Genomic DNA, 57,671 nt, shown 5'->3' with positions numbered 1-57,671 from the left:
CTATTGATAAAGGTGGTCCGAAGTTAAATGCAGTAATCGAGGTGAACCCGGACGCATTAGATATTGCCGACGCGATGGATAAGGAGCGTGCAAACGGCAAAGTGCGCGGACCTTTGCATGGAATCCCTGTACTGGTAAAAGATAATATTGACACTGGTGATAAGATGATGACCACTGCAGGAGCATTGGCGCTTGACGGGAATATCGCCAAGCAGGATGCTTTCATCATCAAAAAGCTACGCGAAGCAGGAGCTGTACTTTTGGGTAAAACCAATTTGAGCGAATGGGCCAATTTCCGGTCCACGCATTCTACCAGCGCATGGAGTAGCAGGGGAGGTCAAACCAAATCTCCGTGTGTGCTCGACCGCAATCCGAGCGGATCAAGTGCAGGCTCCGGCTCGGCAGCATCGGCTAATTTGTGTGCAATTGCGGTAGGTACGGAGACAGATGGTTCTATCGTTTCACCGTCGTCAGTTAATGGGTTGGTAGGTATAAAACCTACCGTTGGTTTGTGGAGCAGATCGGGTATCATTCCAATTTCTAAAACCCAGGATACTGCCGGGCCAATGGCTCGGACGGTAAAAGATGCGGCAATTTTACTGGGCGCTTTGGCAGGTGAGGATACCCAGGATTCTTACACTGCTACTAACAAAGGGAAAATCCAGTCTGATTACACCAAATTTTTGGATGCTAATGGTCTCCATGGCAAACGGATTGGAGTGGAGAAAGGCGGTTTAACTGTAAACCCTGCAATGGATAAGATATTCCATGAAGCCGTTGACCTTCTGAAAAGTAAAGGCGCTATTATTGTAGAAGTTGATGTGTATAAGGAGATAAAGCAAGCGGGGAAAGATGAGTTTACTGTTTTGTTGTACGAGTTTAAAGACGGCGTGAATAATTACCTGAGTAAAGCTAACGCGAAAGTGAAAACATTAGCCGATGTGATCGAATTCAACAAAAAGAATGAAGGCAAAGCTATGCCGTATTTTAAACAGGAAACTCTTGAGCTGGCCCAGAAAAAAGGTGACCTGAATACAAAGGAATATCTGGACGCGGTAAAAAATACGACTACGATCACTCGGAGCGCAATCGACAAAATTTTAAAGGAAAATAAGCTGGATGCCATTGCCGCACCTACTAACGGCTTTGCCTGCTGTATCGACCTGATTAATGGCGATTATGACAATGGGTTCTCCTATTCCGGCCCGGCGGCGATGGCGGGGTATCCGCATATTACTGTGCCGATGGGTTATTGGAATGAATTGCCTGTAGGGATATCCTTTATTAGCACCGCTTATGATGAAGCAGGGATTATCAAATTGGGTTATGCCTTTGAACAGGCCACGAACAAGCGGGTACCACCGAAGTTTAAGAAGGATATCCTTTTATGATGGGTAGAGACGCGATGCATCGCGTCCCTACGGGGCGGAAATATTACAATTTCAACTCCATCTGAATATTCGCCCTCTCATAAGGAGACGGTGGCCCGGTGATCTTTTCAAAACCTAACTTTCGGTACAGGCTAATTGCTGGTTTAAGTTTAGTATTGCTTTCCAGAAATACAGTATCGGCACCCAACTCCCTGGCCTTATCAATGCATGCCTGTCCAAGCAACGTTCCAATACTTTTGCCCTGAGCTTTGGGGGATACTGCCATTTTTGCCAGCTCGAATTTCTTGTCAGTCATTTTAATGATGGCGCAGGCTCCAACGGGTTCGCCATTATAAAGGGAGATATAGATATGGCCACCCTGGTCGATGATGTATTCTTCAGGATGATCAAGTGCTTTATGATCCGATTCTTCCATTTTGAAGTGTTGGGTGATCCATTCCTCGTTCAAATCTTTAAAGGCCTTGCGGTATTCAGATTTATAATCAACAATCTGCACATTGCCGCTTTCACGCTGTTTCTTTTCCTCTTCTACGCGACGCAGCAGGCTTTTTTGTTCCAGCAGATATTCCCATTCCTCAATAGCCTTCCACAGATCATACTGGCTTTCGCTGAACATCCTGTCAATGGCAGACGAAACATCCTCATGTTGCTTCTCTAATTTCATGGCGGCGTTCCTTCCTTTTTCTGTTAATGACACAAAGTTTTTGCGCTGATCGTTCTTGTTCCGGTGTTCGGTTACAATGCCTTTTTTTGCCATCTCGCGCACAACCTGGCTAACGGAGGCATGTGTCTGACCGATCTCATTGGCAATAGCCGTGATCGAGTTCTCCTCGCTTTCAGTCAGAACATAAAATACCGGCCACCAGCGTGGTTGAATATCTACTCCGTATATCTCATATAATCTGGCTGCGTCGCTCGTGATGATTTCACTTAATCCTCTTAATCTCGAACCGATTGCCTTCTTTCCAACCCTGTTATAAAAGTTCATTTTTAATAATTACGTAAGTGCTTACGCAAGTTTATATATTTAATTATTTCATTCAAAATTTATCTGAAAATAAATTGCTAATTGCTTTAGTCTGTACTAGTTTGCTCAAAAAAATAACCTATGGAATTTGGACGCGTCGATCCCCACGAATTACACTCAATTGATTTTACTTTACCGGCTGATCCGGAATAAATGATAAAGACACTTAAAGCCGCAGAAGGCAAAGGTGAATTACAAGTACAAGTTGGTTGTGCCAAATGGGGGAACCGCGACAACCTGTTCAATATGCTGCATGAACTAAACATCGGCGCCGTAATTACTGATGCAGCCGGACGCCGGGATTGCGTACATATGGAATTACCCACACTGCATGCCTTCATTCGCTTTGTGGGAAACAGCCTTGATAAAACGGATTATAAACGTGTGGATGATTGGGTTGCCCGTATAAAGGATTGGAAGGAGCAAGGTTTGCAAACAGTATGGTTTTTTATGCACCAGCACGATGAGCGTTACTCGCCGGAGCTGTGTGATTACGTTGCGGAGGAGCTGAACAAAGCACTTGGCTTAAATTTACTTCGGCCCCAGTTTATTGAGAGGGAAAAAGGATTATTTGCTTAGATTTGTAATTTAATCAACATCACAATTTTATTTATTTACAAGCCTAAACCAATTACAATGAAGTATTTTATTTTATTCTTCTTTTTGCCGCTCTTTTCCTTAGCGCAATCAAATAACCAATTATTACAGGGCCAGTGGGTAAAGGCTAAAGCACAAATGAAAGACGGCAGCCGCATTATCGACTATAACGGATGCGGGATGGATTTTGTTAAATACAGCTTTGCTCCCAATGGAACTGTTGATATGAGTAGCGAGGCCTTTTTTGATGGGTTTAAAACCCAATATAAGCTTAGTAACGACACATTGGTAGTAGGTGGAACTTTATATAATTTCCTTGGCTTAACAAAAGATACCTTAAAACTGTCGTTTTTTGCTCTTGGAGCTGATGACAGTCAAATACCTGTTTATTATTTTACAAAAGTAAAAGCACATAATATTGTTTCAGCAGCTACTTATGATGCTGCTTTAAAGGATTCTGTTTATCAAGCTACTAATGAGGTTTTCCCGCAAGTTAACGGCAGGATATTTAATTTGATGAACGCAATTGCGCAAAATTATGATAAAGGTACTTTGAAAGCCAGTTTTATTGTGGATAAGAAGGGGCGGGTAAAGAATTTTACCATCATCAGTATGGACAGTATTGGTAAAGGCTTTGCAAGAACAATAGGAAGTTCATTTGGTGATCTGGAGTGGCAACCGGCTTGTAAAAATAACATCCCCATCAATTCGATTGTTCAGGTAACAGTGAAAACAGCGCGTTCAGCTGTGCCGGGCAGTACGCGCATAATGAATACATTGAAACTGGAATATGACTTTTTGCCGAAAGCTCCATATGCTCCAATTGACAGAGATGAATTTGAAGCAAGCCAGCAGTATTTTAAAGATGCAATAACTTACTACAATAGCGGTAATCATGCAAAAGCCCTGGAGTTGCTTGGTAAATGTATTGAAATTGATAAAATAAATCTAAGTGCCTATTCTTTTAGGGCTGTAATCAATGCAAATTTGAATAAAACACAGGATGCATGTAAAGACTGGGCAACATTAGCGGCTTTTGGGCAAATTGAGGCTGCAAAAAAGCTGGCTAAATTTTGTAAAAACTAAACGTATACGATTGAGAAGCATGAGTTTTTTTAATTCATGCTTTTTTGTAACAAAGTATTTAGATATTTGTCTAAATATATAAATAGAGAAATAAAATTGAACACACTATTTAAAGCATTGAACGACCCGACGCGACGGGAGATACTGGAACTGTTAAAAGACAAGGATATGACTGCTGGCGACATTGCCGATCAGTTTAATATATCCAAGCCCAGCATCTCGCACCACCTCGATCTGCTCAGGCAGGCCGGACTGGTTGTATCTGTAAAGGAGGGACAGTTTATTTACTACTCCATCAACACCACCGTAATGGACGAAATGCTGAAATGGATCATGCAGTTTAAATCACCACAAAACAAGAAATAAAATGAAGAAGTTTAATTCGATGGATGTTGCGGCGCTGGTATTATGGTTATTGCCCGTGGCCTATGTTGCCTATGTTTACTCATCGCTGCCGGATTCAGTGCCTGTGCATTTTGGTATTGAAGGCAAACCCGATCGTTATGGTAGCAAAGAAGAGTTCTTAGCTACGCAGGGCATTTTAATGGGGATGTCGGCTTTTGTGTATTTTTTGCTCAAATTTCTGCCGGCTATCGATCCCAAAAAGTATGTAAAATATGGCGAGGCTACTTTTCAGAAGCTTGCACTGGGTATGGTGTTTTTTATGGCGGCATTAGATATTGCCATTACCTACGCCACAGTGAATAACAGTTTTGAAATAGGTAAACTGATATTGCCTGTTGTAGGATTACTGTTCGCCTTTATCGGAAATATCATGAACAGTATCAAACCAAACTATTTTGCCGGCGTGCGTACCCCCTGGACTTTGGAAGACCCGGATACCTGGCGTTCCACCCATCGTTTAGCAAGTAAATTGTGGTTTGCAGGAGGGATTACGCTCACAATCACTGTATTATTATTGCCAAACAAGGCTGCTATGATTGTCTTTCTGAGCATTATTTCTGTATTGGTATTAATACCTGTTGTTTACTCTTATATATACTACAAAAAGCATCATCCGACTAATGAAAATTGATGTAGCCAATATGATACGAGGCGGTGAAGATAATTTCAGACTCGATTAAAATTCATGTCCAATAATTGCGTTATTAGTGGGTATGAAAAAGCAGTATTTACCTATACTTTTACTCGTAATTTTATTATTTCCCCGATTTACAAAGGCACAGGACTCATTAAAAAATCAGATCGTCCAGATTGCTAAGCAATCTAAAGGGATCCTGGGGGTATCCATATTAGGTATTGAAACCCGTGATACGCTGAATTACAATGCCAATTCGCGCCTGGTGATGCATAGTGTGATGAAATTTCCTATTGCCATGACTGTGCTGAACCTGGTTGACAAGGGCAAGTACAAGCTCGATCAGAAAATGAAAGTGGGCAGAGGCGATATGTATCCCAATACATGGAGTCCGTTGCGCGATAAGTATCCTGATGGCGCCGAAATTACTTTAGGTGAACTACTGAGCTATATGGTTTCGCAAAGCGATAATAATGCTTGCGATTTCCTGTTAAAAAAATTAGGCGGTACGCAAACCGTATTAAAGTACTTATACAGTTTGGGTATAAAGGGAATAAACATTGTAGCCTCGGAAGGCGATATGGCCAAAGCATGGGAGGTGCAATACACCAATTGGTGCAAACCGGCTGACGTAGTACGCCTGTTGGATTTGTTTTATCAGGGCAAGGTACTTTCAAAAAGCAGTAATGATTTCCTGTACAAAATCATGACCGAAACCACAACCGGTCCGAAGCGACTAAAGGGATTACTACCTGCCGATGCTGTTGTAGCCCATAAAACCGGCACTTCGCCTACAAATGATGAGGGATTGACACCAGCTACCAACGATGTTGGTATCATTACCTTGCCAAATGCCAAACATTTGGCTATAGCAGTTCTTGTATGCAATTCCAGGGCGGATGACGCAACCCGCGATTTAGTTATTGCCCAGATAGCCAAAGCGGCGTGGGACTTTTATGGTCATTAGTCACTTGTCAATAGCCATTAGTAACGCTCTTGCCTGTTGGAAGTAAAATAAAAATGCATTTATTCCCAATGACAAATGACTAATGCCCAATGACTAGATTACAGCTGTCTCCACCTTCTCGTCTTTGAAACCGCCAAACACAGCAAAGTTCATGTTTTTGTAAATGCAGTCTGCTTCGTTAAAGCCTGCTTTTTCAAGCATCTTCAATTGTGTATCCAGCGGGGCGAGTTTATCGAGTTTGGTGCGCTCAAATGCCTGTATCAATGCCTCCCGGTCAAGGCCGGAATGTGACACAGTTTCGCGCCAATAATATTTGTACAAGCTATCGAATAGCATATTTTTTCCTGCAACCTGGTCAGCATTGATAAATAAACCGCCATCATTGAGTGCCTGATAGATATTCTTGTAAAGCTTTGCCTTATCGGTGTCTTCCAGGTGATGGATAGCTAAGCCCGATATAATCAGATCATATTTGCCTGGCAAAGTATCTTTTGAAAAATCGAGTTCGATGTATTCGAAATTATCCTCACCATCAAAGCGCTCGCGGGCAACATTTAGCATTTGTCCCGACAGATCAATGAGTGTAAAATGTAAACTGGGATTCAGATCATAAATAAACTGTGAGAATAAACCAGTACCGGCGCCAATATCCAGTACACGTTTGGCATGGGTAAGGCTTTTTACCAACGGCAGGCATGCTGAATAAAAGTCGTTAAAGCAGGGGATAAGGTATTTCCTTTGTGAATCGTACTTTTTCGAAACATTGCTGAATTGTTCTTTTACTTCGTTCATAGCAGCATCATTTACAGGTAAATCATCAGATTTTAGGTAATAAAGAATTAAGCGGTACTTTTTGTTTTCAACAAGAAGTGCTGTTATAAATTTAACCTTTTAAAACCGGAAATAAAAGACCTAATGCCTATTAAAGAACGTGTGTTTTGGCATTGGGTATCCGGCCCAGCAGTCTGTCAAATGAATAGCGGTTGTAAAATGCATAGTAATAAAGCATAACAAAATACAGGCTATAAAGCATCTGGGATAATACATTATCCCACTGTTCAATCAGGCACGATCCAAGAATGAGTGCCAGCATGGTTATCAACCCGACAATACATGCAAAACGTGTAAACAGACCCAGGATTAATAGTATGCCCACGCCAAGTTCGATAAATGGCAGCGTGATACTGAATATACTTACAAGCTTTAGAGGTAAAATTGTTTTACTGAATTGACTGACCAGATGATCGCTAAATACTTGAACCTTAGGTATTCTATCGAGGCCATGCCCAAGTGCACTCACAGCTATGGGCAGGCGTGCCATTAAATATGTTCGCCCGGGGTTTTTTCTCATGTTCGGATTACTATTTCAGAACCTCTTTGGCTAAGTGCCTGGTTCCGTCGACTTTAAATGTATACTTTAATCCTAATATCTCCGCGACTAAAGGATAAATATCTACATTAGGAAACGAACTGATTTGCGTATTTGTTTTAAAAGCTGGTCCCCAGGCATAAAATGTAGCATGCATATCCTTCACCGCCTCAGGATCAAAGCCATGCCATCCCGGGTCGGATTTAGAGTTATGAATATTGAAAACCTTGGGATAATTTGATATAAGGATAATATCGCCGATGCGGCCATAGCGATCATCCGATTTCGAATAATGGTAGTGCTTCGGGATATTTACCCTCAGAAAAACCTGGTAATCCCTTGCCTCTTTCTTCAACTGCTCATAGGTTTTTTGGATATCATCGGGGTTTTTCGCATACAGGTCTATCATCAAACCATGGTCGCCGACAATATATTTCGATGTATCAATAGCTGCCGGTAACTTTAGGGTATTAACGATGTCCGGAGTGGTCATCCCATGATCGGATACAAAAATATAGTTCACCTTAAGGCCGGTTTTACTTACTGCCTTAGTCAGTTCATACACGGCGGAATCAACAAAATGAACAGCATTTTCAACCTCAGGCGAATTTGGCCCATGTTTATGCCCTTCATGATCTACCTGCGGGAAATAAAAAGTGATCAGGTGCGGGCGTTTTTCCGGCGGTAATTTTAGCCAGTAAACTACTGCAGCTATACGTTTATCAATAGGCGTCACCTGGTTGAATTTATAATAATAAGCAGGATAGGTGTTTTGTATAGCTGCTTCAGAGCCCACCCAGAAATAACTGGCGGTTACCATCTTCTGTTGCTCAGCAAGCACCCATAACGGTGTACCTCCATACCAAATACCTTCACTTGCTGTTTTGCCTTTATAGCTGTATGCGCGTTTTAAAGTGCGGTCGTAGAAGCTATTATCGATCAACCCATGATGTGAAGGGTACAAACCTGTTACGATAGTATAGTGATTAGGAAATGTAACCGAAGGAAAGCTTGGAACCATAGAAGATGCCTTTACACCCGCATCAGCCAACGCCAACAAATGTTCAGCCTTGTACTTTTCAGCATAGTCATACCGGAAACCGTCCGCCGAAATAAGGATCACATAAGGTTTCTCCTGCTGTTCGGGGCTATTGCTTCTGCCGGGTATTACCTGTTGTGCCGTGTCAACCTGGGCCAACACGGTTAACGAACAAGAAATAAAAAGTATGAAGCTGAAGAAACGTTTCATCGGGCTAAATTATTGCAATAATTAGACTCTAAAATTACCGTAATAATAGCTTAATGTAAAGCTACTGTTTACGCTTCAATGCTTCGGCAATGGCTTTTTCGGCCAGAGGTTCCATTACCTTGTATCCGGCTAAATTTGGGTGCACCCCATCGCCTGACAAATTTAAAGGCAACCCTTTCTGGTCATCCACCATGGCTGAATAATAATCCAGGTAAACGATGTTGTTGGCATCTGCATAGTCTTTGAGCATTTTATTCAGGGCGATCACTTTTTCGGTTGGAATAATGGCTGGCCTCCACGGAAAATGATTAGCCGGAAGTACCGATGACATCACCACTTTAATATGTTCTGCTCTGGCCAATTCTGCCATTGAAACAATATTGCCGAAAGTATCTTCCAATTTTATAGGGCCGGTATTTTGAGCAATATCATTAATGCCGGCTAATATGACAACGACAGTAGGCTTTAGGTTGATTACGTCCTCGCGGAACCGAATAAGCATTTGCGGTGTGGTTTGTCCGCTAATCCCTCTGTTAACGTAACTGGTGAAATAGCCGGGATCATTGGCTTTCCAGAACTCGGTGATGGAGTTGCCCATAAATATAACTCGGTTTTCGCCTGGTGCCGGTGGTGGTAATTTGCTATTCTCGTCCTGGTACTTTCTTATGTTAGCCCAATCGTTATGAAAGCTGTATTCAGGGTCCTGCCATTTTTTGGCGTCATCAGGTGTCATGTTTGTAGCGGTAGTTTGTTGGGCCTGCGCAGTAAATGCCATAAATATCAATGCAGCAGTAATGGATTTTCTAATCATAATAGACGGATGGTTATAATGCAATTATAAGTGTTTTAACGTTTATTGGATGGCTTTTTTGCTTTTGTAACAAGTTTGTGTAGCAATTAAACCTTTTATTTAGTATATTGTCTGTTGGGTGAGTTTCCTGTTAGAGCGGCTCTTATACAGGAAATTATTGTTTTATATGAAATATCTGTTGTTATGGCCTTACCCCACCAAAAACAATCTCTCCAATTCCTGAATAAACCTTTGGGTTTAGTGGCTTTGCTTGCGCTGATGACTTTGCAATCGTGCAAACATGAAAAGAAGATATTCAAAAGTGAATGCGATATCGATAAAGATTTTAAAACGATCAACTTTAAACAGTTGATGGACAGCCTGGATGATTACGATCAGCAGTACATCGAAATTTCGGGGAAGTACGAAGAGGATAAGGGCATTTCAGCATTGGTAAGCGATAGTCTTTTTACTGATTCTTCAACCGGTAACGCATTGTGGGTTGATTTCAGCCAGGATTGCCCGCTTTACTTAGCAGGAACACATCAGGGATTGTTTGAATATAACGATGGTCAATTTACCCGGATCAACAATAAGGAAGTTACACTGCGAGGCGTAATTGTTTTACGAAATAAGGGGAAAAACGATCAGTATAAAGCAACGATTGAGCGGGTGAGTTTGGTAAAATTGTAATTATTGCGCTTCAATCACTAACCCATCATAAGCAAGTGTTATATTTTTCGGCAGCAAACCAAGAATCGACTCATGCCTGCCCAGGCGGTGACTGATATGGGTAAAATAGGTTTTCTCTGCGCCGATCTCTTTGGCAAAAGCAATGGCTTCCACAAAAGTAAAGTGTGAGATATGCTTTTCTATCTGCAGTGCGTTGATCACCAGGGTTTTGGTTCCCTTTATTTTTTGCTTTTCGTGCTCAGATATAGTTTTGGCGTCAGTTATATAGGTGAAATCGCCAATACGAAAGCCCATGATCGGCAATTTGTAGTGCATCACCTCAATAGGTAGAAACTTCACATCGTGCACTAAAAATGGTTTCAGGTTGATGGTATGCAGTTCGATCTCGGGGATACCCGGATACTTCATCTCGTGAAAAATGTACGAGAATTCCCTTTTCAAAGCCTCTTGTACACGTTCAGTAGCATACACATCAATTGCGGTCTCCTGGCGATAATTAAAAGCGCGAATATCATCCATGCCTGCAATATGATCCTTATGCTCATGGGTGAAGACAATAGCATCCAGATGTTTTACTTTGGCTCGCAGCATCTGGTAACGAAAGTCGGGTCCGGAGTCGATCACAATTACTTTGCCTTCAGTTTCGATGAGTATAGAAGAACGAAGCCGTTTATCCCGTGGGTCAGGCGAAGTACATACGTCGCAGTTGCATGCTATAACAGGTACACCCTGTGAAGTTCCGGTTCCTAAAAAAGTAATGGTCACAGTTGCAGCCTGGTTTGTTTTATTTGTTGTAATAATGCAGTTTGCTTGTCATCCAGCAGGTTGAGATCGATGTCCAGCTCGCGTATCAACTCGGTTAATGCATGGATCTTGCTTTCAAGGTTCGAGAATTTATTAACCACCACGACCTTGCTGCTCAGGAGCATACAAGCGCCGGTTTTAAAGTTCCCTTTCTCGTACCGTACCTTATACCCGGCCGATTTAAGCAGCAATTCCAGTTTTTCAAGGGTATGGGTGGTAAACGTTAGCATCAGTCCCAAAAATACAAGAATAGATTTGAGATGTGAGATTTGAGAGGTGAGATTTTTACTTTTTTACAAAATATTTATCAATTGTTTTTAGAAATTTAGTGTTTCGCCTTTAGAGTTTACAACTCAGGATTTAGAATTTCTCTCTTGCGCTTTCACCAGTGATTTTTCGTACACTTTGCTCATCTTCCCCATCACAAATCGTTTAGAAAGGAACTTCATAAAAAATCCACCAACCCTGTTCATTATACCTGGTACATGAATCAGTTTTCGGCTGCGGAAAGCATCGATACCTTCCCTGGCAGCCTGTTTTACAGGCATCAGCCAGCCCTGCAGATCGTGGAAGTTATCGCCGGCAGTCATTTCAGTCACGATACCGCCGGGAGCATAAACCGATAAAGAAAATTGCTTGTTTTTGATCTCATGCATTAAGGCAGTAGCAAAACTGAGTATAAATGATTTTGTACCCGAGTAAGCCGACTGATAGGGGACAGGGTGTATTGCCGCCATGCTCGAAACGATCAAAACGCCGCCTGATTTGCCCGTAGATTCAAAATGTGATACCAGTCTGTTAGTAAAACGTACTACGCTTACTACGTTGGTTTGCAGCATGGTTTGAAACTGTTCCCATGATAATTCAGCATGCTTGCCGAAGTAGGTAATCCCTGCATTCAAAATGGCCGCGTATAATTGTCCATCAGCCAATAGCTGGTCAATTGCCCTGTCAACATCATCCAGTTTAGATAAGTCTGCAACGATGGTTTTTACACTTACTTTTGCTTCTTTTTCTAATTCTGTTTTCAGTTGTTCCAGCTTGTCCTTTCGCCTTGCCAATAGAATAAGATTGGCGCCATGTTGAAATGCAAGTTGCCGGGCCATTTCTTCACCCAACCCCGATGATGCCCCGGTAACCAATACCCACTTGTTTTTAAATTGCAGTTTGCTCATGATGATGGGGTAAAGCTAAAAGATTTATATTTATTGTTCCATTTATAAACCTTGTAATATGAAGAAAATTCTTCTTACCGCTTTCTTTGCCGGATTAGCCGTTTGTTCCTTTGCGCAAGCCAAAACCTATGCTGAAAAACTGGGCTGGCCCAAAGGTGCTAAAGTACTGATATTGCATGTTGACGACGCGGGCATGTCGCACGATTCGGATGAGGGTGTTGAAAAAGCAACAGGCGAGGGCGTAGCAACTTCAACAAGCGTAATGATGCCTTGTCCCTGGGTGCCCGAGATCGTGAAATATATCAAGGATCATCCCAATATGGATGCAGGATTACACCTTACTTTAACGTCAGAGTGGAGTGTTTACAAATGGGGGCCACTGTCAGACAGAAGCAAGGTGCCGGGGTTAATTGATAAGCAGGGCTACTTTTACCCGACCGTAGGTGCTGTTTATTTTAGTGCAAAGCCTGATGAAATAGATATGGAGATACGGGCACAACTGGATAAAGCCTTGGCTATGGGTTTTAAGCCCACGCACCTCGACTCGCACATGGGAACCCTTTTTGCAAAAGAAGCTTTCCTTGAAAAATACCTTAAGCTTGGCATCGAGAAACAAATACCCGTAATGTTCCCCGGCGGCGATGATCTGTTCTATCGCGCAGAAGCAAAAGGTGCGGTTATCGCCAATATGAAAAAGGCAGGAACTTATACCGAAGGAATGACTATTCCCGAACCGGCTGAGTTAGGCAAAGCCAAAGATATAGGCACAATGCTTTGGAAAAATGGATTGCCTGTGCTTGACGATCTGCATAACTCCAGCTACGACTGGGTGATGTCAGATATTGAACATAAAACTGATGCCGAGATACAAAAATGGTACACCGATCATTATATCGAAAGTATCGGCCGGTTGAGCCCGGGCCTGACGATGGTCATCATGCATTGTACCGACCCTTCGTCGGCATTTAAATACATCTGCAGCGAGGGCCAGAAACGCAAAGGCGACCTGATGGCCATGCTCGATCCGCGCTTGAAAGAATTTTTGACGAAAAATGGTTATATCCTTACTACCTGGCGTGAAGTAATGGAGAGAAGAGTGAAGGCTGGCAATGCAGAATGATATTTAAGAAGATTTGAATATCGGTATAATTCCCTCCTAGGGGAGGGGGGCGGTTGGGTGTGATGTGGCAGGGAGGGGTTTCTTCGCTATTAAAAGCTGTCGTAAAACCCCTACCTGCACCTTCCCCGAGGAAGGAATCGCACATTCCCATTCTCGTTTTATTCTTCCGAACGCAATAATCCCTTTACTTTATTCCATACACCACCACCTTGCCTGAAAACGTTGCCAGGTAAACATGCCCATTGGCGATGGTCGGCGCCGAGAATTTAGCATAATTGCCAGGCATGTCGGATCCGGTTTGGCTGCTGTTCCAAAGCTCCTTGGTCACGTCGCTGGCATCGAATGCTCTCAGGATGCCAGGGCCTACGGCATGTTCAGCATCTGCATTTGCTGAGTATGACGCCCATACAATACCAGATCCTGCACTTGTGCCGTTTGAAGATACCGATATCATAGCGCCATTTTGCCCCTGCGGACCGCTCATGCCTATAACCTCGTTGGTGATGTTAAATGTATTACTACCCCTGTCAAAAGGAAAAGCACGAATCTGGTCATTTTCGGGCCAGATATAAACAAATTCACCATTGGATACTTTGCCATAAGCGGGCTGGCAATGCATGTTGGAGTTTGAACTTAAGGTGATAATTTGTTGTACCTGGTTAGACGATGCCGTGAAACCACCCATGTTATTTTTGTTAAGCAAATAGATATTGCCATCCTTACAACTGGTAAAATAATAGTTCGAATTAGGGATCAGGAACGACCCCATGCAACCGTAGTCCAGGTCGTTATCTTCCAGATATTGAAAATTGTATGGCGTGAAATAAGAGTTGATTGTTAGTGAAGAACCTGAAGGCGTGAGCTTCAAAGCACTCTCCCCGCGATTGGTAAGTACCGTCGGATCGCCATTAGCACCCACCGTACCGTTGCCAATCACTAAGTAAAGACTGCCTTGCGCATCAGAAGCCATACCCATTCCGCTTTCCCAAATACCCCCATCATATCCGTCAGGTGTATCATTGTAGACAATCTGTTGCTGTAATGAGCTGGCATTGTAGCCTAGCACCCAGCCATGATATGGCCCCCAGTCGCAATGCGATGAAAAGGTGACATAGACAATACCATTAACCAGGGTAAGAGCAGCGCGTTGATTTTGGCGTTGTGCATCAAAAGTGATTACATTATTTACGTTGCCATCGCCGCCGCCATTATAAGTAGCAGTAATTTTTACCGGACTGCCCGGGCGTTCGCTGCCGTCTGTCAGGCCTACAGCGTGGAGGTGTTGGACATAAGTGGCCCCATTAGTACTTCTGGCAACAAAATAAAGCGTTTGCGATACCGAGTCAATAACCGGTGTGCCAACAATACCAATGTCGCCGCTGAAGTCTTGGTACTGCCCGCCACAGGCACCGGTCATGTCGGTGTTTTTTGGCGGACGCATGCCTGTCGCCGTATAATTCTTTTTCCAGAACAAACGGCCGCTATCGCCATCATATGCATAAATGGAATTATTTACAGTCGCGATAAAGGCTACATTATGTGTGCCTGAGGCTATGCTAAGTTTGCCAACTACTAGAGGCTGCGAGTAAACCTGGTCATCAACAGCAAGCTCAAACAGTTTTCCAAACTGTGCAGAATTAACGTTGCTGGTAGTCAGCTTCTTTTCCTGGTCGTTTAAACCGGAGCGGGTATTGTTGTTATGTTGTGTAAACACGGATATATGCTGATCATTCGGGACATCAGGTATTATTACGGGTGTTACTGGTTTGGTATTTTCTTTCTTTTTGCAGCCTAAACTAAAAAGCACAAGAAGGATAAGGGCAAGTTTGCGTTTGCTCATGAGTTGGGTTAATAATTGGTTTAGCTAATTTACCATTTTTGTTGATACTATCTTATCAATCAAAGAGGTATAGCTATATTAATTACTAAAGGTCTAACTTTGACAGTATGAACGTCACCAAGGAACTGATATACGAATTCATTAACCAGCAGAAATTGGGTGTGGTGTCTACTGTTAATCCAGACGATAAGCCTGAGGCTGCGGTAGTAGGAATTGCAATTTCAGTAAATCTTGAGATTGTTTTTGATACGGTCAAAACATCGCGCAAATACCTGAATATACTGAATAAACCTAACGTAGCCTTAGCAATTGGCTGGGACGATGAAATCACTGTTCAATATGAAGGCGTGGCTGAGATTTTGGGAGACAATGACGGAGCGGATAATCTGAGAGAAGTGTATTTCAGAGCTTTTCCAGATGGGAGGGAACGTGCAGAAACATGGCCGGGGCTTGTTCATATAAAAGTAACGCCAAACTGGCTTCGGTACAGCAACTATAATGAGCCGCAGCAAATAGAAGAGTTGACTCTTTAGATAAGTAATTATAATTCTTCTTCGGTTGTAGCGTTTAGTATATTTAAAACGTATTCCTAATAATTAATTGTTTGATTATCTTGTACCAATAAATAAACCTGACTATGGATACTATTTACAAACTATCATTTATTGCCCTTATTTGCGCTGCATTATACTCCTGCGGCAAATCGCATGTTACACCTACTGTGATACCCAGAGCGGATACCAGTTCAACCCTGATCGGCGATACCAGGCTGGTTGGGAATTGGGCAATTGTGACAGACTCTGTGTTTTATGACAATAATAAAATTGTGTATCATGGAGTTGCGGGCGATCATTATAAATTCACCAAGTACGGTAATCTGTATATTTCAGAACAAAACGGAAATTTTATAGACACTGCCATTTATGCAGTTACTACTGTGCAGGTGGGGTGGATTAATACTTATATGGAGTCGAACGGATTAATTTCAACGGCTCATACAACCACACCACCTCTGAATATAGTGAGACTTGATACTGCCAACCTTATACTGTCACAAACAGTGCAAGCATCAGCCGGCCAGCATTTTGAGCAGATCACATTCAAGAAGATCAAGTAACTAAACAAAACGAATTCCTAATAAACGAATAGATAAACCTGACAATGAAGATTATTTACAAAGTATTATTTATTGCATTAATTAGCTGTGTGTTGTTTTCTTGTGGTAAATCAAATATTATGCCTGTTGCTACCCCTAGTCATGCCGATACCAGCACCACGCTGATAGGTGATACCAGAGTGGTTGGCAATTGGGCAATTGTAAAAGATTCTGTAAATTATAATAGTAGTAATTCGGTTTACCATGGCGTTGCTGGCGACTATTTTAAGTTCACCAAATATGGCAACCTGTATATTAACGAAGGCCCGAGCTATATAGATACCGCTATTTATGGAGTATCCAGTACCCAGGTTGCCTGGATTAATTTGTATGCAAAAATAAATGGAGTAGTTTCAACAGTCCGAACACAGACTCCTCCGCTTTCAATTGATAAACTTGATACTGCAAATCTTATTCTTTCTCAAGGTGTGCAAACGTCAGGTGGATTCCGTTACGAGCAGATCACATTTAAGAAGATCAAGTAAGCAGTTATTGAATAGTTCCGGTGGGATTGCCTGATTCCTTTATGATTTCAGCGTTAAATCCTTCCAGAACATATTTAAGCGATTCTATCTCAGGCAGATTTAATCGTTGCGCATATAATTTAGACGCGTGTAAAGCCAATTCTGCTAACAAAAAGCCGAAGTATTTGGCGTCGCCATTAAGTCCTGAATGAATTGTAACGTGTTGTTCTCCAAATGCGGCCCAAACGCTAAGGATCTCAAATGAGTCTTTGTCTTCGATTGCTGCAGGCGGGATTTGTAATTCTATCATGTTAATAAGAATTTAGGATCTCAAATCTCAAATCTATCTAAGGTCCACCAACTCCGCTCCCGGGTAATTCTTTTTATCAAACAGGAAGGTGCTTTCGGGCACCTTTACATTTGGTGTAAAAGCGCGGATGACGTAATTATAGCGGCTTCCGTTCTTGTCAAAAATCATCGCGCTGGATATTTGTTTCTTTACTTTATCTATCGACAAGCGTATTTTAAAGAAAGGTTTTTTCTCATCCTCAGGCGTCAGGTCAATCACCTGGCACAACCTGCCGTCTACCTTGGCGTCACCGTTGTAAACATATTTATAGCCTTTCTCATAAACGGTGAATATCTGCGCCGGGTTCAGGCTTTCGCTGCTGTTGTCAACCTCGGTTAGCTCTATCTCTTTGTTTTTCCTTACGTAAGTCCATTGGCTTTTGCCATCGCTGATGATCTCTTCATCTACAGCCTGCTTATCTTCAGGATTATAGATGCTCACTTTATATTTATTGACTTTTGAGCGCGATATCATCGTACCTATCTGGCTGTCTTTCGTACCTGCCTGCGGGTTTTCGTAGGTGAATGTGAAGTCGGTTTTTATCACATCATAGGAGCGGTATTTCTTGCTCACCTGGTTCAGTATTTTTTTGGCATCGGCATCTTTCTGAGCGAATGCATAATTAAAGGTCAGACCGGTAAGCAGCAGGTATAGCAGTATTTTTTTCATAGAAATTTTATTCTTATTCCATCTAATTAAGATCGAGGAATAAGCAACAGGTTTAATTTTAAATAGTTTTTGACAAAGTTTCCAAATGTCTCTCCAGGCTGTATTCATCGCTAAAAAGCACATCGCGGGCTTTGCTGCCTTCAAATGGGCCAACAATACCCGCGGCCTCCAGTTGGTCGATGATGCGCCCTGCACGGTTATAGCCCAGTTTCAGTTTGCGCTGGATCAATGAAGTTGAACCCTGCTGATGCATTACGATCAGGCGTGCTGCTTCTTCAAACATCGGATCACGGTCATCCGGATCGAATTCTTTTGAACTGCTACTTTCGCCTTCGCCGATGTACTCAGGCAGTAACAGAGCGGTAGGATAGCCTTTCTGGTTACCGATATAATCGGATATTTTTTCTACTTCAGGCGTGTCAACAAAAGCACATTGTAATCGTATCAAATCGCTGCCGGTAGATAACAGCATATCCCCGCGACCGATCAACTGATCTGCACCGCCTGCATCGAGAATGGTACGCGAGTCGATCTTTGATAATACACGGAATGCCAGTCGCGAAGGAAAGTTGGCTTTAATGGTACCCGTAATAATATTTACCGAAGGCCTTTGTGTAGCGATCACCAAATGGATACCTACCGCACGGGCCAGCTGCGCCAAACGGGCAATAGGCATTTCTACCTCCTTGCCTGCGGTCATCATCAGGTCGGCAAACTCGTCAACCACCAGTACGATGAATGGCAGGTAGCGATGCTTCTCCGGGTTGCTTATTTTACGGTTGATGAATTTCTGATTATATTCCTTCAGGTTACGTACGCCTGCATCTTTTAGCAGGTCGTAACGCTGATCCATCTCGATACAAAGTGAATTAAGCGTGTTTACCACCTTCTTAGTATCAGTAATGATCGCATCCGATTCATCAGGCAGTTTTGCCAGGAAATGCCTTTCGATCTTACGGAACAAAGTCAACTCTACCTTTTTCGGGTCGACCAACACAAATTTCAATTCAGCCGGGTGCCTTTTATAAAGCAGAGAAACCAATATGGCGTTAATCCCTACCGATTTACCCTGACCTGTTGCGCCGGCAACCAGCAAGTGCGGCATCTTAGCCAGATCGGCTATAAATACCTCGTTGGAGATGGTTTTACCAAGGGCGATAGGCAGATCCATGGTCGTATTCTGGAACTTCTCGGTAGATAAGATAGACCGCATCGAAACCATTTCAGGATTTTGATTAGGTACCTCGATACCAATAGTTCCCTTACCGGGCATAGGGGCAATGATACGGATACCCAAAGCCGCTAAGCTAAGCGCAATATCATCCTCCAGATTTTTGATCTTGGAGATACGTACACCCGGAGCGGGGATGATCTCATACAAAGTAACAGTAGGACCGATGGTCGCCTTAATCTTATCGATCTCGATATTGTAATGGTTCAGCGTTTCGACAATCTTATTCTTATTGGCCTCCAGTTCTTCTGAGTTAACAGTGATCTTGTTGGACCCGTAATTCTCAAGCAGGTCAAGAGTAGGCAGTTTATAGGAAGCCAGTTCCAGCTTGTGGTCGTAAATACCAAACTGGGCTACAAGATCTTTGGCCTTTGTGTCATCTTCCTGTTCAACATTCAATACATTGGTGGGACGGGCTGTATCGATAGTTAACGGTATTTCATCCTCAAATTCAGGCTCATGACTGGCTGTCGGTTCTGGTTTGAGTACCATCGGCTCATGGAAAACAGGTGTCTCCAGAACAGTCTCCCCAACTTTTGTATCGCCCTTTACGCGATTGCCATTTTTGGGCCATTCAACGGGTCTGGAAAGATAATCTTCCTCACGCTCATACGCTTCAGGTACCACATTCTCTACCACATCCTCGTTCAATTCTTTCCTACTGCGGGCAGGTATCTTAAAGTCGATGTTATAAGCAATAATCAGCACTGTGAGCGCAGCAAATATCAAAATGCCCGCTGTACCGGCCTGGCCTACCTGGGCATCCATTAGGCGGTTGGTCCAAAAACCAAAGTTGCCTTCCAGGAAATGCGGTACGTCGCTAAAAAAGGCATGAAAAAAACCTAAAGTAACCGACGTGAATATGAGCAGGAACAGAGAATAGGCCGTTGTTTTACCCAAAGGATACAAACGCACTTTAAAGAGCAAACGGTAACCAACAATGAAGAAAACAAAAACAAAAATAAAGGAAGCCACACCAAACCATTGGAAAATGAATTGGTTGGACAACAATGCCCCGAACTTGCCCAGCCAGTTTTCAACCACAGGGTTTTTAATGCCGTTGTCAATTAGTTCCTGCTGGGTTTTAAACAGGTTGTGCCAGCCGCCGTTAGCAGGCGATACATAGCTTTGATCCTCCTGCCAGGTAAACAGGTAGGAGGTAAATGCGATCAGGAAAAACACGGAAAGAATGAGAAGAAACAGCCCTGCTATTTTTGCATAGCGACCGTCGCTCAGCGTAAAAGGAGGTGTCCTTTCCTGCTTTTGCCTGGATGGCCTCTCGCTTTTTTGCGAAGACCGCTCGGACTTACTATCGTCCTTTAAAATATTTGTTTTAAACTGATTCCCTTTAGTCGGCATCCTTACATTGCACGTTAAAACGCAAAGGTAAAGTTAATAGATTAAACCAATATCAGGCACGGATTTTAAATTTTATTGCCCTTAAGCAGTCTTTCGGAATCACATTTATATCAAAAGTTGTTAACTTTTGCCAAGTTATTAACAACGGTTGGTTGAGTTTAAATTTTTAGTAATATTGAAGCATGAGCGTTGAGAAACTGGAAGAATTTATAGCGGCGGCTGACCTTGCAGGCATTAATGACCTGCTGGTAAGCGATCCCTCGCTGGCGACCAAAACCACATCGGCCAATGTTTCTCCTCTCATGCTTTCGTGTTACTACAAAAAACCATCTGTAACCGAATTATTGCTGAAGCATGTCAACGAAATTAACTTGTTTGAGGCATCGGCAGCCGGCAAGTTTGATGTTGTGGCGCATATCCTTTACACACATCCTGATGCAGTAAACGACTATGCTCCTGATGGTTTTACGCCGCTTGGATTAGCCTGTTACTTCGGCCAGTTTGAGGTGGCACGTTACCTGGTGCTTAAAGGTGCCGATGTGAACCTGCCATCTAATAACGGCTTTCATGTTTACCCCATCCATTCAGCAGCGGCAGGGAACTATACGGATATTGCCCGCATGCTGATAGAGAACGGCGCAAAAGTGAACGTAAAGCAACAGGCCGGCGCTACCCCGTTGCACTCAGCTGCACAAAATGGCAATTTGGAACTACTGATACTTTTCCTCGAAAACGGCGCCGAAACCAATGTGCGCATGGAAGGCGGCAAGCTTCCAGCTGACCTGGCAAAGGAAAAAGGCTTTACCGAAATATCCGATATATTGAGCTGAAAGCTGAAAGGCAAAAGCACCATCGTGTCATTGCCTTTTCGGTCTTATTACCCAGGTAAGTGATATTATCAATAATCAATACTTTAGCATTAAGTTCAATAACAACACGCTCTAAGCAGGAACTTAAGCATTCCTCAAAATCCATTCCGTCGGGTATATCCTCATCGGTATCAATCTCGGCGCGGTAAAAGTTATTGTTGAATATAAAATGATCTTCATAGTTATTAGTATATCTTACTTCTAACTGTTTTTTTTGCCATCTCGAAATCAAAGTAAACTACCGGTTGCACATCAGCCTAAAGCTTAAAGCGCGGTATAGGTTTGCCGTTGCTGACGCTGTTGCCGATCTGTATACCTAATACCGATTTACCCAGGTTGGTATCAGAAAAAAATGGATTTAAAGCTTACCCTCGTGCCAAAACACGCTGAATACCATTTTGGGTATAGGTTCATTTTTGGCTATCTCCATTCATTGATCAAAGGTGCCCAGGGAAAGTATGCCTTTTTTGTGTTGATCTTCGGCAAGCTGCTTCAGTGATCCTGACTACCCTTAATCATGTTTCAGATGTTTTTGCTTGTTGCAGCTTTAAAATGATGAAACAAGCGAAAAGAGTGCAACAAAGTATGCATCTCGTCTTTGTCATCATATTGTCATCGTAAAAATTACTAATATTGCGTAATTTTATTTGTAAATAAAGTCACAATGACCGGCGACGATATTGTTAGTTTAGGCGACAAACACGTAGGCGAGCCTTATGCCCTGGGTGCATTGGTGCCCAAAGGCAACCCCGATTATAAAGGCCCCTGGGATAGTGCCGATTTTGTGTCGTGGATATATTACCAGGCCACCGGCATATTGTATGGCTGTGATGGGGTAGATGAGCACTGCGACTTTTGGGACCGTGATGCCAATAAAAAAGGTCAGATCGTAACCATTGAGGAAGCAAAATCAACTCCCGGCGCGGTTATATTGCGTTTAGCAGGAAATGGAACGGTAGGGCATATTGTTATATCAGATGGCAACGGCGGCACTGTCGAGGCGCATGGGCGTGAGGATGGCATCATCAATTCAGTAGTAGATGGCCGGCGCTGGGACATGGGTATACTGGTGCCGGGCGTATCCTATAAACAAAACCCAATATCACCCTACAGGCCACCTACAGTCACCATCTATAGGTTGACCAGCCCAAACATGGTATCCACAGAAATTGGAAAAATTCAGGCCGAATTGACTCGCCGTGGTTTCGATACCGGCGGCGTTGATAATATTTTTGGCGAGATGACCTACAACGCAGTAAAACTTTTCCAGAATTCGGTAGGACTTAACCCTGATGGCGAGGTGAGTGCCTTTACAGCGGCCGTGCTGGATGCGAATTAAATAAAACGTCTTTGCGAGCGATCGCGAACTATGCGTCTTGACACTTCACAGTATGCGATTGCTTCGTTCCCCGCAATGATCTTGTTTGTTCGAAAATAAGAAGGCAAATTACCGTTTCAATGCTATCGTGCGGTATTGGATACCTTGGGCAGATGCAACCGATGATGTCAGCGTTACCGATGTCCCGGTTAAGTTTACCTGGTGAAAATTAGTAATATTTGACCCATATGATGTTACAGGGACACCGTTATAAACCAGGTAATTAACGTTGATACTCTTATCTGTGTTGATGGTATACGTTGCTGTATCTACCACGCCATTTTCCTGTATGTAGAGCTTACCATCGTTTGTAAATTCAAAATAATCTGCTGCCGTACCTGTGTATACTTCGGGGGCTCCTGCCACTTCGCCGCCCGAAAAACTAACCGAGTCTTTCACCAATTTCCATTGACCCGAAAGAGTTATTGCTGTATTTATATGACCCAATATAGGATCAGGAGGAGTAACGGGACTGATATTATCTTTGGCAGGACTAACCGTGCTGCTGCCTTTGCCTGGTTGTGGCGCAGGAGCAAGCGCTTCTTTTGAGCAAGAGCTGAACAATGCAGCGCTTAAACATAGGATAGACAGTACTATAGCGATCTTTTTCATACTGAAGCAGGCTGTTTCTGCGCACTTTTACGTAAACAGCCTGGTTTGGTTACACGCAAATGGCCTGTTTTTCTGTATTTTATCCAAAAGTTTTCCACAAGAAAGCCGCTCCGGTCTTATCAACGAAGCGGCCCCAATTAGTGTAAGTTGATTTTTGGTTTGATTAAGAAACGCTGTCGCGAAGTTCTTTTATCTCGTCATGAGCTTCTATTAATTCCTGTTCCTGCTCCATCAACATTTCGCGGATGTAAGCAGCCAGCACTCCTTCGTTTAATGCTTCCTGGTAAGTTTTTTGAATAGCGTCTTCTCCAAACTCGCATTCCTCCAGTATGCTATGACGGTCGTGCCCAGTAAATGCTTCCTTGATTGACATCCATGCCCGGTGCAATTGCCCTGGGATAGTAGTGCCTGTGTTGATATCGCTGCCCAGTGCTGCTATCTCGGTACCCAGTTCTACTTTATATCGCCTGCTATCGTCTATAAATCGTAAAAACATAGGTATAAGGTCGGCATTTGCATGGTCGTCCTCTAGCTCTTTCAGCGCTCGTTCATAACCCTCTATACGGTCGTTATTGATCAGTATCAGATCACCCAATATCTCGATCGTTTTTGAAGTATTTTCCATCTCTTTTATAGGTTTTGCTGTTTTAGTAATCAACCCATGCCCTCTATTATTGTTTATAGTATTTAATAATTAATTTTCAACATCGTAATATTTTTAAACTAAAACGAAATAATTATCAACGATTTAGCGATTTGCTTGCACTTAAAAAGCCAAATGCCGAACTTTTATATAACCAACTTGTTATTGAGGCATGAAAAAAGAGATCATAGCAGGTACCGCATTGGCTGGGTTAGGTATAGCCGCCTTTGCCTTAGCCACAAGAAATAAACCCCTTAAAACTGTCGGCAACCTTGAGCTGGAACGGTATCTGGGTAAATGGTATGAGATAGCCAAATTTCCCCAGAATTTCGAGAAAGGATGTACGGATATTACTGCCGAATACAGTTTGCGCGATGACGGGAAAATAAGAATTGTAAATAGCTGCATTAAGGACGGACAGGCTAAAGTAGCTGAAGGCGTGGCATCTGTTGATGATAAAGAAAGCGCCAAGCTGGAGGTGCAGTTTCAATGGCCATTTAGCGGTAAATATTGGGTAATAGCGCTTGCGCCCGACTATAGTTATGCCGTTGTAGGTCACCCCAACCGCAAATATTTATGGATACTGAACCGTAAACCAACGATGGACAGCATGACCTACAATCACCTGGTATTGGTAGCTGCCGGCCGCGGGTTCGACATACGTAAACTGGAGAAGACCGTACAGGCCGAAGGGATTGAAAACGCCTACTCATTTTCGAACGAACAGAATGGAAAGGTGAAAGCAGAAAGCTAAAAGATTAAAGCGAAAAGCTTATTTAGCAATTCGCCACAGGATGTAAACTTAAGAGTAAAAGCTTTAGCCTTTTTGGCTTTTCGCTTTCTGCTCAATTAAGCTAACTTTTTACGATGTGGGGTTTCATCATACAGGCGGTTGTAATTCTCAATAAACCGGATAAGTGCTTTATGCATCATAGATGGCTGCCACTCTTCACTATTTGATATCCGGCAATAATAAGGGTCGTACACATTGCGAACCGCAGTAAACTTATCCTTATTGAGTATTATCTCTATAAAATAATAGTTGCCTAAAGTTAACCAATAGGAATTATCATTATTACGCAGCCAGTTATTCAGTATAAGATAATTTTCTAACTCTTCCATCACAAGTTTAAATAATTGGTTTTAAATACGTTATGAGAGGTAGATGCTTTTGGCTTGGCTAATAACAAATGTTAATAACTTCTGTTAATTTCGCGTATATCAAATTTAATATTCAACATTGAATAAAACAAATAATATTAATAAAATAATTCGCTGGTTATCAACCGTATACAATAACTATCTAAACATAAACGACTGACGCAATGTTAATTAACTCACCTGATTATCAACATTTACCTTCCGCAAAAAGTGTGGATTTCATTGATCTTTACACTGACAAAAGCCTTATTATGACAGGTTATTTATTAAAATAATCCACTAACAAATGAATATTTTGCGACAGCAGAATAGAAAATACGCCTGCAATAGCGAGTTAAAAGACATTTCCTTTCTTCTTTTCGAACGAACAAAACAGAGCTTTATCACCCGGATAAAATAGCAGAGATTTTGATGAGTATTTGCCAGCGTTAATACATCATAAAATAGGTAATTTGCTATTAATATAAACCAACACCCTGGCAGGCTTCCGTCCTGCGGTGTATTAAATTTTTTTCTCACTCAAAATGAATAGCACGATCAAAAAATCAATGCTGAAAGGCTTGGGCATGGGTCTTGGACTAATGCTTCTTTCAGGCTTTAACCATGCAACTGCCCAGGTGGTTGACAAAGGCTGGAGACAACTTTTCAATGGTAAAGACATTAACAACTTTCAACAGGTAGGCCCTGGTACGCACTATGTAGAAGATGGCACGATACGTAGTCACGGCGGCATGGGTCTGCTGTACTGGAAGGGCGGCAAACTGAGTAATTGCACTATTAAAGTGGTGTACCAGATGCAGAAATCTAATAGTAACTCAGGTGTATTTATCCGTATTCCTTTAGAGCCGCGTGAGCCCTGGATGCCTGTATTTTACGGCTATGAGGTGCAGATAGATAATCACCCTGAAACCTCAAACGAGGACGACTACCATGTTACCGGTACTTTATACTCCTTAACCAAACCGCTGGCCAAGCCCGGCAAACCAGGCCCGGAGTGGAACACGATGGAGATCACCCTCGACGGGCCACGCACTATTGTATATGTAAACGGCGAAAAAGTAACCGATTATACAGAAGGCCAGCCTACGCCTGAGCGTAAGTTTGATTTTGAGCCGTATCGTGGCTTAAGGCCAAATGCAGGCTGGTTTGGCTTGCAAAATCATGGCGATGATGATATTGTATATTTTAAGGAAGTTGCTATAAGACCACTTAAAAAGAAATAATGGCCATGAAGACCGACGAAAAACCAACAACCGATAACACCATCAGCCGCAAGAGTTTTATAAAAAAAGCCGCCGTAGCTGCAGCAAGCTTTTACATTGTGCCACGCTATGTGTTAGGCGGTCCCGGCCATGTAGCGCCGAGCGACAAGCTGTACATTGCCGCCGTAGGCTGTAGTGGTGAAGCGGAGAACGATATTAAACATCATGCCACTTCTCCGAGAAAGAACGGAGTAATTGCATTCTTATGCGACGTAGATGATCGTGGCGCTGCTCCACGACGAAAAGAATTCCCGAAGGCTGGGTTTTACCACGATTGGCGCGAGCTGTTCGACAAAGAACACAAGAACTTCGACGCGGTTACCGTAGCCATACCTGACCATAATCACGCTATAGTAGGTTTGAGTGCTATGCAGTTGAACAAACACTTATATCTGCAAAAACCATTAACTCATGATATCTATGAAGCTCGTGTATTAACCGAAGCTGCAAAGAAATACAATGTAGTTACTCAAATGGGCGACCAGGGTGCATCCTGCGAAGGCATGCGTACTATGCGCGAGTGGTTTGAGGCAGGATTGATAGGAGATATCGAGAAGGTTTATTGCTGGACCGACCGTCCCGTATGGCCGCAAGGTATCAACTGGCCCACAGCTAAACCGCCTGTTCCGAAAGAGTTAAATTGGGACCTATGGCTTGGTACTGCTCAGGAAACTTATTACATCGAAAACCTGGTGCCATTTAACTGGCGGGGCTGGTGGGCATTTGGTACCGGCGCATTAGGCGATATGGGCTGTCATATTATGGGTCCACCGTTTAAGCTGTTAGGATTAGGTTACCCTACCGAAGTTTCGGGCAGTGCCAGCACCACTTACAGCGGGATTTTTAAAGAAGGTATTTACCCGCAAAGCGGACCGGTAAGCAGTTCCATCAAGTTTAAATTCACTCAACAAAACGGCAAACCGCTTGACCTGTATTGGATGGACGGTGGCATTACACCAGAGCGTATGAATGAGCTTGATCCTGATATAAACCAGAACGACGCTTTGGGCGATATACCAAGTGAAAGCGATTTTGAGGGATGCACACTCTTCATCGGCACTAAAGGCAAAGTAAGCTGCGGCTGGGGCGGTAGCCACCCTCGGTTGTTGCCGTTATCGCTCAACAAGGATGTAAACGTTCCTAAGAAATATCCGCGCATTGAGGGTGATATGGATGGCCACTGGTGGCAATGGATTGATGCCAGCATTGCCGGCAAAGGCAAAATGGAAGTCGACTCGCCTTTTGTGGGCTACGCCGGGCCATTGACCGAAACTGTATTGATGGGCAACCTGTTGCTGAGAACCTTCGATATCCAGGAGAAGATCAAACGCAACGATCCCGTTTACGGACAAATGGAAGGCATGAAATTCAGCGGCCGCTATAAAGCATTGCTATGGGATGGTGCCAATATGAAAGTAACCAACTACGAGCCAGCCAATCAATTCATCCGCAGGGAATACCGCAAAGGTTGGGGTGAAGTGAAATTGTAATTTTTGATTTCGGATGCCGGATTTTCGAATTCGGATTTTTTTTCCTTCTCCATTTCGACGAAACAAAAAAGGCCCTTCTCTAATCAGGAAGGGCCCCTTTTGTGCTCAATAACTTAAGCAATTAATTATACCGGAACACCATATATCCCCATGGATCCATCTTCCATGGCTTGCTGGTTACGGGTTCTTCCTGGTGCCTGAAGACGTTTAGAGGTTTGCCAATCAGGCTTTCGTCTTCAACTGTGATGTTTTGCTCTTTATTGGATAAATTAAGGATCACGAATATCTTTTTACCGTCCTTTTCCCTGACATAAGCATATACTGATTTACTATCACCGACATTTACCTTGCGGAAAGAAGCATCGGCAGACAAGGCAGGCGTTTGTTTGCGGAGGAAGAGCAACGTTTTATAGAACTTCTCGCGGTCATATTTTCCCATGTCCATATTATCCTTATCAAAAAATTTGATGGCACGTAATACAGGCTCTTCCTGTCCACTGTATATCAACGGGATGCTATGTGGCATGGTTTGGGTGAATACAGCAAACGGAGCATGTGAATCCTTCGGAAAGGTGCCAAAATCAGCTTTATTCCAGCTGTTCTCATCATGATTGCTGGTGAAGTATAGTTCCAGCGCATTATGCGGGTATATCTTATCATATTTGGCTTTAATTGAGTCCAGTGCTGTTGCCGGACGCGCACCTTTTGCCACGCCCACCATCGCATGGAACATATCCCACGGATAAGTAGCATCAAAACCGCCTGGATGCAGGTAAGTCTTATCACCCTCAGCCAGCCAGAACAATTCTTTCATCGAGTTTAACTGGGATATACATTTCTTCCAGAAAGCATAAGGAACGTTCCATGCCACATCGCAACGGAAACCATCAATATCAGTAGCAGTCACCCAGTATTTCATCGCATTGATCATGCTATCCTGCATCGCAACATTTTTGTAGTTAAGCTGGCGGGTGTCGGCCCAGTCAAATGCAACAGCGGGCTTGCCTGTTTTGTCCTTCACATAAAAATCGGGGTGACGTTTTATCCAGACATTGTCGGCGCCGGTATGGTTAGGCACCCAGTCGATGATTACCTTCATGCCCAATTTATGTGCTTCGGCAACCAGTTTTTTAAAATCCTTTATCGAACCAAACTCCGGATTGACGGCAGTATAATTTGATACCGCATAATAGCTGCCTAATGAACCCTTTCTGCCTACCTTGCTTATTGGTGTGATAGGCATAAACCACAAGGCTTGCACCCCCATTTCATTCAGGCGGTCAAGGTTTTTTGCAAAAGCCTTAAATGTCCCTTTTTTGGTATACTGACGAACATTCACCTCATAAATATTACCTTGCATCGCCCATGCCGGGTGACCATCAATTGTTTGAGAAAAAACGAACGGACAGGCCCACAATAATGTGAGTATAAACAAGAAAAGTTTTTTCATGAAATTTTTAGTTGTTGGTTATTAAACAGGTGTAAATATAAAAATAGGATCAAACTTTTATGGTATATTTCGCTTTCTGTTAACAATTTATTGATGTCAATTAAATTAGTTACACACTACTACTATGGAAACTTATAAAGACCTGAAATTTGCTGTATTGATAGACGCTGACAATGTGCCTTATGCCAATGTGAAAGAGATGTTTGAGGAGATAGCAAAGTACGGCACACCCACTTTTAAAAGGATATACGCCGACTGGACGAAGCCGACAGTGTCGGGCTGGAAGAATGTGCTTTTGGAAAATGCCATCACTCCTATACAACAATACAGCTATTCTACAGGCAAGAATGCTTCTGATAGTGCATTGATCATTGATGCTATGGACATTTTATACACTGGCAAGGTGGATGGCTTTTGTATAGTATCGAGCGATAGCGACTTTACAAGGCTGGCGACAAGGTTAAGGGAAGCAGGTATGAAAGTGATAGGCATAGGCGAAAAGAAAACCCTTAACCCATTTATAACCGCCTGTGACAAGTTTATTTACATAGAGATTCTGAAAAAAGAAAAGGTAAGTCAGCAGGATAATAGCAACAGGGAAAAATCAAGACCCGAGACAGCCCCGGCAACCCATCCTTTAAACAAGATCGACCCGGAAATAATAGCGATCATATCTGACAGTATAGATGACCTTGCAGACGAAAATGGCTGGACCTATTTAGGCGACCTGGGAAGCCTGATCATCAAAAAGAAACCTGATTTTGACTCCCGGAATTATGGATATCCCAAAATGCTGCCCCTGATAAAAAGCATTAATAAATTTGAGATTGATGAGCGGGATACGGGTAAAAAGAATGTGAAGCATATTTATGTGAGGAAGAAATAGGAAAGGTGCCTTCTTAGTTACGGACGGACAAACACAGATTATAATGAGCTACTTTTTTTTGGTTATCTTATCCTTGTATTTTACTAACCGGCTATTTATCAGCCTTCTGCGCCGCTGCATAGATTCACCAATAGAAGCTTCTTTACCATAATCCGGGTCGAATATTTTGGGTATGGCTATCCGTTGCGAGCTGTAAATCCCTGAATGACCGCTAAAGAAATACGCAGTAAAACAGGCTATAGCAAAGTAAAGTGCATATTCTCCGCCAAATAATTCAATCCCCATAAAGGTGCAGGCCAACGGTGTATTAGTAGCACCGGCAAATACCGCTATAAAGCCCAGAGCAGCGAATAAACCGACCGGCGCATTCAGCAATTGGGATAACGTATTACCCAAAGTGGCGCCGATATAAAACAGGGGCGTAACCTCGCCTCCTTTAAAGCCTGTGCCAAGGGTGATGGTAGTATAAATGATTTTCCATAACCAGCTCCAGGTATCTGCACCCCCCTGGTGAAAGGCGGACGGAATAGTTACTGAGTCAGCAAACTGGGCGTCAACGCCCAGGCTAAGGTAATCCTGCCGACCTAAAATGAACGTTAAACCGATGATGATCAATCCGCCAACAACAGGTATCAGCCAGGTAGTTTTAATCAAACGCAAGGCTATATTCTTAACTCCATGGGCCATCCCTGAAAATACATAGCTGGTGAGGCCGAATAATATGGATGCGAGGATAACCTTTACCAGCAACAGATAATCAAAATGGATAAAGCTTACCCCGAAATTACCCTGAGTAACAAATGGATCAATATGATAAGCGGTATGATGAATACCAATCATCGCTACAGTCTGATCGGCAAAAATGCTGGCAATCAGGCAGGGAATAATGGCGTCATATTGTAGCTTTCCAATGGCTAAAACTTCAATGGCGAATATGGTTCCGGCTAAAGGCGTACCAAATACGGCTCCAAAACCTGCGGCGACACCGGCCATTAAAACGGTACGAGAGTCTTGCTCATTTAATCTGAATAAACGGCCAAAGAAATCGGCAATACTGCCTCCTATTTGTACAGCTGTACCCTCACGTCCCGCTGAACCGCCAAATAAATGGGTAAAAACAGTGGCGCCAAGAACCAATGGGGCCATGCGTTTGGGTACTCCTCCACCGGGCTCATGGATCTCGTCCATGATCAGGTTATTGCCTTTTTCTGATGATTTCCCATACAGTTTATACACAAAATGGATAACAAAACCGGCCAAAGGCAGCAAGTACAATAACCACGTATGTGCAAAGCGGAAATGAATGGCCCAGCTAAGCAGCCATAAGAACAGTGCTACCACCGCCCCAATGACAATAGCTACTGGAATGGTCAGTAAAGTCCAGCGAATGAGGTGATTGAATATTAAAAAGTAGGGGGATTTAAATACATAGCGTAGTCGTTTCATGCCTATGAAATAAAAATATAAAAAACTTATTTCGTAGGCGCCATCAGACCTGCATTTTTAACAGGACGGTTCAAATAGGTGGAACACCATCACCTTGATGATGCAATAATACACAAAGCGCACTTTTTTTCAAAATCTGTTAAAAAGGCAAGTAATTCTATATCTTTAAAAACCAATTAACCTTGCATATGGAAAATACCACCAGAGTTTGGCGCCTGTTCTTTGCTGTCGGCCTATTTGCTATTGCTATCCAGGAATTAATTAATAAAGATTTTGTATTCGTTATGCTACCTGGGAACTTTCCCGAATGGCTGTCGAACCGTTTGATCTGGGATTGGATATTCAGTCTGCCTTTGGCAATTGCGTGTATCTGTATCATCCTGGAGATCAAAGCCCGGCCTATATCGATTATCATTGGTGCAGTGCTATTGCTGCTGGTGATCTTATTCCAAATCCCGGGGCAACATACGCCCATGGTATTGGCCTTCTGGGTCAATCCACTTAAGGAATTAACCCTAAGTGGCGGGGCATTTTTAGTTGCGGGATCATTAGCAAGAGAAAACAAAGTTTCATCAGTTGAAAATTCATTGGAGAAACTAATCCCGGCAGGTAAATATTTCTTTGCCCTAACCATGGTGGTGTTTGGTTATAGCCACTTCCTTTACCGTGATTTTGTGGTGGTACTTGTACCTAACTGGATACCATGGCATGTATTCTGGACCTACTTTGCAGGCGCTTGTTTAATGGCAGGCGGATTAGGTATTATATTGAACGTCAAACGTCGTCTTGCTGCTAATTTGTTAGGCATAGCCATATTTATCTGGTTTATTGTATTGCATATTCCCCGTGCAGTGATTGATCCTCATAGCGGGAATGGCAACGAAATAACCAGCGTATTCGAGGCACTTTCCTTTAGCGGAATTGCATTTTTGATCGGAAGAAAAAAGTTGAAAAATTAATTTTATAGCTGATATGATGAAACTCTTAGCAATCCTATTTTTGTTGAACTTTATGCCGGTCGGCAATAAGAACCAGCGCGATAACATAGCCGGAACATGGAAAGGAACATCGATATGCCAGGTGAAGGATTCCCCTTGTCATGATGAGATAGCGATATATCATGCGACAAAAGGCGAAGGCAATACCTACCGTTTCCAGATGAACAAAATGGTAAATGGCAAAGAAGAAGAAATGGGCGAAACGGTATTCACTTATGATACAAATAACAAAACCCTGGATGGTGTTACAACGAGTGCAAAAGGAAAGGGGCTATGGCATTTTGTAGTAAAGGGCAATAACATGCACGGTACATTAATCGTTGACAATAATGTACTTTACAGGTTAATCGATCTGCATAAAGATTGATTACTTTATATTTAATTCTATGAAATACTTGTTCATCCTCCTGCTTTTTCCGCTGGCTGTACAGGCGCAAAGCGTTACCAACCAAAATGTTTTCGATACTATTCCATTCATTCCTGAGCATCGCCCCGTGAGGCTTGCCCAGTTTGAAAAGGAACCTGTTATAACAGGAAAAATCATGTTCCTTGGTAATAGTATTACCGAGATGGGTGACTGGAAAAAAGTAACGGGTGATACCACTGTGATCAACCGAGGGATTGGCGGAGACATTACTTACGGCGTGCTTAAACGGTTGAAGGATATCACCGACCGCAAGCCATCCAAAATATTTATTCTTTTGGGAATTAATGACATTGGCAAAGATATTCCTGATGCCGTGATAGCCGACAATTACCTGAAGATTGTCAATCAAATTCACACCAAATGCCCGGAGACTAAAATCTACGTACAGAGTATACTACCTGTGAACTCCACCCTGCCCCATTTCCCACAGCATTATGATAAGGAAGAGCATGTATTGTCGGTAAACAAGCTGCTGCAGGCCAATTCCAAAGTAGGTGATTATACTTTTGTCGACATCTTCCATCTGTTTGTTGATGCCAACCAGCGTTTAGAAAGTCGTTATACTTATGAAGGCTTGCATTTAAAACCCGAGGCATATCCTGTTTGGGTAGATTACCTGAAGAAACAGGGTTATCTTTAAATGAGATAGTAACAAAATGGGGCTATTAATGTCTTAATCATAAAACACATTATGACAAAAGAATCATTCTCCATACACGGCGTAAACCTTTTGCAAAAGGTGAAAGAGCTGATAGAGGAAGGTAATGTTAGAAAGATCACCATTACCGATAAATCGGGCAAGGAACTGGCCAGCTTTCCATTAACTATAGGGGTAGTAGGCGCATTGATAATGCCTATGCTGGCGGCTATTGGGGCAATTGCTGCACTGGTAACCGAATGTACAATCACTGTTGAGCGCGAGGAAACGGCTGAACCTGCAAAAGAAGAAAATAAATAATCCAATTTGTTTGCTTTTCAAAAGCTCAGTCTTCAGATCAATGTTCATTGACTGACATCATCCTGTAATCTGACGCCCGTCATTTTTACTCCGGCCATCCCATTTTAAATTCGTTGACCAAAACGTTTTTAAGTGGCATGGTTGTTTTCTTTTTTGCTCGTCATTTCAGTTGTTTTCAGCTATTTGCTGTTTGCACCTTTTTATCTGGAAATAAATAGCACCGACGGGCTGTTTGCTGTACGCTTTCACAAGGCAGCCAGTGTGAAACTCGCTTTTATAGATCATTCTCTGAAAATCGACCTGAAAATATTGGGTTGGAAAAAGCAAATTGATCTGCTGGACGAGATCTTTAAAAGAAAGCCAAAAGAAAAAGCTGACAAGAAAAGCAGTAAAGGCAAGGCATGGCGCCCCTCACTCACCACCATTAAAGCTGTAATAAAAAGTTTTAAGCTAAATAAATGTTACCTCAATATTGACACCGGTAATATGCAGTTAAATGGCATCCTGTACCCTTGTTTTTATTGGTTGAACAAATACACAGGTAAGCCTATTGGGATCAATTTCGAGGATAAAAACGAGGTCGTTGTGGAGATACAAAATAATTGTGCGGGGATTATAAGAGCTTTTATTTATTCATCATTAAAAACAAAGCATCATGGAAAACTTAGATGACATGCTCGGTAAACTGAGCGATTTTTTAAAGTCAGAAGCCAAAACTGAAACCATCATTGGTCAGCAATTTCAATTGGGTGAATTTACTTGCGTACCGGTAATGTCTGTAGGGCTTGGTCTGGGCAGTGGTGGCGGCGAAGGCAAGGGAAAAGGAAAAGGGCCCGGTGATACCAAAGGCGCGGGAGAAGGCGAAGGATTTGGGGCATTAGGCGCCGCCGGTGTTGGCATGGGGCCTGTTGGTTTTTTGGTAACCCGGGGGGAAACCATTGAGTTCATCCCTGCCCGTTCGTCGAAAGGGCTTAGCGCATTATTGGAAAAAGCGCCGGATATAATGGGAAAAATATTTGATAAAACCCGTGAGAAAGAAGCCGCACACGCCTGATATTATTTATAGATATTGATAAACCCTTGAAATGAAGTTTTATAGGGTTTATCAATATCAGTCTGAAAAATAGTCATTACAATGAAGGCTGCATACCTGTGCCGATGCCTATCCTGTTCCAGGCGTTAATTATTGTTGCGGCCATGATCACTTTTGAGATGTAATGCCTGTCGAGCACTTTTGTTGCTTCTTCAATTGTTTTTTCCGATACACCGTGTTTAATATTGGTAATCTCCTCAGTTAATGCCAGTACGGCTCTTTCTTCGGGCGAGAAGAACGGGGTTTCCCTCCAGGCGTTCAGTGCATAAATGCGTTGCTCGGTTTCACCCAATGCGCGGGCATCTTTGGTGTGCATGTTGATACAATAAGCACAGCCATTGATTTGTGATGCCCGGATCTTTATAAGTTCAGCATGTAATTTGTCAATACCGCTATTTTTTAAATAGTTTTCGAGAGCGCCCATAGCTTCATATGCTTTTGCCTCAATGATGATTTTTTCGTTCATTATCTTATAGATTTGATATAGAACAAAGTTCCCCCGGTGGCAGCACAAAAAAGTTAATCGTGATTAATAAATGAAAGTTAAAGCTTAGAGATTAGGATTTAGAGCTTAGGGTTTGACCTTCTTCCCCCTTATCTTACTCAAAAACTGCGGGGTAAAGCCCAGGAATGATGCCAGCATGTATTGCGGGATCCGCTGAACAAAGCCTGGAAATAACGAAACGAAATGACGATACCGTTCTTCATCTGTCTGGTCGCGGAAATATTCAAAACGGCGCATGGAGGCAGTGTGTACTATCTGAAGAAGAATGCGGAAATACCGCTCCATTTTAGGGACTTTCAGCAGCAATTCTTCATACGCTTTTTTACTGATGCTGATAACTTCGGAATCTTCTATCGCCTGCAGATAGTAAACGGACGGCTTACCGGTTTCGAAGCTGGTATAATCCGTTATCCACCAATTCTCAATGGCAAATTGGGTAATTTGCTCGTTACCGTTCCGGTTAATAAAATACAAACGTAGGCAGCCTTTAGTTATAAAATAGTTCGCCCTGTATATCTCATCAGCCTTTAGTATAAATTGTTTTTTCTTTACGGCAACTACATTTACACTGTCACAAACTTGCTGAATTTCAGCTTCATCCAATTCAACAAACTTGTTGATATGAGCAATCAGATTGTCTTTCATTTTGGCACTGTGATGGTCAAATATAAGCCGTTCAGGTAACAAAAATAATACGTCTCATTATTCTTCATCCTAATTTCTAATTTAGTTGCATGAACATTTTTACAAGACACATAACCATAGGCTTTGCTTTGGCTGCTACACTTTGCAGCACCAGCTTGTTTGCACAAACTTCGCCCTCTGTAATCGACCAGATTGTGAAGGAAGAAAACGACAATTCACAATTACAGCAACTGGCGCATGAGCTGTTTGATGGCATCGGTCCGCGATTAGTGGGCACACCACAAATGATGAAGGCCCACGACTGGGCCGTAGCCAAATATACTGGCTGGGGCATACAAGCCCACAATGAAAAATGGGGCGAATGGCGCGGCTGGGAACGCGGCATATCGCATATCGATATGGTTTATCCTCGTGTAAAAAGTTTGGAAGGAACCCAATTAGCCTGGAGCCCGGGCATGGGTAAAAAGACAGTAACATCTGATTTGATCATCATCCCTGATCTGGCTGATTCTATTGCCTTCAAAGCATGGCTGCCGAACGTAAAAGGCAAATTCGTCATGATCAGCATGAACCAGCCTACCGGTCGACCGGACTACAACTGGCAGGAGTTTGCCACCAAAGAGTCCTTCGAGAAAATGAAAAAAGACCGCGACGCACAGGTAGCAGCATGGCGCGACCGTCTGAAGAAAACAGGCTATACCAATAAAACCCTGCCTGTTGCTCTGGAAAATGCAGGAGCAGTTGGTATCGTAACCTGCAACTGGTCGAACGGGTTTGGGGTGGATAAAATATTTGGCGCTTATACCAAGAAGGTACCCACCATTGACATTGCTTTGGAAGATTATGGCATGCTGTACCGTTTAACTGAATCTGGTGATAAGCCGCAGATCAGCGTTCATACCGAATCAAAAGAACTGGGTGTAGTGCCAACCTTCAATACCGTTGGCCAGATAAAAGGCAGAGAAAAACCCGACGAATATGTGATCCTTTCGGCACACTTTGACAGCTGGGATGGCGGCACAGGCGCAACCGATAACGGCACAGGCACTTTAACCATGATGGAAGCGATGCGCATTCTGAAAAAAGTTTATCCTAACCCGAAACGCACCATCATTGTTGGTCATTGGGGTAGCGAGGAAGAGGGCCTGAACGGTTCAAGGGCGTTTGTGGAAGATCATCCGGAAATAGTGAAAAGTATACAGGCAGTATTTAATCAGGACAATGGTACCGGTCGCGTGGTTGACCTTTCGGGACAAGGCTTCCTGAATTCTTATGAATACCTGACTCGCTGGCTGTCAAAAGCTCCTGCTGATATTAAAGATCAGATCAAAACCAGTTTCCCTGGCGCTCCCGGACGTGGTGGTTCCGATTTTGCTTCATTTGTAGCAGCGGGTGTACCTGCGTTTTCATTGAGCTCAACCAATTGGTCGTATGGCGTCTACACCTGGCATACCAATCGCGATACGTACGATAAAATCGTTTTCGACGACCTGCGCAACAACGCCATCCTAGCAGCTATTATGGCCTATGAAGCCAGCGAGGACCCGACCACAACCTCACGCGAGAAAAGCGTATTGCCTCCAAATACAAAAACAGGTGAACCCACCAAATGGCCCGAGCCTGTGAAACCGACAAGAAGAGGCGGATTGGATCAATAAAACGAACCATCATTGCGTGAACGGCTTAAGGTTGTGACGAGGCAATAGCGTGCTGTTGCCTCCTCACTCCTTTGCAATGAACTGCCGCCTTCTTCCTTTCGAACGAACAACTCATTTCGCTTCCCAACCGTTATTTTCCTTATTAATATCGGGATCATAAGTTGTGCCTAATACCATCTTGTTAATATGCTTGTGCGACTGATGATTGATCGTGAAGGTTTTATTACCGCCTTTCCACGCGTTGATGCTCTCATGAACCAATTGCGTAGTGCCATCACCATAGTATAGCGTCAGATCGATGGGGATTGGTTTGCCGCCTATATTGGTGATAACGACGGTATAAGTGCTTCGCTGCAAAGTTACTTTTGAGATAGCCAGATCGGGTGCACCACGATCAAAGAACCAGCTCCTCCAGAACCAATTAAGATTTTGCCCGCACGCTGTGTTGATGCAGTTAAAAAAATCATAAGGCATAGGGTGTTTGCCCTGCCATTGCTCAATATAATGATGCAAAGCTTTGGTAAACAATTCATCCCCTAACAAATCTCGAATGTAATAATAGCCCAGACCGGGTTTACCATATGAATTGGGCTCGAATGAAGATGTGCCCAGTTGGTTGGTAAGCGTCATGATAGGTTGATCGCCTTCTTTACCTGCTATGTTTTCATACGGGGCAATAGCGAAATTATCAACAATGGTCGGATCAATAAGCGGACTGATCACCCACTCGCCTATGGTTGCCCAGCCTTCGTCCATCCACCCATATTTGGTTTCGTTAACGCCCATGTAGAATGGAAACATGGTATGAAATATTTCATGATCGGTAAGGGTGATCGCATCAAATACCTTTTCTTCAGGGTTGTCATTCACCATCATGGGGTACTCCATCTGATCGAGACCATCAAACACAGTTTCATGAGGGTAGGGGTATGGCCATTTTGGGAACACATAGCTCATGCTTTCCACTGTTTTACGGGCGTAATTGATTACTGCAAAATAATCTTTATGATTCTGGTTAAACACCGCATCCACCCGCGTGCGGCGGTTGGTTTTTGGATCGACAACGAGGCTGGATGCCTTCCACAAATAGTGATCGCTGATAGCAAAAGCCAGGTCTGTTACACTATCGGCCTCAAATTGCCAGGTGTTGGTTAGGTTACGTGGGGATATATTGCCTGCTTTAAGGTCATCTTCAGTAATGATGTCAGTCACATTATCACTTTTTTCCGCTTCCTGTATTCTTTTAATGTACTGATCGGTATAAACCTGATTGGGGTTAGTCAGATTGCCAGTTGCCCATACCTGGTAATTACCGGGGACAATGATGGAAGCTTTGAAATTGCAAAAGTCGTTATAAAACTCCTCGGTGCCGCGATAAGGGTTTGTGTTCCAGCCGTCAATGTCATCATAAACGGCAATACGCGGGAAGAAATAGGCTATAAAGAAAGCACCTGTATCTACTTGCCCTGTACGGACATGCGATGTTTTGTTGAGTGTGTATGTATAATATATCTTAAAATGAATCTTTTGTTTAGGGGATACAACTTCATTTGGTATGATCATATTAGTGCCGTTCACAATCAGTTTGCCCGTATCGTAAACAGTTTGATTGATTTCGATCTTATTAATCCTGACACCGTCGGTTATATCCTCCGGTTTAATAGGCATTGCCCTGATGTTCCCTTTCAGATACAGGTTAGGATAAAGCTTAAACCAAATTTGCTTCAAAGTGTCCGGACTGTTATTGGTGTACTCTACCTCATCAATACCGTCCAACACACGGGTTTTAGGTGTGAAATTGATGGTAAGATTATAAGCAGCGCGGTTTTGCCAGTAATTTTTGCCTGGCGCACCAGTTGGGGTACGAGTTCCTTTATTGTAAGTCGCCTGGATGTTAGTGGGTACAGGCAACGAAGTTTGTGCAAAGCTTGCCGTTGCCCAAAGTAAAATAATGCCTGATAATGTTTTTTTAATTAAATGCATTAAACAAGAATAGGAAAAATAGGTGAATGTTTTATACCCTTCTCGGCCTCTGCTGAATTCAGGGCAGGAGTTGTCTGAAAAATTCTCTCCCTCAGGCTCGGGACAGATGCCGAGCGTAGCTACGACAGGTGGGTAAAACTACATGTGCAAAAAATCAATAGGTTTTATAAAAAAATTACCCGTAATTTTAATTACTACTCTAAGCCTCTCTCCATTCATCTGTTGATTAAAATTTATAGTTATGAAAGAGTTCATGTTGCTGATACATAATGATGCCGATAGTAAACTGGCTTTTACCCCAGATCGGGAAAAGGAATTTCTGAACGCCTGCAGGGTTTATATCGAAAACCTAAAAGGAAATGATCAACTGATCAGTGCACAACCTTTGGTGCGGGAAGGGGTAATGGTTTCGGGCCGTGACGGGCATTGGGAAAAAGCACCTTATCGCGAAAATAAAGAAGTGATAGTTGGCTATTATCACATCAGGGCAAACGATCTCGATCAGGCCATTGCTATCGCAAAAGGGAATCCTGAATTTGAATACACTACGACAGCGAGGATAGAGGTGCGCCCAATAAAAATGAAGGAAGAAGCAACTGCATACGTTTATCCAACAGTATAGGGCTTTGCACGGTTCCGGGCGGACTGAATAGTTAAATGATGGTGCTTGGTAAATAGGACTTCTTATCAGTATATTTCCATATCATTTACTATTTGACCTTAAAACCATCGAAACATGAAAACATCCGCCAAAATCCTTCGTCTTACCACATTATTACTATTTGCAAACTTATTATCTAATGGGAATGCAAGGTCGTTGCCATTAATTCAAAAACAGGCACAAACCATTAAACCTGCTTCGCCGCCATCCGGATTTAAGCACCAATATGCAATGGTGAACGGGGTGAAAATTCATTATGTAACAGGGGGGAAGGGTGTGCCGCTATTGTTAATACATGGATTTGGACAAAACTGGTTTATGTGGAACCGGCTTCTACCTGAGTTATCCAAGCACTTTACCATAGTAGCACCGGATCTGCGTGGACTTGGTGAGTCAGGTAAACCGACCGGAGGGTATGATAAAAAAACAATGGCCAAAGACCTTCATGAATTGATGAAGAAGTTGGGATATAAACAAATTAACCTTGCAGGTCATGATATCGGGCTAATGGTAGCCTATGCCTATGCTGCACAATTCCCGGATGAAGTAAAGAAACTTGCATTAATGGACGCACTGTTGCCAGGCGTTGAACCGGTATGGAGCGAAGTTCGTGCACATGCATGGTGGTTTGGTTTTTTCGGTATGCCCAATTCGGGCGAGATAGTTGCCGGTAAAGCCGGGTTATTTCTTACCAGCTTTTGGCCAGTTGTGGGTTATGTGAAAAATGCTTTTACTGAAACTGAACGGAATGAATTTATCAGGGCATATTCTGTACCGGGGGCTACCACTGGGAGTTTCCATTGGTTTGCTGCTTTTGACCAGGACGCCAAGGATAATCAGGAGTTTATGAAGAAAAAGCTGCCGATGCCATTGCTTGCAATGGGATCAGACCATGGCGGTGCCTTCCTCGCTGAACATTGCAGGCTGGTTGCAACGAATGTAAAAGAAGTAATTATTAAAGGAGCTGGACATTGGATAGTGCAGGAGCAAACTGAGCAGGTAAAAAAAGGATTGTCAGACTTCTTTTTGAGTAAATAAAAGCTCCTATCTTAAGTCAATAATTCTCATCATTGATTTTTTGTAAATATTTTATTTACACGGGCAACGTATTGATTTTCTTTTGCGTAGCACTTACAAAGTGCTTGTGCTTTTTCCTGCCTAAAGCTTTTTATCGTGCCTGAGCCCTATTGTTTTTATTGTTTTTTCAGACCATACACCAATAGTAGATATACGTGACCCCAGTTATGAAAATCTTTAAAACATGAAAACTATATTTAATCTGGCACTAGCAGGCGTCATTTTGCTTGCCGCCTGCAACAAAACCGGTGTTGCCCCCGCTGCAACAAATTTTAAAACAAACATGGGTGTTAATTCGAAAAACACACTAACGTCAAACCCTAATGGCATTGGAGGGGTAGAAAACATTTATTACGATGGACAATTGTTTATGATGAATTTAAAACCATTTACCGATAAGCCGGCATCAAGCTTATTGGCTCATAACAAATCGATAAATATCCTTTATGAAGCAGATGGATTTATTACAGTTACCAATGCAATACAGGCTGACGGTTATAACCCGGTATGGCAGGAGGTGGACATTGTATTTAACAGCGGATTTACGCCGCACCAATTTTTAAGTGACACCGATGTTGAAGCTGCTGCATCCGGGTCGAGGCCTGAGATTACTCTGGTGCCAACCAACGAAATATATCGTTGCGATATTCTTCAGCATACAAAACCTCAATAAGTTTTATGAATAGGTAGATTTATTAAGCCCTTTCCTGCTGGAGAGGGCTTTTCTATATAGGTGTGATTAAACGGCCACCGCCATTTCACGATTATATTTATTGCGGTACTCCAATGGAGATAGTCCTGTAATCTTCTTAAATATGTTGCGGAAGGCTTTGTTATCAGAATAGCCTACCGAATACATCACTTCGTTTACATTCTCCCTGCCCGATTCCAGGCTTTTCTTGGCGGCCTCGATCTTGACGCGCTGAAGATATTCAACAGGCGTATTGGCGGTTGCTTTTTTGAAGCGACGCTCAAAATTGCGCCTGCTGATGGAAAACATTTCAGATAGCTGATCAACAGAGATCTTGGTGCCTACATTGCGTTCAATATAAATCTGCGCTTTTTTGATCGGTTCATCCTGGTGCTCTTTTTGACCACTGAATATGACAAACGGCGACTGGCTTTCGCGGTCGATTTCAATCTCCATCACTTTTGAACAATGGACAGCTACATCCCTGCCACAATATTTCTCTACCAGGTATATCACCAGGTTAAGGAAAGAGTAGGCGCCACCGCTCGAATAAATGCCAAGTTCATCAATGATCAGCTTTTCGGGCATGAGTTTAATATTGGGAAATGCCTGCCTGAATATGTCAGCAGCCATCCAGTGCGTGGTGCAGGTTTTACCTTTAAGCAAATTGGTGGATGCGAGTAGAAAAGCACCAGTACACAAACTGGCCACTTCGGCCCCATGTTTGTATTGGTCTACAATCCAGGGGACAAAATCCTGGTTTCGCTCAATGCCTTCCATCGGGTTGCCATAAAAGGCGGGGATCATAATCAGGTCGGTCTTTTTTATCTCGCTTACTAACGAATCAGGCCGAACGGCAAATAAACCTCCATACAAATCCGTTTCTTTACTCAAACCCACCAGGTGAATATCAAAAACCGGCTTTTTGCCCCTCATTTCCATAAAGCTATTTACGAAAGAGAACACTTTATAGGTGCCTATTACGCTGCTAAGTATAATGGGCCCTTGCGGTATAATTATGGATACATGTTTCATAATGCTGGTATGTATAATTGATAAACAAAGTTAAGTCAGCAGATTGGCGCAATCAACCCCTAAAGTTGTCGTATTTACCCACCCCATGCTTTCCAAAATCGACTTAGGTTTGCTTTAGAAAAAGCACTGAAATACACCTTAAATATTAAATGCTGACTTAATAAGGGCTTAATAATTTAATCAGGTTCACCCAAAAAATAAAATCACTATGGATTCTTCAGTAAACATCCTCAACTGGTTTGAGATATCAGTAAGCGACATCAAAAGAGCTAAAAAATTTTATGAGACTATTTTTTCAATTACCATGGAAGAACAGGAAATGATGGGTATGAAAATGGCATTTTTCCCCTTTGAAATGAACGGTAAACTTTCAGGCGGATTAGTGCAAAGTGACATGCACAAACCAAGCGCCGACGGTGTGAAGATCTATTTTAACGGCAACCCCAATCTGGATGTGGCGTTATCAAAAGTAGAAGCGGCCGGCGGCAAAATAACTATGCCCAAAGGGAAGATCAGCGATGAAATAGGTTATATGGCATTCTTTATCGATACTGAGGGCAATGCAGTAGCGTTGCATTCAAACGCGTAATATTTACGATTTTAGAATTACGAATTGCGATTTGAAAATTAAGGATGAAGTATCGGCAATATAAAATCAACTTCACCATCCACCTTTTAAACCTTCTTTCAGGGCGTTTTGATAATTCTTCAGATCAAATGAATAAAGGTAGGGCGCTTTATGTGCCCCACCTTTTCGTGGCTGCTCAGAGCGGTTCAGGATACCAAAGCCCAGCATACGGCGCTGAAAATTCCGGCGATCGAGTTTTTTATCCAGGATGGTTTCGTACAGCTTTTGTAACTCCGGCATGGTAAATTCCTTTGGCATCAGGTTGTAGCCGATAGGCTGATAGTTTAGCTGAAGGCGTAAAGTATCCAAAGCAGATTTGATGATCTGGGCATGGTCGAGTTTAAAATCAGGCAGATCGGTCAGGTCATACCAGGTACAGCTCTCGGAGTGGCCATCAGGTGTGGGGTTTACATGAACAAAATCAACCAAAGCATAATAGCCGATAGTTAAAAACCGCATGGAAAACCAGTTCTCTTCCGGTGGCAGCATATCTTTATACATATCATGGTGCGGCCTTGCACGGTCGGGGTCGCCAAACACGCGGAATTGTTGTAAAAATATTTCGTCCAGTCCGGTACGCTCTTTCAGGATGCGGTTGGCAGCCATTTCGATGGGCTCGTCTTTCATTACAAAACCGCCAGGTAAATACCAGGACGCTTCATTTTTTATTTTAAGCCCCAAAACTTTTAATTGTCCTTCGTGAAACCCGAATACTACACAGTCAATCGAGATGTGATCGAGATAATTGCTGCGTGCTGTTTCACAAAAATCTATAAGCTCCTGTTTATTAAACATTTTAAGTTATTGTGCAAAAATACTTTGATTATCTGAATTATAATAAATACTATTGTGTTCAAAATACACCAAGCTCTTTGAAGCAAAGGTGCAACAACCAATTATTGAACTTGAATTTATTAAATATCAGAACCAGTTTTATAATGGTTTAACTTTGTAAAGATATTATTTATACAAGTTCCAACGCCAGTTTAAACCTGTTTTCATTCAATTAAAATGAAAAAATATTTCTTACACCGGGTATTCCGGAAGATCGCAGTAATATCTGCATTGATATCGCCTGTCATGGCTATGGCTCAAGGTAGCAGTGGCGATGCCAAAATGGATGCTTTTGTGAAACAACTGATGGCGAAGATGACCCTTGATGAAAAAATAGGTCAGCTTAACCTGGTAACCAGCGGCCGGGCGCTTACTGGTTCAGTAGTAAATAAAGGTGTCGAGGAGGGGATAAAAAAAGGAGAAATTGGAGGAATATTTGGTGTTTACGGCACCGACTATATCGGTAAGGCGCAGGAACTTGCGGTAAAAAATTCACGTTTGCATATACCTTTAATATTTGGGCTTGATGTGATACACGGTCACCGTACTATTTTCCCGATCCCGTTAGGTATGTCTGCAACGTGGGATATGGGCTTAATCGAACGTTCTGCTAAAATTGCAGCGAGTGAAGCAACAGGCGAAGGCATCAACTGGGTTTTTTCACCAATGGTAGATATTGCACGCGACCCTCGCTGGGGCCGTATTTCAGAAGGTTCGGGTGAGGACCCTTATCTGGGTTCGATGATCGCCAAAGCAATGGTGAGAGGCTATCAGGGTACCAATATGAAAAATAGCGATGCGGTGATGGCCTGTGTAAAGCACTTTGCATTATATGGTGGTGCTGAGGCCGGGCGTGAATATAATACGGTTGATATGAGCGCGATAAAAATGTACCAGGATTACCTGCCGCCATATAAAGCAGCTGTGGATGCGGGTGCGGGAAGCTTCATGAGTTCATTCAATACTATTAATGGTGTTCCGGCAACTGCAAATCAATGGTTGCTGACAGATCTGTTACGCAAGCAGTGGGGCTTTAAAGGGTTTGTTGTGTCAGATTATACTGCTGTTAACGAATTGTCGGCCCATGGTTTAGGTGATTTGCAAACGGTATCAGCATTAGCATTAAAAGCCGGCCTGGATATGGATATGGTGGGCGAAGGTTTTTTAAAAACCTTAAAGAAATCATTAAAAGAGAAAAAAGTAACACAGCAGGAGATAGATCAGGCTTGCCGCAGGGTGCTGGAGGCCAAATATAAATTGGGACTGTTTGACAATCCTTATAAGTCAATCAATTCCGAGGTAGAGGCGAAAACAGAATTGACCGAAGCTAACCGCCTCGCTGCAAGGGAAGTTGCTGAGCACTCTTTCGTATTGTTAAAGAACAAGGCTCAGATATTGCCATTGAAAAAGTCGGGAACTATTGCCTTGATCGGTCCGCTGGCTGACAATCAATCGGAAATGCTGGGTACCTGGGTAATAGCAGGTGATCCAAAGAAATCGGTAAGTGTGATTGACGGTGTGAAGAAAGTGGCCGGTTCTGGTGTTAACGTATTATATGCCCGGGGATCCAATATTACGGATGACTCCTTATTAAATGCCCGTGCCTGGTTTTTCGGTATGAAGCAGGAGAGGGATAACCGCCCCGCTCAGCAAATGATTGATGAAGCCGTTGAAACTGCAAACAAAGCTGATGTGGTTGTAGCAGTAGTAGGAGAATCGGCAAATATGTCCGGAGAGTCTGCCAGTCGTTCTGATATCAACATACCAGAAACGCAAAAGGAACTGTTAAAAGCACTTTTCAAAACCGGAAAACCAATTGTATTGGTATTGTTTAATGGCCGTCCGCTTACTTTACCCTGGGAAGATCAGCATGCAAACGCTATCCTGGATGTTTGGGCGCCAGGAACAGAAGCGGGCAATGCCATTGCTGATGTGTTGTTTGGTAATTATAACCCATCTGGTAAGATTACGGTAACATTCCCTAAAAATGTGGGGCAAGTACCTATATATTATAATCACAAAAATACCGGTCGTCCGTTTGATGATAAAGGGCCGGCTAAGTTCAAATCAGATTACATAGATGTTTCCAACGCACCATTATACCCGTTTGGCTATGGATTGAGCTATACTACCTTTAAATATAGTGATGTAAAACTGAGCAAAAGCAGTTTGAAAGGTAATCAAACACTAAAAGCTACTGTTACAGTAACCAATAGCGGGAATATAGATGGAGAGGAAATAGTGCAATTATACGTAAGCGACCCCGTTGCAAGTATAAGCCGTTCGGTTAAAGAGTTGAAACATTTTAAGAAGATATCACTTAAAGCAGGAGAGCAAAAAGAGGTGTCTTTTGATATCACTGCCAACGATTTGAAATTTTACAATACCAGGCTGAAATATGACTGGGAGCCGGGCGAATTTATAATCCAAATTGGCACTAATTCAAGCGACGTACAATCGGCATCAGTGCATTGGTCAAAGTGAAAATTTAATGATATTATTTTGTCCGTTTTCAATGAAAATTTAAGAAAAATATAAAAGGTTTAATAAAGTGTAAAAGGCTGGGATTATTTAAACAATTCCGGCCTTTTAGTTTGTTTAAATGATTTTGGCCCAATATTTTCTTATATTTCTCCAACTAATTAAATGTTTAGTTAACATTTAATTTTGTAAATCAACAAGTGATACTTTGCTGCATAATTATGATGATTTTTTAACATAATTATCTGGATATAAAATCTCTTTTTTGCCACCCACCCAATAAAAAAATGTAATTTATTTTGGCATCGTAGTAATTAAAATGCAGAATTATTACTTTTTAAAAGTTTGCATTAAAGTATAGCAGCTTTTTTACGTTGTTATTTTTTCAATTATATGTGAGATTTATTGAACTATTTGTAAATAAATCTTATTTTTCTGGATGTTGAATATAATTAAACTGTAAAAAAATAATTAATTTATAAATCTTCAAATTGTGCTTGTGTATACAATACACTCTATTTAAATTAGATGCAGTACCAATTAAGTTTTGTCGGCTTGCGGCAGAACCCGTATAACCTGATATAATTATAACATAGTGATTTTTTAATGCTCCGGCACTTTAAATGGTGTTTCGGTGTATTGAAACAAGGGACAGTGACGGTTTTTTAAAATCTATTATCAAATATTAAATGATAAAACTTTTACTTATTTCTTTTATATGCAATGCCCTTAGCCTCTCAAACTACTTCAGAGGGCATCGCATAAGCCTTTTTGATCCCAGTCAATAAACCAGCAATAGCTGGCATTAGCTAGAATTTCAATTATCAACTAAATCAATAAATTAATCAACTAAATCTCAATCTCATGTTTAAAAGTTTACTTCTAAAAGGAAGGACGCTGTGCATATTAGTATTATGCGCGCTCTCCTCGTTGGTAGTTACAGCCCAAACAAAGATTACGGGTAAAGTCATCGGAAGTGATGATAAGCAACCAGTAATTGGTGCTACCGTGAAAATTAAAGGTACAAACGTAGGTGTTGTTACCGATGTAAACGGCGCTTTTACTATCAACGCAAACAATGGTGACCAACTGGTGATCTCCTACATTGGTTACCAGGCAAAAACCGTATCGGTGACAGGCCCGTCACTAGGAACTATTACGCTTACTGTTACTAACAGCACCTTAAACGAGGTGGTGGTAACTGGTTACCAGACCCAGGCGAAAAAGGATATTACCGGTGCAGTTGCATCAGTAAATGTAAGCGACGCAAAAAAGATACCGGCTACTACCTCTGAGCAATTATTACAGGGCCAGGCTTCCGGTGTTACCGTAATTAACCAGGGCGCCCCAGGTTCTTCAAGTACGGTGTTCATCCGCGGTATTACCAACTTTGGTAATAGTACACCTCTGTTTGTTATCGATGGTGTTCAAACCACCAATATGTCCCAGGTAAACCCCAATGACATAGAAAGCATCAGCGTATTAAAGGATGCCGGTGCAGCAGCTATTTATGGTGTTTCGGGTGGTAACGGTGTAATTGTGATCACTACCAAAAAAGGTAAGGCAGGCAAAACTGTGCTTAACTACGATGCATATTATGGTAGTCAGGTACCTCCGGGAGGTAACGTATGGCATTTGATGACCCCTTCTCAGCAATCAGCATTAGCTTACCAAGCCGATGATACCGGTTTACAACAAAAACTGTATGCTGGTGGTGCAGGAACTTTACCGGTTTATGGTTACCATGGCGGAGCGGATTATTCCACTTTTGGTTCAGCAGGTGTTACCAATGACCCTGCTATTGAAGGCGGTTATTTTTTCGATGCCTTAAATCCAGGTAACGATTTCCTTGTACAAAAATTTAACCAGAAAGGTACAGACTGGTTCCATGAAATTTTCAAAGCCGCTCCGGAACAAAGCCACACAATAACTGCAAGTGGCGGCAATGATAAAAATACCTACTTGTATTCATTACAATACCTTAACCAACAGGGTACTTTAATTGAGACCTTTGAGAAACGTTACCAGGCACGTGTTAACAACACTTATAGCGTGCTTGATAATCACGTGCGTTTTGGTGAAAGCGGTTACGTGTTTTATCGCGAAAACAACGGTGGCAGCTCCTTCAACCAACAACAAGAAGGAGGTAGTATTTCAAATACATATCGTGAAATGCCACTTATACCTGCTTATGATATAAGAGGTAATTTTGGTGGTGCTTACGATGGTCCTACTGGTGAACCTCTGGGTAACGGTAGTAACCCGCTTGCCCAGCAGATGGGAACTAAAAATGACCGAAATAAAACCTGGAACATGCAGGGAACTGTTTTTGCAGAGCTTGACTTTCTGAAACATTTCACCGCCCGTACAGCTTTCGGTGGCAATGCTGGCAACACTTTTTACTATTTTACAACAAATACCCCGTATTACGACTATGAGCCACACGCAAACCCGAATGGATATACCGAGGTTGCGCAATATTATTTTAATTATAACTGGACCAATAGCATTACTTACAAACAAACATTTGGCAAACACAGTGTCAATGTTTTCGCAGGTTATGAAATCAAAGAAAATGGTGGTCAGCAGTTAGGTGTAAATGCCTCAAACTTCGTATCGCTGGACCCTAGTTTCCTTACAGTTGCACAAACAACCAAATCAACATCGATCGGTTTGTCAGGTGGTAATGGTACATATCTTTATCAGCCAACGGGAACTGAATCCTATTTTGCCCGTTTGGACTATAGCTATAATGACCGCTATTTGCTAGGCGCTACCGTACGTCGTGACGGTTACTCTTCGTTTTATACTGGTCGTCAATGGGGTACATTCCCGTCCATATCATTAGGTTGGCGCGTTTCTCAGGAAGATTTCCTGAAAAGCATTAGCTGGCTCCAGGATCTGAAACTTCGCGGCAGTTACGGTTCAACAGGTAGCAACGCAAACGTGCTGGGAACAAACGCACTTAACACCGCTAACCAAGGTTTGGGAAGCGCGTTTTATGATATTTCAGGATCTGGAAATAGCGTTGTACCCGGTTATGCTTTTACCGGTATTGGTAACCCTAACACTACTTGGGAAACTGATAAGATTCTTAACATCGGTATTGACGCTTCAGTGTTCAGTCACCTTGATTTAAGCCTGGAATGGTATAAAAAATCGATCAGCGGTTTATTGTTCCCTAAAGGGCTTCCTGCAATCACAGGTTCGGCAAGCCCTCCAACTGTCAACGTAGGCGATGTACAGAATACCGGTATTGACTTTCAGGCAACATATCATGCGAATGTGGGCCAGGATTTCAAGTTCAGCATCGGGGCGAACATCACTGCTTACAAAAACAAGATCACCAAGCTGGCTGATCCGGGTTACTTTACTGTATCAAACGGTACCCGTATCGGTACTTTCGTAAGAGAGGAAGTGGGGCATCCTATTGGTTCATTCTATGGTTATGAAACTGCTGGTATATATCAAAACCCATCACAGGTGTCAAGCCTGCCTGGTTATTCTGGCGCACAACCTGGAGCCTATATTTATAAGGACATTAATAACGATGGAAAGATTGATGCTAATGACCGTACATTCATTGGCAATCCTAACCCTAATTTTACTTATGGCGTTAACCTGAACGCCAGCTACAAAGGATTCGACTTTTCAATGGTATTATATGGTTCGCATGGCAACAAAGATTTCAATTATGTAAAATACTGGACTGACACATATGGTGCTTTCCCAGGTGGCAAGGATATCGACCTGATAACAAAATCAGCTAATGTAGATCCAGCTACTAATACGGTTACCAATCCTGGTGCAACCCAATCAGCTATGACGATTAGCCAGGCATTGGGTACCACAATTCCAAGCACTTTTTACATTGAAAGCGGTTCATTTTTGAAATGTCGTGTTGCACAACTTGGTTATAATTTTGATGCGGGTGTTTTGAAAAACATTGGTATAAGTAAATTGCATGTATATGTACAGGCAACCAACCTGTTCACTATCACAAAATATAGCGGCTTAGATCCCGAGTTGGTCCCATCGGTTAATAACCTTAACCAGTCAGGTAATGCATTCCCTCAGCAGAGCGCATCTTTTGGGGTAGACTACGGTGCATATCCTAATAACCAGAAAACATATTTGGTAGGTGTTAATATGACATTTTAACAATAAAAAATTTTTGTTATGAAAAAATCGAATTATAAATTAATAGCATTAGGGGCATTAGTTTTTCTTGCCTCTGTGTACTCTTGCAAGAAGGTCTTGAATAAGGCCCCTGTAGGCGTACTACCCGCAGACATACTTCCTACTAAAGCTGGTGTAGACGGGTTATTAATCGGCGCGTATTCTTTATTGGATGGATATTATCAAGGTCAGCCGGGTTCAGCTTTTGCCTCTGGCATTAGCAATTGGAGCTGGGGCGGCGTAGGTTCAGACGATGCATATAAAGGTTCAAGCACCGGTGACCAGAGAGATGAAGGGTTGACAGCTATCGAACAGCATATTAGCATTAACCCAACCGACGGGTATCTTGGCTCTAAATGGCAGGTATGCTATGCGGGTATTGCTCGTGCAAATAATGTGATACAGGAAATACCGCTGGTTAAAGACGGCTCGCTGTCTCAGACTGACGCTGATGCTGCTAAAGCAGAAGCGCTGTTTTTGCGCGGTCTTTACCATTTTGAACTCGCCAAGATATGGCAGAAAGTTCCTTATGTTGATGAAAATATTACGTATCTGGCAGGCAATTATAATGTTCCTAATCCTGGACCGATATGGGATAAAATTGAAAAAGATTTTACAGATGCGATGGCTAAATTGCCCGACACCCAACCGCAGGCCGGCCGGGCGAATAAGTGGGCTGCTGAGGCGTTTTTGGCAAAAGCCTATGTATACAATCATGAATATGATAAGGCTTTACCTTTGCTGACAGAGCTTATTACAAGCGGCAAAACAGCCAGCGGAGCGAAATATGCTTTGGAGCCTTATAATGACAACTTCAATGCATTAAAGAAAAATGGGCCTGAATCAGTGTTCGCTGCTCAGATGTCTGTAAATGACGGTTCAAACGGGCAGAATGATGACGCCGGAGACGTGTTGAATTTCCCCGGTGGCGGTACTTATTCTAGCTGCTGCGGATTTTATACGCCATCATACCACCTGGCTAATGCGTTTAAAGTGGATGCCAATGGTTTGCCAATGTTTCAAATCGATGCTGGTACCGGATTTCCACAATATGACGTAGTGAATTTAGGCAATGACCATGGTGTTGCTGCGGGTGCAGCTTATACACCTACTAATGAAGCTATAGATTCGCGCCTTGACTGGACTGTAGGCCGGAGAAATATTCCTTACCTGGATTGGGGTTTAGGTGGCGGCGAACCGTGGACCCGTGGTGATTTGGTGCCGTATGTGCCAATAAAAAATGTGTTTTATCACTCTGCCCAAGCTACAACAACCGATACTCAAGGTGGTTGGGCTGGTAGCCAGGGAGTATCTAATAATTATAATATCATCAGGTTTGCTGACATCATATTATGGCGAGCCGAATGTTATATTTTGGGCAGTGCACCGAATTTGGCAGCAGCAGAAGCTGATGTAAACACAATAAGAGCTAGGGCAGCGCTTCCATCCAATTGGGTGAAAACTTATATAGATAATAGTAACCCGGCCAAAGGCTTTACCAATACTCCTGCTGCTAATTATAAAGTGGGTTTATATACTGGGCAATTTACTGCTCAAGGTAAGGCATATGCTCTTGCAGCACTGATTACAGAAAGACAATTGGAGTTTGGTATGGAAGGTCATCGTTTCTTTGATCTGCAACGTATGGACGGCAGATTCGGAGGGCCAATGCCTGCGGGATACATGGCAGGTGTAATGAACGCCTACTATAAGGCCGACAACCGTATTCCAAACCCAACTCTTGGCACTGCCAAATTTACAGCGGGCCGGGATGAAGTTTATCCTATACCACAAAGTGAAATAGATATTGAAGGTGGGAAATTGGTTCAAAACACAAACTATTAATAATTAGTAATGAAAAGAAAAGGGTGGTGATATATATCACCACCCTTTTTTTATAAATTAGCGGGTGATATTTTTTACTATATATTTACTTATAGGTCGAAATATAAACCTGTAAACAAACATCGCCCTGACAGAGTGAAGCTAAATTAAACTGCTGTAATGAAAGTTTTTCGACACCTTTTATATCTTATAATTCCTGTTTTATTTTTTTCTTGCAAACAGACAACCCTATTTGAACAAATACCATCTTCGCGTTCAGGTGTGCATTTTAATAACCTCGTTATCGAAAATGACACTATAAATCCACTTGATAAATTAAATATTTATAATGGTGGTGGTGTTGGTGTCGGTGACTTCAATAATGATGGTTTACAGGATATTTATTTTGTCGGAAATGCGGTATCAAACAGATTGTATCTCAATAAAGGTGATATGCAATTTGATGATATTACAGAAAAGGCAGGAGTAGGCGGGAAAGGTGGTTGGGGCAGAGGTGTTGCCGTAGTAGATATAAATAATGATGGCCTGCTTGATATTTATGTATGCAACACATTGCTAAATGATCCGCAAAAAAGGTGTAACCTTCTTTATGTCAACCAGGGAGTAGATAAGCAGGGTATTCCTCATTTTAAAGAAATGGCGAAGGAGTACGGTCTGGATATAACAGTACATTCCACCATGGCATCATTTTTTGATTATGATAATGATGGCGATCTGGATATGTATCTCACAGTTAACGAGGTTGATCCAACTGATAATACCAGTCTATTTAGGCCAATCATTAAGGATGGGTCTGCAAGAAGCACCGGAAGATTATATCGTAATGACTGGGACCCGGTGTTAAAACATTCGGTTTTTCATGACGTATCTATGCAGGCTGGGATTAAAATGGAAGGTTTTGGCCATGCTGCAACAACCGTTGATATTAACCGTGATGGATGGAAAGATATCTATGTAACAAATGATTTTTTGCCTGACAATATTCTCTACATCAACAACCACGACGGCACATTTACGGATAAGTCCCAAGCGTATTTTAGGCATACATCAACAAGCGCGATGGGCCAGGATATCGAGGACGTAAACAATGATGGACTAGCTGATGTATTTGAGTTGGACATGAACCCGCCGGATAATTATCGTAAAAAAATGTTCATGAGCCCCAATAACTACCAGGTGTTTCAGAACTATGATCATTATGGCCACCAATACCAATATTCAAGAAATACGTTGCAACTTAATCAGGGGCCAAGAGTTGGGCAAAATGATTCAATAGGGGACCCTGCATTTAGCGAAATATCCTTTATGAGCAATGTGTCCCAGACAGATTGGAGTTGGGGGCCTATGCTGACAGATTTTGATAATGATGGTTTCCGTGACCTGATAATTACGAATGGCTATCCAAGAGATGTGACTGATCATGATTTTATGAATTTCAGAGCCCAATCTTATTTTATAGCTAGTAAAAAGCAAATTTTGGATCAAATTCCTATAGTTAAGATTCCAAATTTTGCTTTCAGAAATAATGGGAAACTGCAATTCGACGATGTAACAGAGAGCTGGGGATTTAAAATACCCACATTTTCAAATGGCGCTGTTTATGCCGATCTGGATAATGATGGTGATATGGACGTGATCATTAATAATATTAATGATGAGGCTATGATCTTTAAAAATACTTCGCGGGAAAAAGACCCGAATGATTGTCATTATTTGCATGTTACATTCAAAGGTGGCCCAAATAACATAAATGGGATCGGTGCCTGGGCTGATATTTATTACGACCATGGTAAACATCAGGTATATGAGAATACTCCTTATAGAGGCTATTTGTCTACCATTCAAAATATGGCGCATTTTGGCTTGGGTAAAGTCAGCACACTTGATTCAGTTGTAATAGGCTGGCAAAACGGTCAAAAGCAAAAGTTACAGAATGTAAAGGCCGACCAGGTTTTGAAGGTTGATATAAACAATGCCCGCGAGTCTTATACTTTTAAGCAGCCTGAGATTGACAAGCAGTCTTTGTTTAGGGAGGTAACGAAGATGCTGGGTGTAAACTATAAGAATCAGGATGAAGATTATATCGATTTCAACGTGCAAAAATTATTACCGCACAAGCTATCTGAGTATTCTCCAGGGCTAGCTGTCGGAGATGTTGATGGTAATGGTCTTGATGATATTATAGTTGGTGGAACATCAAAATATCCGTCGCAGCTGTTCTTGCAACAGGCCGATGGTAAATTTATTCAGCGCAAATTGCTATCAACGCCCGCAAAACCTTCTGATAAGTTTAAAGATGAGGGTTTATTGCTTTTCGATGCCAACGGCGACGGTAAACTAGATCTGTACGTGGCTAGCGGTGGTTATGCCAATCAATCAGGCTCTCCGTTTTATCAGGACAGACTTTACATTAATGATGGCAAAGGAAATTTTACTGAGGCGGCAGACGCATTACCTAAAAACTATACCAGCAAGTTATGTGTTCGTGCTGTTGACTACAATAAGGATGGCAAGCTTGACCTGTTTGTATCCGGCAGGGTTGATCCGTGGAATTATCCGAAGCCTGTTTCCAGCTTTATTTTACGCAATGACAGCCAAAATGGTCATGCGAAGTTTACAGATGTTACCTCGTCAGTAGCAAAAGACCTCACGAATGCTGGTCTGGTCTGTGATGCTGTTTTTACTGATTTTGATAACGATGGCTGGCCAGACCTGGTAGCAGTTGGTGAATGGATGCCGGTAATGTTTTTAAAGAATGATCATGGTGTATTCAAAAATGTGACAGCCAACACAGGAGTTAGCGACAAATTGGGCTGGTGGAATACCATCGCAGCCGGTGATTTTGAACATAACGGCAGAACTGATTACATAGTTGGCAATACAGGGCTGAATACCTTCTTTAAAGCGAGTGATCAATATCCGGTTTATATAACGGCCAAAGATTTTGATAACAATGGTAGTTATGATGCTATCCCTTCGGTTTTTCTGAAAGATCAGGATGGACAGATGAAGGAATTCCCGGTACATACACGTGACGATATTGTGAAGCAAATGATTGGTATGCGGGTGAAATTCCAGAATTATAAATCATTTGCCACAGCTACGATGGATGAAGTATTGCCGCCTGAAATGCGTAAAGACGCATTGCGGCTTAAGGCAAATACTTTACAATCGGTTTATTTGCGTAACGACGGCAATGGCAAGTTTACTATGACATCATTGCCAATTCAGGCACAATTATCACAGCTTTGCGGCATGTCTGTCGACGATTTCGACGGCGATGGTAATCTTGATGTGGTAATGAATGGTAACGATTATGGCACAGAACTTACAACTGGCCGTTATGATGCATTTAACGGTTTAATGCTTAAAGGCGATGGTAAGGGTGATTTTAAGCCACTAAGTATTTTGCAATCAGGTATATATATCCCGGGTAATGGCAAGGCTCTGGTTAAGGTAGCAGGCGCGCATGGGAATTATCTACTGGCGGCCAGCCAAAACAGGGACGCGATGAAAATTTTCGAGCTTAAACGGAATGTTCGCCTGGTTAAGCTGCAGCCGATGGATATGTTTGCTACCATACACTACAAAAATGGGAAAGTAGGCAAGCAGGAGTTCTATTATGGTGACTCCTTCCTGTCGCAGTCGGGCAGATTTATGAATATTGATGATACGATGGGGACGGTTACGATTACAGATAATTTTGGACATGCCAGAAATATTTCAATGAAATAAATTGATTATGAGGACCTTAAAAATATTGGTTGCTTGTGCTGCTATTTTAGCACTGGCGGCATCTTGTAAACAAAAATCAGCCAGTAGCCCGATCGATGATGCAGGGGTGTTGCATGAGAATGAGGACCAGCTGACGAATGTGATCATCTATGATGTGTTCACGCCGCCGGTAGCAGCCCGCATTTACGGTTATACCTCACTGGCGGCATATGAGGCCATTCGGTATGCCGATCCGAAGTATAACTCGATCACGGCACAGCTGAAGGGTTTTGGTGCACCACCCGAACCTGAGCAGGGCAAAAAGTATAACTACACATTGGCCGCCACCAAAGCTTTCTTTACGGTGGCCCATAAGGTGACCTTCTCGGTAGATACATTAAAAAAGTACGAGGATAAGGTATATGCCCGGTTTAAGGATAACCTGGACGAGGAGACCTATAGCCGCTCGGTAGAGTTTGGCGAGAAAGTAGGAAAAATGATCCTGAAGAGGGCCAATGTGGACGATTACCCTCAAACCCGCGGGAAGCCGAAATACCTGGGCAGCTCGGATCCGGGGAAATGGCGGCCCACACCACCGGATTATATGGATGGGGTAGAATACTGCTGGGGACAGATGCATACCCTGCTGCTGGACTCCTCGGGGATGTTCCCGCCGCCACCGCCACC

The 57,671-nt window shown here is 42.5% G+C and carries 54 protein-coding genes, 1 pseudogene and 1 riboswitch (1 of these 56 running past the window's edge); of the genes and pseudogenes, 33 read left to right on the top strand and 22 right to left on the bottom strand.

Annotated elements, in window-relative coordinates; translation table 11 throughout:
• On the top strand, positions 1-1,391 hold the 3' portion of the coding sequence (locus Q3A68_RS16800) for an amidase (RefSeq protein ID WP_302902276.1). It extends 229 nt beyond the left edge of the window; 1,391 of the gene's 1,620 nt are visible here — the last part of the coding sequence; its start codon lies off the left edge, out of view; its stop codon occupies positions 1,389-1,391.
• A gap of 43 nt (positions 1,392-1,434) precedes the next feature.
• On the opposite strand, the gene Q3A68_RS16795 is transcribed toward Q3A68_RS16800, so the two are convergent.
• The gene (locus tag Q3A68_RS16795) at positions 1,435-2,379 is read right to left on the bottom strand and encodes a bifunctional helix-turn-helix transcriptional regulator/GNAT family N-acetyltransferase (RefSeq protein ID WP_302902275.1); all 945 of its coding nucleotides are present in this window, start codon (positions 2,377-2,379) and stop codon (positions 1,435-1,437) included.
• Between the two features lie 192 nt (positions 2,380-2,571).
• Here Q3A68_RS16795 and Q3A68_RS16790 point away from each other — a divergent pair, with 192 nt between their 5' ends.
• The 5 genes from Q3A68_RS16790 to bla all read left to right on the top strand — a co-directional run bounded on the left by Q3A68_RS16790 (position 2,572) and on the right by bla (position 6,107).
• Positions 2,572-2,997 (top strand): DUF72 domain-containing protein, encoded by a 426-nt coding sequence (locus Q3A68_RS16790; protein WP_302902274.1) that lies wholly within the window; start codon positions 2,572-2,574, stop codon positions 2,995-2,997.
• Between the two features lie 57 nt (positions 2,998-3,054).
• Positions 3,055-4,101 carry a tetratricopeptide repeat protein gene (locus Q3A68_RS16785; protein WP_302902273.1) on the top strand — a complete coding sequence of 349 codons (1,047 nt, stop codon included), beginning with the start codon at positions 3,055-3,057 and terminating at the stop codon, positions 4,099-4,101.
• Between the two features lie 96 nt (positions 4,102-4,197).
• The gene (locus Q3A68_RS16780; RefSeq protein WP_302902272.1) at positions 4,198-4,467 is read left to right on the top strand and encodes an autorepressor SdpR family transcription factor; all 270 of its coding nucleotides are present in this window, start codon (positions 4,198-4,200) and stop codon (positions 4,465-4,467) included.
• Position 4,468: 1 nt separating this feature from the next.
• Positions 4,469-5,137 carry an SdpI family protein gene (locus Q3A68_RS16775; RefSeq protein WP_302902271.1) on the top strand — a complete coding sequence of 223 codons (669 nt, stop codon included), beginning with the start codon at positions 4,469-4,471 and terminating at the stop codon, positions 5,135-5,137.
• A gap of 82 nt (positions 5,138-5,219) precedes the next feature.
• Complete coding sequence (bla, locus tag Q3A68_RS16770; protein ID WP_302902270.1) at positions 5,220-6,107, top strand: class A beta-lactamase, subclass A2; 888 nt, start codon at positions 5,220-5,222, stop codon at positions 6,105-6,107.
• Between the two features lie 93 nt (positions 6,108-6,200).
• On the opposite strand, the gene Q3A68_RS16765 is transcribed toward bla, so the two are convergent.
• The 4 genes from Q3A68_RS16765 to Q3A68_RS16750 all read right to left on the bottom strand — a co-directional run bounded on the left by Q3A68_RS16765 (position 6,201) and on the right by Q3A68_RS16750 (position 9,536).
• Positions 6,201-6,899, bottom strand: a complete 699-nt coding sequence (locus tag Q3A68_RS16765) for a class I SAM-dependent methyltransferase (RefSeq protein ID WP_302902269.1) — start codon at positions 6,897-6,899, stop codon at positions 6,201-6,203.
• A gap of 130 nt (positions 6,900-7,029) precedes the next feature.
• The gene (locus Q3A68_RS16760; RefSeq protein ID WP_302902268.1) at positions 7,030-7,458 is read right to left on the bottom strand and encodes a DoxX family protein; all 429 of its coding nucleotides are present in this window, start codon (positions 7,456-7,458) and stop codon (positions 7,030-7,032) included.
• A gap of 10 nt (positions 7,459-7,468) precedes the next feature.
• On the bottom strand, positions 7,469-8,725 hold the full coding sequence (locus Q3A68_RS16755; RefSeq protein ID WP_302902267.1) for an alkaline phosphatase family protein: 1,257 nt from the start codon (positions 8,723-8,725) through the stop codon (positions 7,469-7,471).
• Between the two features lie 61 nt (positions 8,726-8,786).
• Positions 8,787-9,536, bottom strand: a complete 750-nt coding sequence (locus Q3A68_RS16750) for an SGNH/GDSL hydrolase family protein (protein WP_302902266.1) — start codon at positions 9,534-9,536, stop codon at positions 8,787-8,789.
• Positions 9,537-9,719: 183 nt separating this feature from the next.
• On the opposite strand from Q3A68_RS16750, the gene Q3A68_RS16745 reads away from it, so the two are divergent.
• A complete protein-coding gene (locus tag Q3A68_RS16745; protein WP_302902265.1) occupies positions 9,720-10,208 on the top strand; it encodes a hypothetical protein in 489 nt (162 codons plus the stop codon).
• On the opposite strand, the gene Q3A68_RS16740 is transcribed toward Q3A68_RS16745, so the two are convergent.
• The 3 genes from Q3A68_RS16740 to Q3A68_RS16730 form a co-directional block, all read right to left on the bottom strand.
• Positions 10,209-10,973 carry an MBL fold metallo-hydrolase gene (locus tag Q3A68_RS16740; protein WP_302902264.1) on the bottom strand — a complete coding sequence of 255 codons (765 nt, stop codon included), beginning with the start codon at positions 10,971-10,973 and terminating at the stop codon, positions 10,209-10,211. It lies immediately after the preceding gene.
• Positions 10,970-11,242, bottom strand: coding sequence for a hypothetical protein (locus Q3A68_RS16735; RefSeq protein WP_302902263.1), 273 nt, complete (start codon positions 11,240-11,242; stop codon positions 10,970-10,972). The genes Q3A68_RS16740 and Q3A68_RS16735 overlap by 4 nt, the downstream gene beginning before the upstream one ends.
• A gap of 123 nt (positions 11,243-11,365) precedes the next feature.
• Entirely contained in the window at positions 11,366-12,187 is an 822-nt protein-coding gene (locus tag Q3A68_RS16730) for an SDR family NAD(P)-dependent oxidoreductase (protein WP_302902262.1), read from the bottom strand.
• A 58-nt stretch (positions 12,188-12,245) separates the two neighbouring features.
• Between Q3A68_RS16730 and Q3A68_RS16725 the strand changes: the two genes are divergently transcribed.
• The gene (locus tag Q3A68_RS16725) at positions 12,246-13,307 is read left to right on the top strand and encodes a polysaccharide deacetylase family protein (RefSeq protein WP_302902261.1); all 1,062 of its coding nucleotides are present in this window, start codon (positions 12,246-12,248) and stop codon (positions 13,305-13,307) included.
• Positions 13,308-13,491: 184 nt separating this feature from the next.
• Here Q3A68_RS16725 and Q3A68_RS16720 read toward each other — a convergent pair whose 3' ends face one another.
• Entirely contained in the window at positions 13,492-15,147 is a 1,656-nt protein-coding gene (locus Q3A68_RS16720; protein ID WP_302902260.1) for a hypothetical protein, read from the bottom strand.
• Between the two features lie 107 nt (positions 15,148-15,254).
• On the opposite strand from Q3A68_RS16720, the gene Q3A68_RS16715 reads away from it, so the two are divergent.
• From Q3A68_RS16715 to Q3A68_RS16705, 3 genes are all read left to right on the top strand, one after another.
• Positions 15,255-15,680, top strand: a complete 426-nt coding sequence (locus Q3A68_RS16715; RefSeq protein WP_302902259.1) for a pyridoxamine 5'-phosphate oxidase family protein — start codon at positions 15,255-15,257, stop codon at positions 15,678-15,680.
• A 104-nt stretch (positions 15,681-15,784) separates the two neighbouring features.
• Complete coding sequence (locus Q3A68_RS16710; protein ID WP_302902258.1) at positions 15,785-16,264, top strand: hypothetical protein; 480 nt, start codon at positions 15,785-15,787, stop codon at positions 16,262-16,264.
• A gap of 44 nt (positions 16,265-16,308) precedes the next feature.
• Complete coding sequence (locus Q3A68_RS16705) at positions 16,309-16,788, top strand: hypothetical protein (protein WP_302902257.1); 480 nt, start codon at positions 16,309-16,311, stop codon at positions 16,786-16,788.
• Between the two features lie 4 nt (positions 16,789-16,792).
• Here Q3A68_RS16705 and Q3A68_RS16700 read toward each other — a convergent pair whose 3' ends face one another.
• From Q3A68_RS16700 to Q3A68_RS16690, 3 genes are read right to left on the bottom strand one after another with little or no spacing between them, the layout of a single operon-like run.
• Complete coding sequence (locus Q3A68_RS16700) at positions 16,793-17,077, bottom strand: DUF5076 domain-containing protein (protein WP_302902256.1); 285 nt, start codon at positions 17,075-17,077, stop codon at positions 16,793-16,795.
• Between the two features lie 33 nt (positions 17,078-17,110).
• Positions 17,111-17,785, bottom strand: a complete 675-nt coding sequence (gene lolA1 / locus Q3A68_RS16695) for an outer membrane lipoprotein periplasmic chaperone LolA1 (protein ID WP_302902255.1) — start codon at positions 17,783-17,785, stop codon at positions 17,111-17,113.
• A gap of 58 nt (positions 17,786-17,843) precedes the next feature.
• Positions 17,844-20,375, bottom strand: coding sequence for an FtsK/SpoIIIE family DNA translocase (locus Q3A68_RS16690; RefSeq protein WP_302902254.1), 2,532 nt, complete (start codon positions 20,373-20,375; stop codon positions 17,844-17,846).
• A 182-nt stretch (positions 20,376-20,557) separates the two neighbouring features.
• Between Q3A68_RS16690 and Q3A68_RS16685 the strand changes: the two genes are divergently transcribed.
• Positions 20,558-21,205, top strand: a complete 648-nt coding sequence (locus Q3A68_RS16685) for an ankyrin repeat domain-containing protein (RefSeq protein ID WP_302902253.1) — start codon at positions 20,558-20,560, stop codon at positions 21,203-21,205.
• A 703-nt stretch (positions 21,206-21,908) separates the two neighbouring features.
• Positions 21,909-22,583 carry a C40 family peptidase gene (locus tag Q3A68_RS16680; protein WP_302902252.1) on the top strand — a complete coding sequence of 225 codons (675 nt, stop codon included), beginning with the start codon at positions 21,909-21,911 and terminating at the stop codon, positions 22,581-22,583.
• 108 nt (positions 22,584-22,691) lie between these two features.
• On the opposite strand, the gene Q3A68_RS16675 is transcribed toward Q3A68_RS16680, so the two are convergent.
• Both Q3A68_RS16675 and Q3A68_RS16670 read right to left on the bottom strand, forming a co-directional pair.
• Positions 22,692-23,234: a hypothetical protein gene (locus Q3A68_RS16675; protein ID WP_302902251.1), complete on the bottom strand. Its 543-nt coding sequence runs from the start codon at positions 23,232-23,234 to the stop codon at positions 22,692-22,694.
• Positions 23,235-23,397: 163 nt separating this feature from the next.
• On the bottom strand, positions 23,398-23,859 hold the full coding sequence (locus Q3A68_RS16670) for a ferritin-like domain-containing protein (RefSeq protein WP_302902250.1): 462 nt from the start codon (positions 23,857-23,859) through the stop codon (positions 23,398-23,400).
• Positions 23,860-24,049: 190 nt separating this feature from the next.
• On the opposite strand from Q3A68_RS16670, the gene Q3A68_RS16665 reads away from it, so the two are divergent.
• Positions 24,050-24,631: a lipocalin family protein gene (locus Q3A68_RS16665; RefSeq protein WP_302902249.1), complete on the top strand. Its 582-nt coding sequence runs from the start codon at positions 24,050-24,052 to the stop codon at positions 24,629-24,631.
• Between the two features lie 95 nt (positions 24,632-24,726).
• On the opposite strand, the gene Q3A68_RS16660 is transcribed toward Q3A68_RS16665, so the two are convergent.
• Positions 24,727-24,999 carry a hypothetical protein gene (locus tag Q3A68_RS16660; protein ID WP_302902248.1) on the bottom strand — a complete coding sequence of 91 codons (273 nt, stop codon included), beginning with the start codon at positions 24,997-24,999 and terminating at the stop codon, positions 24,727-24,729.
• Between the two features lie 563 nt (positions 25,000-25,562).
• Between Q3A68_RS16660 and Q3A68_RS16655 the strand changes: the two genes are divergently transcribed.
• Both Q3A68_RS16655 and Q3A68_RS16650 read left to right on the top strand, forming a co-directional pair.
• Positions 25,563-26,261: a 3-keto-disaccharide hydrolase gene (locus Q3A68_RS16655; RefSeq protein WP_302902247.1), complete on the top strand. Its 699-nt coding sequence runs from the start codon at positions 25,563-25,565 to the stop codon at positions 26,259-26,261.
• A 5-nt stretch (positions 26,262-26,266) separates the two neighbouring features.
• A complete protein-coding gene (locus tag Q3A68_RS16650; protein ID WP_302902246.1) occupies positions 26,267-27,790 on the top strand; it encodes a Gfo/Idh/MocA family protein in 1,524 nt (507 codons plus the stop codon).
• 121 nt (positions 27,791-27,911) lie between these two features.
• Here the strand turns inward: Q3A68_RS16650 and Q3A68_RS16645 are convergent, their stop codons facing one another.
• On the bottom strand, positions 27,912-29,240 hold the full coding sequence (locus Q3A68_RS16645) for an alpha-amylase family glycosyl hydrolase (RefSeq protein WP_302902245.1): 1,329 nt from the start codon (positions 29,238-29,240) through the stop codon (positions 27,912-27,914).
• A gap of 124 nt (positions 29,241-29,364) precedes the next feature.
• On the opposite strand from Q3A68_RS16645, the gene Q3A68_RS16640 reads away from it, so the two are divergent.
• Positions 29,365-30,126 carry an NYN domain-containing protein gene (locus Q3A68_RS16640; RefSeq protein WP_302902244.1) on the top strand — a complete coding sequence of 254 codons (762 nt, stop codon included), beginning with the start codon at positions 29,365-29,367 and terminating at the stop codon, positions 30,124-30,126.
• Between the two features lie 48 nt (positions 30,127-30,174).
• On the opposite strand, the gene Q3A68_RS16635 is transcribed toward Q3A68_RS16640, so the two are convergent.
• Positions 30,175-31,572: a voltage-gated chloride channel family protein gene (locus Q3A68_RS16635; protein WP_302902243.1), complete on the bottom strand. Its 1,398-nt coding sequence runs from the start codon at positions 31,570-31,572 to the stop codon at positions 30,175-30,177.
• A gap of 27 nt (positions 31,573-31,599) precedes the next feature.
• Positions 31,600-31,675: riboswitch (Fluoride riboswitch) on the bottom strand.
• Positions 31,676-31,760: 85 nt separating this feature from the next.
• On the opposite strand from Q3A68_RS16635, the gene Q3A68_RS16630 reads away from it, so the two are divergent.
• From Q3A68_RS16630 to Q3A68_RS16605, 6 genes are all read left to right on the top strand, one after another.
• Positions 31,761-32,531 carry a DoxX family protein gene (locus tag Q3A68_RS16630; RefSeq protein WP_302902242.1) on the top strand — a complete coding sequence of 257 codons (771 nt, stop codon included), beginning with the start codon at positions 31,761-31,763 and terminating at the stop codon, positions 32,529-32,531.
• A 13-nt stretch (positions 32,532-32,544) separates the two neighbouring features.
• Positions 32,545-32,937, top strand: coding sequence for a hypothetical protein (locus Q3A68_RS16625; protein ID WP_302902241.1), 393 nt, complete (start codon positions 32,545-32,547; stop codon positions 32,935-32,937).
• 19 nt (positions 32,938-32,956) lie between these two features.
• Complete coding sequence (locus tag Q3A68_RS16620; RefSeq protein WP_302902240.1) at positions 32,957-33,637, top strand: GDSL-type esterase/lipase family protein; 681 nt, start codon at positions 32,957-32,959, stop codon at positions 33,635-33,637.
• 51 nt (positions 33,638-33,688) lie between these two features.
• Entirely contained in the window at positions 33,689-33,955 is a 267-nt protein-coding gene (locus Q3A68_RS16615) for a DUF4342 domain-containing protein (protein ID WP_302902239.1), read from the top strand.
• Positions 33,956-34,087: 132 nt separating this feature from the next.
• A complete protein-coding gene (locus tag Q3A68_RS16610; RefSeq protein ID WP_302902238.1) occupies positions 34,088-34,627 on the top strand; it encodes a hypothetical protein in 540 nt (179 codons plus the stop codon).
• Positions 34,611-35,009, top strand: a complete 399-nt coding sequence (locus Q3A68_RS16605) for a GerW family sporulation protein (protein ID WP_302902237.1) — start codon at positions 34,611-34,613, stop codon at positions 35,007-35,009. The genes Q3A68_RS16610 and Q3A68_RS16605 overlap by 17 nt, the downstream gene beginning before the upstream one ends.
• Before the next feature lie 76 nt (positions 35,010-35,085).
• On the opposite strand, the gene Q3A68_RS16600 is transcribed toward Q3A68_RS16605, so the two are convergent.
• Positions 35,086-35,514: a carboxymuconolactone decarboxylase family protein gene (locus Q3A68_RS16600; RefSeq protein ID WP_302902236.1), complete on the bottom strand. Its 429-nt coding sequence runs from the start codon at positions 35,512-35,514 to the stop codon at positions 35,086-35,088.
• Positions 35,515-35,619: 105 nt separating this feature from the next.
• The gene (locus Q3A68_RS16595) at positions 35,620-36,198 is read right to left on the bottom strand and encodes a Crp/Fnr family transcriptional regulator (protein ID WP_302902235.1); all 579 of its coding nucleotides are present in this window, start codon (positions 36,196-36,198) and stop codon (positions 35,620-35,622) included.
• Positions 36,199-36,287: 89 nt separating this feature from the next.
• On the opposite strand from Q3A68_RS16595, the gene Q3A68_RS16590 reads away from it, so the two are divergent.
• Complete coding sequence (locus Q3A68_RS16590) at positions 36,288-37,856, top strand: M20/M25/M40 family metallo-hydrolase (protein ID WP_302902234.1); 1,569 nt, start codon at positions 36,288-36,290, stop codon at positions 37,854-37,856.
• A gap of 111 nt (positions 37,857-37,967) precedes the next feature.
• Here the strand turns inward: Q3A68_RS16590 and Q3A68_RS16585 are convergent, their stop codons facing one another.
• On the bottom strand, positions 37,968-39,839 hold the full coding sequence (locus Q3A68_RS16585; RefSeq protein ID WP_302902233.1) for a M1 family metallopeptidase: 1,872 nt from the start codon (positions 39,837-39,839) through the stop codon (positions 37,968-37,970).
• Positions 39,840-40,080: 241 nt separating this feature from the next.
• Here Q3A68_RS16585 and Q3A68_RS16580 point away from each other — a divergent pair, with 241 nt between their 5' ends.
• The 3 genes from Q3A68_RS16580 (at position 40,081) to Q3A68_RS16570 (ending at position 42,250) form a co-directional block, all read left to right on the top strand.
• Positions 40,081-40,461 carry a YciI family protein gene (locus Q3A68_RS16580; protein WP_302902232.1) on the top strand — a complete coding sequence of 127 codons (381 nt, stop codon included), beginning with the start codon at positions 40,081-40,083 and terminating at the stop codon, positions 40,459-40,461.
• Between the two features lie 114 nt (positions 40,462-40,575).
• Positions 40,576-41,538 (top strand): alpha/beta fold hydrolase, encoded by a 963-nt coding sequence (locus Q3A68_RS16575; RefSeq protein ID WP_302902231.1) that lies wholly within the window; start codon positions 40,576-40,578, stop codon positions 41,536-41,538.
• A 223-nt stretch (positions 41,539-41,761) separates the two neighbouring features.
• Positions 41,762-42,250 carry a hypothetical protein gene (locus Q3A68_RS16570; protein ID WP_302902230.1) on the top strand — a complete coding sequence of 163 codons (489 nt, stop codon included), beginning with the start codon at positions 41,762-41,764 and terminating at the stop codon, positions 42,248-42,250.
• Between the two features lie 66 nt (positions 42,251-42,316).
• Here Q3A68_RS16570 and Q3A68_RS16565 read toward each other — a convergent pair whose 3' ends face one another.
• Complete coding sequence (locus Q3A68_RS16565; protein WP_302902229.1) at positions 42,317-43,303, bottom strand: GlxA family transcriptional regulator; 987 nt, start codon at positions 43,301-43,303, stop codon at positions 42,317-42,319.
• A 208-nt stretch (positions 43,304-43,511) separates the two neighbouring features.
• Between Q3A68_RS16565 and Q3A68_RS16560 the strand changes: the two genes are divergently transcribed.
• The gene (locus Q3A68_RS16560; RefSeq protein WP_302902228.1) at positions 43,512-43,892 is read left to right on the top strand and encodes a VOC family protein; all 381 of its coding nucleotides are present in this window, start codon (positions 43,512-43,514) and stop codon (positions 43,890-43,892) included.
• Between the two features lie 72 nt (positions 43,893-43,964).
• Here Q3A68_RS16560 and Q3A68_RS16555 read toward each other — a convergent pair whose 3' ends face one another.
• Positions 43,965-44,726, bottom strand: coding sequence for an NUDIX hydrolase (locus tag Q3A68_RS16555; protein WP_302902227.1), 762 nt, complete (start codon positions 44,724-44,726; stop codon positions 43,965-43,967).
• Between the two features lie 216 nt (positions 44,727-44,942).
• Here Q3A68_RS16555 and bglX point away from each other — a divergent pair, with 216 nt between their 5' ends.
• The 5 genes and pseudogenes from bglX to Q3A68_RS16530 all read left to right on the top strand — a co-directional run.
• Positions 44,943-47,249, top strand: a complete 2,307-nt coding sequence (bglX, locus tag Q3A68_RS16550; RefSeq protein WP_302902226.1) for a beta-glucosidase BglX — start codon at positions 44,943-44,945, stop codon at positions 47,247-47,249.
• Between the two features lie 861 nt (positions 47,250-48,110).
• The gene (locus Q3A68_RS16545; protein ID WP_302902225.1) at positions 48,111-51,407 is read left to right on the top strand and encodes a SusC/RagA family TonB-linked outer membrane protein; all 3,297 of its coding nucleotides are present in this window, start codon (positions 48,111-48,113) and stop codon (positions 51,405-51,407) included.
• An 18-nt stretch (positions 51,408-51,425) separates the two neighbouring features.
• Positions 51,426-53,270 (top strand): RagB/SusD family nutrient uptake outer membrane protein, encoded by a 1,845-nt coding sequence (locus tag Q3A68_RS16540; protein ID WP_302902224.1) that lies wholly within the window; start codon positions 51,426-51,428, stop codon positions 53,268-53,270.
• A gap of 159 nt (positions 53,271-53,429) precedes the next feature.
• Entirely contained in the window at positions 53,430-57,005 is a 3,576-nt protein-coding gene (locus tag Q3A68_RS16535) for a VCBS repeat-containing protein (RefSeq protein ID WP_302902223.1), read from the top strand.
• A gap of 7 nt (positions 57,006-57,012) precedes the next feature.
• Positions 57,013-57,671 (top strand): annotated as a pseudogene (locus Q3A68_RS16530) (vanadium-dependent haloperoxidase); the annotation flags it as partial.

The organism is Mucilaginibacter tolerans, from assembly GCF_030519375.1.
GTDB lineage: Bacteria > Bacteroidota > Bacteroidia > Sphingobacteriales > Sphingobacteriaceae > Mucilaginibacter.
The sequence above is the reverse complement of the archived record's forward strand: the minus strand, read 5'-3'. Positions and strand labels throughout refer to the sequence as shown.

What these genes read in the sequence shown, in the direction of transcription:
- Q3A68_RS16795 (WP_302902275.1), bottom strand. Translation starts at nt 2,379, where the DNA reads ATGAACTTTTATAACAGGGTTGGAAAGAAGGCAATCGGTTCGAGATTA.
- Q3A68_RS16790 (WP_302902274.1), top strand. Translation starts at nt 2,572, where the DNA reads ATGATAAAGACACTTAAAGCCGCAGAAGGCAAAGGTGAATTACAAGTA.
- Q3A68_RS16785 (WP_302902273.1), top strand. Translation starts at nt 3,055, where the DNA reads ATGAAGTATTTTATTTTATTCTTCTTTTTGCCGCTCTTTTCCTTAGCG.
- Q3A68_RS16775 (WP_302902271.1), top strand. Translation starts at nt 4,469, where the DNA reads ATGAAGAAGTTTAATTCGATGGATGTTGCGGCGCTGGTATTATGGTTA.
- bla (WP_302902270.1), top strand. Translation starts at nt 5,220, where the DNA reads ATGAAAAAGCAGTATTTACCTATACTTTTACTCGTAATTTTATTATTT.
- Q3A68_RS16765 (WP_302902269.1), bottom strand. Translation starts at nt 6,899, where the DNA reads ATGAACGAAGTAAAAGAACAATTCAGCAATGTTTCGAAAAAGTACGAT.
- Q3A68_RS16760 (WP_302902268.1), bottom strand. Translation starts at nt 7,458, where the DNA reads ATGAGAAAAAACCCCGGGCGAACATATTTAATGGCACGCCTGCCCATA.
- Q3A68_RS16755 (WP_302902267.1), bottom strand. Translation starts at nt 8,725, where the DNA reads ATGAAACGTTTCTTCAGCTTCATACTTTTTATTTCTTGTTCGTTAACC.
- Q3A68_RS16750 (WP_302902266.1), bottom strand. Translation starts at nt 9,536, where the DNA reads ATGATTAGAAAATCCATTACTGCTGCATTGATATTTATGGCATTTACT.
- Q3A68_RS16745 (WP_302902265.1), top strand. Translation starts at nt 9,720, where the DNA reads ATGGCCTTACCCCACCAAAAACAATCTCTCCAATTCCTGAATAAACCT.
- Q3A68_RS16735 (WP_302902263.1), bottom strand. Translation starts at nt 11,242, where the DNA reads ATGCTAACGTTTACCACCCATACCCTTGAAAAACTGGAATTGCTGCTT.
- Q3A68_RS16730 (WP_302902262.1), bottom strand. Translation starts at nt 12,187, where the DNA reads ATGAGCAAACTGCAATTTAAAAACAAGTGGGTATTGGTTACCGGGGCA.
- Q3A68_RS16725 (WP_302902261.1), top strand. Translation starts at nt 12,246, where the DNA reads ATGAAGAAAATTCTTCTTACCGCTTTCTTTGCCGGATTAGCCGTTTGT.
- Q3A68_RS16720 (WP_302902260.1), bottom strand. Translation starts at nt 15,147, where the DNA reads ATGAGCAAACGCAAACTTGCCCTTATCCTTCTTGTGCTTTTTAGTTTA.
- Q3A68_RS16715 (WP_302902259.1), top strand. Translation starts at nt 15,255, where the DNA reads ATGAACGTCACCAAGGAACTGATATACGAATTCATTAACCAGCAGAAA.
- Q3A68_RS16710 (WP_302902258.1), top strand. Translation starts at nt 15,785, where the DNA reads ATGGATACTATTTACAAACTATCATTTATTGCCCTTATTTGCGCTGCA.
- Q3A68_RS16705 (WP_302902257.1), top strand. Translation starts at nt 16,309, where the DNA reads ATGAAGATTATTTACAAAGTATTATTTATTGCATTAATTAGCTGTGTG.
- Q3A68_RS16700 (WP_302902256.1), bottom strand. Translation starts at nt 17,077, where the DNA reads ATGATAGAATTACAAATCCCGCCTGCAGCAATCGAAGACAAAGACTCA.
- lolA1 (WP_302902255.1), bottom strand. Translation starts at nt 17,785, where the DNA reads ATGAAAAAAATACTGCTATACCTGCTGCTTACCGGTCTGACCTTTAAT.
- Q3A68_RS16690 (WP_302902254.1), bottom strand. Translation starts at nt 20,375, where the DNA reads ATGCCGACTAAAGGGAATCAGTTTAAAACAAATATTTTAAAGGACGAT.
- Q3A68_RS16685 (WP_302902253.1), top strand. Translation starts at nt 20,558, where the DNA reads ATGAGCGTTGAGAAACTGGAAGAATTTATAGCGGCGGCTGACCTTGCA.
- Q3A68_RS16680 (WP_302902252.1), top strand. Translation starts at nt 21,909, where the DNA reads ATGACCGGCGACGATATTGTTAGTTTAGGCGACAAACACGTAGGCGAG.
- Q3A68_RS16675 (WP_302902251.1), bottom strand. Translation starts at nt 23,234, where the DNA reads ATGAAAAAGATCGCTATAGTACTGTCTATCCTATGTTTAAGCGCTGCA.
- Q3A68_RS16670 (WP_302902250.1), bottom strand. Translation starts at nt 23,859, where the DNA reads ATGGAAAATACTTCAAAAACGATCGAGATATTGGGTGATCTGATACTG.
- Q3A68_RS16665 (WP_302902249.1), top strand. Translation starts at nt 24,050, where the DNA reads ATGAAAAAAGAGATCATAGCAGGTACCGCATTGGCTGGGTTAGGTATA.
- Q3A68_RS16660 (WP_302902248.1), bottom strand. Translation starts at nt 24,999, where the DNA reads ATGGAAGAGTTAGAAAATTATCTTATACTGAATAACTGGCTGCGTAAT.
- Q3A68_RS16655 (WP_302902247.1), top strand. Translation starts at nt 25,563, where the DNA reads ATGAATAGCACGATCAAAAAATCAATGCTGAAAGGCTTGGGCATGGGT.
- Q3A68_RS16650 (WP_302902246.1), top strand. Translation starts at nt 26,267, where the DNA reads ATGAAGACCGACGAAAAACCAACAACCGATAACACCATCAGCCGCAAG.
- Q3A68_RS16645 (WP_302902245.1), bottom strand. Translation starts at nt 29,240, where the DNA reads ATGAAAAAACTTTTCTTGTTTATACTCACATTATTGTGGGCCTGTCCG.
- Q3A68_RS16640 (WP_302902244.1), top strand. Translation starts at nt 29,365, where the DNA reads ATGGAAACTTATAAAGACCTGAAATTTGCTGTATTGATAGACGCTGAC.
- Q3A68_RS16635 (WP_302902243.1), bottom strand. Translation starts at nt 31,572, where the DNA reads ATGAAACGACTACGCTATGTATTTAAATCCCCCTACTTTTTAATATTC.
- Q3A68_RS16630 (WP_302902242.1), top strand. Translation starts at nt 31,761, where the DNA reads ATGGAAAATACCACCAGAGTTTGGCGCCTGTTCTTTGCTGTCGGCCTA.
- Q3A68_RS16625 (WP_302902241.1), top strand. Translation starts at nt 32,545, where the DNA reads ATGATGAAACTCTTAGCAATCCTATTTTTGTTGAACTTTATGCCGGTC.
- Q3A68_RS16620 (WP_302902240.1), top strand. Translation starts at nt 32,957, where the DNA reads ATGAAATACTTGTTCATCCTCCTGCTTTTTCCGCTGGCTGTACAGGCG.
- Q3A68_RS16615 (WP_302902239.1), top strand. Translation starts at nt 33,689, where the DNA reads ATGACAAAAGAATCATTCTCCATACACGGCGTAAACCTTTTGCAAAAG.
- Q3A68_RS16605 (WP_302902237.1), top strand. Translation starts at nt 34,611, where the DNA reads ATGGAAAACTTAGATGACATGCTCGGTAAACTGAGCGATTTTTTAAAG.
- Q3A68_RS16600 (WP_302902236.1), bottom strand. Translation starts at nt 35,514, where the DNA reads ATGAACGAAAAAATCATCATTGAGGCAAAAGCATATGAAGCTATGGGC.
- Q3A68_RS16595 (WP_302902235.1), bottom strand. Translation starts at nt 36,198, where the DNA reads ATGAAAGACAATCTGATTGCTCATATCAACAAGTTTGTTGAATTGGAT.
- Q3A68_RS16590 (WP_302902234.1), top strand. Translation starts at nt 36,288, where the DNA reads ATGAACATTTTTACAAGACACATAACCATAGGCTTTGCTTTGGCTGCT.
- Q3A68_RS16585 (WP_302902233.1), bottom strand. Translation starts at nt 39,839, where the DNA reads ATGCATTTAATTAAAAAAACATTATCAGGCATTATTTTACTTTGGGCA.
- Q3A68_RS16580 (WP_302902232.1), top strand. Translation starts at nt 40,081, where the DNA reads ATGAAAGAGTTCATGTTGCTGATACATAATGATGCCGATAGTAAACTG.
- Q3A68_RS16575 (WP_302902231.1), top strand. Translation starts at nt 40,576, where the DNA reads ATGAAAACATCCGCCAAAATCCTTCGTCTTACCACATTATTACTATTT.
- Q3A68_RS16570 (WP_302902230.1), top strand. Translation starts at nt 41,762, where the DNA reads ATGAAAACTATATTTAATCTGGCACTAGCAGGCGTCATTTTGCTTGCC.
- Q3A68_RS16565 (WP_302902229.1), bottom strand. Translation starts at nt 43,303, where the DNA reads ATGAAACATGTATCCATAATTATACCGCAAGGGCCCATTATACTTAGC.
- Q3A68_RS16560 (WP_302902228.1), top strand. Translation starts at nt 43,512, where the DNA reads ATGGATTCTTCAGTAAACATCCTCAACTGGTTTGAGATATCAGTAAGC.
- Q3A68_RS16555 (WP_302902227.1), bottom strand. Translation starts at nt 44,726, where the DNA reads ATGTTTAATAAACAGGAGCTTATAGATTTTTGTGAAACAGCACGCAGC.
- bglX (WP_302902226.1), top strand. Translation starts at nt 44,943, where the DNA reads ATGAAAAAATATTTCTTACACCGGGTATTCCGGAAGATCGCAGTAATA.
- Q3A68_RS16545 (WP_302902225.1), top strand. Translation starts at nt 48,111, where the DNA reads ATGTTTAAAAGTTTACTTCTAAAAGGAAGGACGCTGTGCATATTAGTA.
- Q3A68_RS16540 (WP_302902224.1), top strand. Translation starts at nt 51,426, where the DNA reads ATGAAAAAATCGAATTATAAATTAATAGCATTAGGGGCATTAGTTTTT.
- Q3A68_RS16535 (WP_302902223.1), top strand. Translation starts at nt 53,430, where the DNA reads ATGAAAGTTTTTCGACACCTTTTATATCTTATAATTCCTGTTTTATTT.